The sequence below is a fragment of the Lactiplantibacillus modestisalitolerans genome (assembly GCF_005405425.1).
Lineage (GTDB): Bacteria > Bacillota > Bacilli > Lactobacillales > Lactobacillaceae > Lactiplantibacillus > Lactiplantibacillus modestisalitolerans.
In genome coordinates this window covers 173015-230252 of record NZ_BJEA01000001.1, presented here as the reverse complement: position 1 = coordinate 230252, position 57238 = coordinate 173015, and the positions used below count along the sequence as shown (strand labels likewise).

The following is a 57238-nucleotide window of genomic DNA, read 5'->3' as shown; positions in this document are numbered from 1 at the left end:
CGGGGCTTTGGCCTACGCTATTAGTAACTTATGGGGGTGACGAAGTGACAACCGATGAACTGATTATTGCGACTTGTTTAAAGGCCGGGCGGATCATGGTAGAAAACGGCTCGGAAATTTCGCGGGTCGATGACACGATGATGCGGATCGCGACGAATGCCGGGGTCCCGGATGCCAATACCTACGTGACGATTACCGGAGTCATGATGTCGATTCAGGGCCGAAACGCAACCCAGATTGCGGCAATTAATAAGCGGACGATTGACCTGGAAAAGGTGTCGCAGGTCAACGCGTTGTCGCGCCAATTTGCAGCCCGACAGATTGATTTGCCGACCCTCTACCGGCGGTTGAATTTAATCGATCAAGCGGCACACTCGTTTCCGTTATGGTTACAATTAGTTGGTGCGGCCCTGGTCAGCGGCCCGTTAATGATCATGTTTCGGGATGAGACGGTTAATACGTGGCCGACGGTGGTCATTGGCACGTTGGGCTACCTTGTTTTTTACCTGTTAAATCGGTATTTAAAGATTAAGTTTTTAAGCGAATTAGTGGCCGCACTGTTAATTGGTTTGGCTGCCGAGTGGGCTTACCAAGTCGGCTGGGGGACCAACATTAACGATATTATTATCGGGGGCTTAATGCCACTGGTTCCCGGTGTCCCGTTGACCAACGCGGTGCGCGACACGCTGGCTGGCAATTTCATTAGTGGCCCAGCCCGGGGCGTGGAAGCGATGCTGAGTGCGGCGGCGCTTGGGTTTGGGATTGCGGTTGTTATTACGTTATTTTAGGAGGCTGGCATGGGTGTTTTAGGACAATTGATTTTGGCATACGCGGCCGTGCTCGGCTTCGGGTTGATTTTAAACATCCCGCACCAGGCGCTGAACTTAGCCGGTTGGATTGGAACCTTGACTTGGGGGGCCTACTTGCTGATTCAGGCCGCGGACGGCGGGGTGGTGCTCGGCAGTTTGGTTGGTTCGGTGGGGATCGGCGTGTTGAGCAGTTTAGCGGCCCGGTATAAAAAAATGCCGGCCATCATTTTCAACATTCCGAGTTTGGTCTCGTTCGTTCCCGGTAGCCAGGCCTACCAAATGGTCCGGAACTTTGCGCTGGGGCAGTACCGACTCGCGGTTGAGTTTACGTTGCAGGTTATTATGATCACCGGGGCGATTGCGCTCGGGTTCCTGCTAGCTGAACTATTAAATCGGTTGATTGCCTTTTGCTGGCAACAAGTGTTATTGGCCCGTCAAAATCATCAGGATTGAAAACTCAATTGGTAATCTTCTCAGCAAATCAACATCATAGAACCTAAAAAGCTCGGCGCGAATTTTAATTTTTCGCGCCGAGCTTTTAGTAATCAGTGTTATTCAAGTTAGTTGCGGTTCGCGTATTTTTCACCGGTCGTTGCGGCTTTTAACCCCAAGGACTTGCGAAGAACGTTGGTGACCCGCTGCTTTTCTGATTGTGGGACCACTTCGAAGGACTGGCCGTTGATCATTTGGCCGTCACCTTGAGCGTGATCGGAGACAATGTTCTTAGTTGCGGAACGGTAGTTGGAAACGAGGCTGGTTAGGTTACCAAACGTTAAGTCGGTCCGGGTCTGCTTAGCCAAAGAATCCATGAAGTCCTGCTTCAACAAGTTCGTTGCGCTCGAGCTTTCGCTGATGATGGCAGTAATTACTTGCCGTTGCCGTTGTTGCCGACCGTAATCCCCGTTAGGATCATCGTAACGCATCCGTGAGTATTGTAAGGCCTTATCACCATTCATATGGGTCTTGACGCCCTTGGTATAAGTGTAGCCTTCGTAAGTGAAGGTCCGGATTGGGGTGATGTCGACACCGCCAATTTCGTTGATGACCTTCTTCATGCCACCCATGTTAATTAGGGCGTAGTAGTCAATTGGAACGTTTAGCCATTTTTGAATGGTTTTAATGGTAGTTCCGGCACTACCATAAGCGTAGGCAGCGTTTAGTTTACTTGGAAAGTCCTGTTCAAAGCCTGAAACGGCCACTTCGGAATCCCGCGGTAAACTCATTAGGGTGGTGGTGTTGGTCTTCGGGTTGATCGTCGCAATGATCAACGTATCCGTCCGCCCTTTATAATCACGCCCGAGCGCCCCGGTATCGGTTCCGAGTAAGAGGATTGAGACCGGCTTCTTACCGTTTAAAACGGCACTCGTATTCCGGGACTTCTTAATACCACTACTCTTGAAGACGGTATCGGCAGCGTTTTTAGCGTTGAAATAGGTTCGGGCGGCAAAGGCCCCGACCCCGACAACTAGGACTGCAAGAATGATTAGCAACACGTTGCGAACCGGATGCTTTTTCTTAGGTCCCTTTCCTTGCGGTGCATTGCCCTTCGGCTTGTCGCGGTGCAATTCTGAACGACTTGGCATTTCTTCCATGAACTTTTCCTCCAATGGTAATTAAAGCTACCCACAGTGTTACCCATAGTTTAGCATTTTTTACAGTCGACGGGAACCATCTACGGACGTGGTTGGCGCAAACGGTAAATTAATTAATTTTCTTAAGCATACCCGGGTTGTTGCCAAAATGTGATTAAATCGTGAATTCTTTGCTTTTTTTTAAAAGTTAACACTAAAAATTAATGTGTCGTTAGGAAAATTATGAATTATGGTATAATTTCCGTAATAAAAAGATTGTATGGGGGTTCTCGCTTTGATGATCGATAAGTCGCGTAGTCGGCCGATCAAGTTTGTGGTTAGTGTCATTTTGTTTGCTTATTTAACCTACTTTATTAGTGTCGAAGCTGTCGGGATTGATTTGTTGGACGCGGCGGTGACGTCGCTCGTTCAAATTAGTGACCGTTCTTTTTTTAAGGTGTTTTATACAGTGGTGGCGTGGGTAGCGTCGCCCGGCAAGGACGTCTTGTGGTTACTGATTATGGCGTTCTTGTTATATGGTTTTAAGTATAAGATTCAGGCTGGTTGGGCGGTCATGTATATGGCGAGCACGATGCTACTGGGTGTGTTTTTCAAGCACTTAGTGGCGCGGGTACGTCCAATTGGGCATTTGGCGCAGGATACGGGGTATAGTTACCCGAGTGGTCACGTGTTGGGGACGGCAGTCCTGGTGATGGTGATCATTTTGTTCGTGGTGCCGGATTGGCCCAGCTATCGGTGGTCGCAGGTATTACGCTGGGGTAGTATTGTGTGGCTGGTATTGGTGATTTTCTCAAGAATCTACTTGGGGGCGCATTACCCGACGGATACGTTGGGGGCGTTGCTGTTGGCGTGGGCGTGGGCTCAGGTGATGGAGTGGGCGTACGTCCGGTGGGCAGAAAAATGTTTGCGGTACCGGGTGTTTTATAGGTCGTATTTGTAAGAGTGTGAGGGCCGACGGGTTGGTCTGAGGATTAGCCTAACAAGGAGCTGTATGCGGTTTGTGCATATGGCTCCTTGTGTAGCTAACCGCAAGACCAAGTCGGCCCGAACACGTTTCGGCCATAAGGCAGTCGAGGAGCTATCGCGGGTTTGGCGATGGCGGCTTAGCGTAGCAAGCGCAGGCGTCAGCTGGCCCGAACACGTTTCAATAGAGTGTGAAGTTCAAACGGGTTGGTCTGAGGATTAGCCTAACAAGGAGCTGTATGCGGTTTGTGCATATGGCTCCTTGTGTAGCTAACCGCAAGACCAGTTTGACCTGAACACGTTTCGGCAACCCACCATTCACTATAACTAAAAATGACCGGCTCTACCGCGAATTAGTCCGCGCTAGAGCCGGTCATTTTTTAATGAGCTGTGTTTTGCGCCGCCAGCCACTCACAAGCGAGGTCCAACCAGTGGGCAACGTGGGGCTGATTTGCATCCGGCTTCCAAGCCGTTTGAGTGTTAGCGAGGGCGATGCCGTGTGGGCCGTGCTTGAAAATGTGCAACTCGTACGGAATGGCCGCTTGGGCGAGCGCGGTCGCGTAAGCTAAGGTGTTCGCTGCGGGCACGATTGGATCGTCCGCCGTTGCCCACAGAAAGGTCGGCCGGTTGAAGGCGTTGACGTGTTGTTCGGCGGCCAGTTTTGCGGGAGTCGCACTCCATTTGTGAATGGTAGCGGAATCCTTCGGAAAACCGAGTAGCGGACTAATGACGGGATAGCTAAGAATTACTTGGGCGAGCTGTAATTCAGATGCAGCAACGTCCAAGTCAGCGGGAAGCTGGTCGTGCCAGTAGTCGTTATAGAGGGCGACGACGTGGCCGCCGGCGCTAAACCCTGCGGCGGTCACTTGGTGCGGGTCTAGGTGCCAGGCGTGAGCATGGTGTTTCAAATAACGGACTGCCCGGGCGAGGTCGTAGACGGGCGCCAGTTCAAGGGGCTCGATTGCGGTTCGAAGGGTGTATTCAAGGAAAAAGGCGTGGTAACCGCGCCCCGCAAAGGCCATCGCGAGACTTTCAGCTTGGCCGGTTGGAATCATGGTGTACGAGCCACCGGGGACGATGATGACGGCGGGAAGCGCAGTCTGATGAGCGTTTTGGTCGGGGGAGTGAAGAAACCCAGTTAGCCGGGCTGCGGTTCCGGGTAATTTTTGTTGAATAACTTGCATGCAAACACCTCAATTGATATGGTTAACATAGCTATTATAACGCAAGTAGGTGGGACAATAATGGAAATGGTAACGGTCACGGCTCAGGGTGTCCGGTTAGTGTTACGGCCGTTTGTTGCTAGCGATGCTGCGGATTACTACGCACTCGTTCGGGACTACGCGGTGGCAGCACCGGCTGGGTTTACCCCGGCGCACAGTTTTTCAGAGGCTGAATTTTTACTCAAACAGCAACTGAAGCTACCCCAAGTTTATGCAATCGTGGTTGCGGACCAACGGCGAGTCGTGGGGAGCGTCGGTCTCTATGAGCGGATGAACCGTTATGGCGAACCCGCCCCGCATGAATTAGATTTAGGCTACATGTTGAACGCGGCGGATTGGCACCAGGGGATTATGACGGCGGCCGTTACCCGGATTCAACGGTACGCCTTTGAAAGCTTACATTTGAACCGCATTACCGCGAGTTGTTTGGCGGATAACGTGGCTTCCAAATTAATTTTAGAGCGGGCTAATTTTCACAAGTATGATCAGTTCCGACACCCGCAACACGCGCCGTTTGGGGCTGGTCAAATGGAATTATTTTATGATTGCGTGGGCGTTGCACCCGCGCCGGGGGATGAACAACATGCAACTCGCTAAATCATTTGAGCGTTCGGCTTGTATTTTAGTGCTTCTGGCGACCCAGGAGCCCGCGGTGCCGATTACGGCCGCGGTCATCCACCAGCGAATTGGTGGCTCGGCTAGTTATTTGCGTAAAATTATTCGTAAATTAGCCGTAGCGGGGCTCGTCACCTCCACGAGTGGTAATAACGGGGGCGTGCACTTAGCGCGAGCCCCCGAAACAATTTCGATTACGGACTTGGTAGCGGCCCTGGAAGGAACCCTGCACACCTTTCCAAATACGGGGGACTTCGACCGGGTGTTTCAAGACATTGAGCCAGTCGCAAACGCCGGGACCAAAATCGTCAGCGACCTGTTTGCGCAGGCGGACCAGCGTTGGCTCGACTTTTTGGCCCAACAAACGTTGGCTTCGCTCATTAAACAGTTGTTGATGGTTGAAACGATTCCGGTGCTTGATTGGACGGACCAGTCGAGTGATAAAATGGCGCAATTAAACGCGTTGTTAGCCCGGATGCGGCGGGCTAAGTGAGCGATGGTACAAGCACAAATTAAATTGTATGCGTTTTCGCTGTAAAAGCTTAGTTTGACGGCCGTCCGTCAGCGGGTGCGTTTACAAACTTTTTTCACAAGGCTTAAAATGCCTATGATTACGGGCTTAAGTGTGGTATTCTAACATTGATTTTTCACAAAGGTAGGGAGCTTAAAAAATGGCAGATAATAAATATTACGGGGCCGACGCGATCGTCGATAGTCTCGTGAACCACGATGTAAAATACGTCTTTGGGATTCCGGGGGCCAAAATTGACCGGGTGTTCGAACGCTTGGAACATCCCGTTAACCCGAAGTCACCGAAATTAATTGTCACCCGCCACGAACAAAACGCGGCGTTCATTGCGGCTGGAATTGGTCGGATTACCGGTAAGCCCGGCGTTGTGCTGACGACTTCCGGTCCCGGGGCCAGCAACTTAGCCACTGGCTTGGTTACGGCCACCGCTGAAGGGGACCCGGTCTTAGCAATTTCTGGTCAAGTGCAACGGGCCGACTTGCTCCGACTAACCCATCAAAGTATGAATAATGCGGCGCTGTTCAAGCCAATTACGAAGTATAGTGCCGAAGTTCAGGAACCGGAAAACGTTTCGGAAGTGCTCGCCAACGCGTACCAGGAAGCTACCGCTGCTAAGCAGGGGGCTAGCTTTGTCAGCATCCCCCAGGACGTTACCGACTCGGTTGTGCGGACGCCCGTGATTCCACCAATCCAAGCCCCTAAATTGGGACCGGCTAGTCCGGTGGAAGCCACTTTATTAGCACAAAAGATCAAGGCCGCGAAGTTACCAGTCCTGCTCGTTGGGATGCGGGCTTCCTCACCAGAAGTGACGAAGGCGATTCGGAACTTAGTGACCGCCGCGAACTTACCAGTGGTTGAAACTTTCCAAGCGGCCGGAGTGATTTCTCGCGACTTGGAAGCCCACCACTTCTTTGGCCGGGTGGGCTTATTCCGCAACCAACCAGGGGACATGTTATTGAAGAAGTCCGACTTAGTCATCGCGGTTGGCTATGATCCAATTGAATACGAACCACGGAACTGGAACGCCGAAGGAAAGGCCCGGATCGTCGTTGTTGACGACATGCGCGCCGAACTCGACCATAACTTCCAACCAGAAACTGAATTAGTTGGTGACATCGCCCAAACGTTAGACTTCTTGTTACCTTACATGAAGGGGTACGAATTGAGTGAAGCCTCCAAGGATTACTTGAACGGCTTACAAGAACGCCTTCAAACGCGGGACTTTGTGCCAAATATCGATCCAAAGTCGACCTTAAACCACCCGTTATCCGTTATCGCCGCCCTCCAAAAGCGGGTTACGGATGACATGACGGTCACGGTGGACGTTGGGAGTCACTACATTTGGATGGCCCGGCATTTCCGGAGTTACGAACCGCGCCACTTGCTCTTCAGTAACGGGATGCAAACGTTGGGGGTTGCCTTACCATGGGCGATTGCGGCGGCCTTAGTGCGGCCTAACACCCAGATTGTTTCCGTTTCGGGTGATGGTGGCTTCCTGTTCTCCAGTCAGGAATTGGAGACCGCGGTTCGCTTGAATTTAAACATCGTGCACTTGATTTGGAATGACGGTGCTTATGACATGGTTAAGTTCCAAGAAGAAATGAAGTACGGTGAAAACGCGGCCGTTAAGTTTGGTCCGGTTGATTTTGTGAAGTACGCCGAGAGTTATGGTGCAACTGGGCTGCGGGTTGAAGACCCAACGCAATTAGACGCGGTCTTAGACCAAGCCTTTAAGACCCAGGGGCCGGTTGTAATTGACGTGCCGATTGATTATGCGGATAACAAGGCCTTAGGTAAGACCATGTTACCGGATCAATTCTATTAAAATTGATCGTTGTCAAACGAGATATGATTTTGTATAATGGTTGAGTATATCGAAAGAAGAGGATGCGATCAACATCAGTATCCAGGCCAAAGCAGGTTAGTGCTAACGCGGTCTGGGGAACGGGGCGATCGCCGAAATCGGCGGGTGACTGACCCGCGCGCCGGTTGGGCCTTGGTTGAATAAATCAAGGACTGTCGCGGTAAGAATTACCGCGGGGCGCTATCGACGATGAAATCAGCTAAAGTATACCATCTGATGAAAGTCTTTTTGCGCAGTTTGCAAAGGGGCTTTTTATTTTGGTTGGGCTTACCTGAATCGGTGTGAACACTTTTAGATATAAATCGATTTTTTGGAGGTTCTGCAAGTGGCAGAAGAACAACATCAAGAAGTGCACCGGTCGCTGAAGACCCGGCACTTATCCATGATTGCACTGGGTGGTAGTATTGGGACCGGCTTATTCGTAGCGTCGGGTTCCGCAATTTCAACGGCCGGACCGGGGGGCGCGTTACTCGCCTACGTTGGCATTGGAATCATGGTCTACTTTTTAATGACCAGTCTGGGTGAAATGGCAACGTACTTACCCGTTTCGGGTTCGTTTTCGACCTACGCAACTAAGTTTGTTGACCCGGCCCTCGGGTTTGCGATGGGCTGGAATTATTGGTTTAACTGGGCGATTACCTTAGCGGTCGATATTAGTACCGCGGCGATCGTCATGCAATTCTGGTTGCCAGACATTCCCGGCTGGGTCTTTAGTTTGATTGCGCTCGTTCTGATCTTCATGATCAACGCGCTATCAGTTCGTTCGTTTGGTGAGACGGAATACTGGTTATCGCTGATTAAAGTGGTGACCGTATTAATCTTCCTCGTGGTCGGGGTTTTAACCATTTTTGGCATTATGGGTGGTCACGCGACCGGCCTTGAAAACTTCAGCTACAAGAAGGCACCGTTCGTTGGGGGGATCCCGACGATCCTCAGCGTATTCGTTGTGGCCGGCTTCTCGTTTCAAGGGACCGAATTAATTGGGATTACGGCTGGGGAATCAGCGACACCGGAAAAAAGTATTCCGGCGGCCATTAAACAGGTTTTCTGGCGCATCATTCTCTTTTACGTGCTTGCCATTTTCGTGATTGCGGCGATTATCCCCTATACGTCAAAGGACCTTTTGGGGTCGTCCGCAACTGATATTGCAATTAGTCCGTTCACGTTGGTCTTTAAACGCGCCGGCTTAGCCGCCGCCGCTAGCGTGATGAACGCGGTCATCTTGACGTCCGTGTTGTCCGCGGCTAACTCGGGGATGTACGCCTCGACGCGGATGCTATACTCACTTTCCTTGCAAGGTTACGCACCAAAGACCTTTGGCCGCGTTAACCGCCGCGGAATTCCGATTATGGCGTTGTTAGGAACGACGGTGATTGGGTTACTGACGTTCCTCTCGAGCATGTTTGGTGAACGGATCTACATTTTCTTGGTTTCTGCGAGTGGGTTGACCGGGTTTATTGCTTGGTTAGGGATTGCCATTTCGCACTTGCGTTTCCGGCGGGCGTTCGTCAAGCAGGGTCACCAACTTAGTGAGTTGCGCTACCATGCGAAGTGGTTCCCGTTTGGCCCGTTGTTTGCGTTTCTACTATGTTTAATCGTGATTGTGGGTCAGGATATTCATTCGTTTGCTACGCTGGATTGGCAGGCGATTGGGGTTACTTACATGAGTATTCCGCTGTTTATTGTACTGTACGTTTATTATAAAATTCGTTATCGGACAAAGATGATTCCGCTGGATCAGGTTGATTTGAGCCAGAGTAGGCATGATGATTAGAGTGCGGAAGACCAACGGGTTGACGCTGAGCACTGCCTAGATAACGGCCTGACGCGCACTTTGCGTTGGGCCGTTATCGTAGCAGGCGCAGGCGTCAGTTGGTCTGGAGCACGTTTCGGCCATCTAGCACAGCACCACAGGACCACATTGGCGGCATCTCAGCACCAATTGATACAGAGTTTTAAAATAAGGCCGTGACCGTTGTCGCGGCCTTATTTGGGTCGTCGCATAATTAATAGCCGAAACGTGCGCCAGCTAACCAACTTTTGGTCCGCGCTCTTGTAAAAGTTAAGATATTTTCAAAAGCATGTGGCGCGGGAAGTATTCGAAGTGTTACGGTGGTACTTTAAAGGGTGAAAGGGCAGTGAGTGTGAATGGTATTACGTAAACGTAGTCTTTATCTAGGAGTACTAGTTAGTCTGAGCTTATTGGTTGCGGGGTGTAGCGGTCAACAAGCGACGGCGAAAACGGCCACTGCACGGCAAAGTAGCGTTGCTAAAAAGACGACCAACCGCCAGCGGCTAATTCGCCAGTTACCTAAGGGGGTTAAGTCGACCGATGCCGACTTGATCGTCGTTAATAAGTGGCACCGGCACGGAGAATTGTCCTTTAAGAAGGTTCAGGTTGACGGAATTACCGTCCGCCAGTCGATTCAAAAACCATTAACCGCATTCATTAACGGGGCCGAAAAGGCCGGCTATCAGACGAGCGCGGTTTCGGGTTACCGGTCGGTCGCGGATCAGAAGCGGGTTTGGAACCAGTCGATTGCAACCTATAAAGAACAAGGTAAGTCGGCTAAACAAGCGTTGAAGTTAACGCGGGAGTACGTGGCCGTCCCGGGCGGCAGTGAACACCAAACCGGTTTAGCTGCGGATATTATTAATACCAAGTGGTTTACAAGTCATGGTAACCAATTGTTGTCCGCGTCTGATCAATCTAAGGGTCAGCGGTGGCTAATCAACCACGCCGCTCAATATGGCTTTGTCCTGCGCTTCCCGAAAAACGGGGTGCGGTCAACCGGAATTGATTACGAATCGTGGCACTTCCGTTACGTTGGTCGGGCGAGTGCCGAATTTATGACTAAGCACCACTTAACCTTGGAACAGTACGTTAGCTTGTTAAAGGCCCGCGAATCCTGAGTGTGAATATTAAGAAATTAATGAAAAGATGCTAATAGCAGCGAAATAAGTTACCCCAGATATTGCATTTTAGGCGGCGGGTGCGTACAATATGTAGTGTTGCTTTTAACGATGTACGTAATAAAGGAGAGACGCCCCATGCTTGTAATGTCAGGAACGATCGGTGCCGGCAAGACGAGTTTAACGCAGTTAGTTGCCAAGCACTTTGGCTCCCAAGCGTTTTACGAATCAGTGGATGATAATCCCATTTTGCCATTATTTTATAAGGACCCTAAAAAATACGCATTTTTATTACAAATCTACTTCTTAAATAAGCGGTTAGACAGTATTAAATCTGCATTTGCTAACGACTTGGACGTATTGGACCGGTCAATTTTTGAAGATTCATTACTATTCCATTTGAACAGTGACCTCGGTCGGGCAACGAGTACCGAAGTTGATATTTACGATTCCTTATTAGATAACATGATGCAGGAATTACCAGAAGCGCCCCATCAGAAGAGTCCTGACCTATTGATCCACATCAACATTTCCTTTGACACGATGTTGGAACGAATCAAGAAACGGGGCCGCTCATACGAACAAATTGATCAGGATCCGGATCTTTATCAATACTACCAAACGCTAAACGAACGCTACAATCAATGGTATGCGAACTACGATCATAGTCCTAAGATGCAGATTGATGGTGATCAACTCGACTTTGTGGCTGATCCAGCGGCTCGCAAGGAAGTTATTCGCTTGATTGACGAAAAGGTTGCGAGTTTACGGTAGTTGCCTTATAGTAGACAGTGAATATTAAACACGGCGCGTTTCAAGTAGACGTTCAGAGAACTGGTGGGTGGTGTGAACCAGTCGTCGAAACTCCGACGCGACAATGTGGGCAGGTAATACTGCACGGCTGAGCCGTTATCCGTTTTAAGGGTGGGGTCATTTGATCCTGAACTTGGGTGGTACCGCGAATGGCAGTCTCTTCGTCCCAATTGGGAGGAGAGACTGTTTTTATTTTGACTAAAAACAAAGGACGTGCTGAAATGTTAGATCTTAAAATGATTCGTCAAAAGCCAGACTACGTTAAAGAACAACTAGGCCATCGGGGCGTTGAGGCGCAAGCCATCGATGAACTGCTAGCTGCTGATCAAAAGCGGCGGGACCTCATTGCGGAAAGCGAACAATTAAAGTCCCTGCGGAATAAGGTTTCGGGCGAAATTTCAACCAAGAAGCGCAATAAGGAAGACGCTAGTGGCGAAATTGCTGAGATGCAAAAAGTTAGTGGTGAAATTAAGGCCTTGGATGAAAAGCGGCGTAACGTTGAAGCCGACGTGCATGACAAGGCGGCGCATTTACCAAATATTCCGCACCCAGACGTACCAGTTAGTTTAAAGGAAGAAGACGCGGTTGAGCTTCGCCGGATCGGTAAGCCCCGTCAATTTGATTTTGAACCAAAGGCCCACTGGGAACTTGGCGAAGACCTCGGTATCTTAGACTTTGAACGGGGGGCTAAGGTTTCAGGGAGCCGGTTCCTGTATTACATCGGCGACGGTGCAAAGTTGGAACGGGCCGTATACAACTTCTTCTTGGACCAACACGAAGCGGAAGGTTACACGGAAGTCTTACCACCATACATGGTGACGGATGAATCAATGTACGGAACCGGACAGTTTCCTAAGTTCAAAGAAGACGCGTTCCGGATTACGACCCAGGACTTATCATTAATCCCAACGGCGGAAGTCCCATTGGTCAACTATTACCGCGATGAAGTCATTCCGGCTGAAAAGTTACCGGTTTACTTTACTGCGTTGAGTCCAGCGTTCCGGGAAGAAGCCGGGAGTGCCGGTCGCGATACCAAGGGCTTGATCCGGTTGCACCAATTCAATAAGGTTGAAATGGTCAAGTTCACTAAACCGGAAGATTCATGGGATGAATTGGAAAAGTTGACGAATAACGCTGAATCACTATTGAAGAAGTTGGGGTTGCCATACCACGTCATTACGTTAACTACGGGTGACATGAGCTTTACGGCGGCGATGACCCATGATTTGGAAGTTTGGTTCCCAGAACAAAACAAATACCGGGAAATCTCAAGCTGTTCAAATTGCACGGACTTCCAAGCACGGCGGGCTCATATTCAATACCGCGACGAAAACGGGAAGTTACAATTTGTCCACACCTTAAACGGGAGTGGCTTGGCCGTTGGACGGACGGTCGCTGCAATTATGGAAAACTATCAAAACGAAGACGGAACGATTACGATTCCAGACGTTTTAGTTCCATACATGCACGGCAAGACTAAGATTGAAAAGCAACGTTAATCATTGCGCTATTTAGACGGACCAGTTGGACTGATAATTCAGTCGGGCTGGTCCGTTTTGTATAATTAGTTGGTGAAAGGAATTGAAAAGGGTGGGATGGTAAGCGGGGAAAAACCGCAAAAGCGTTGGAAAAGCATCTCTCAAATTAGAAAAAATTCGAGAAACCGCACCCGGAATAATAAATGGTCAGATGCCGCAGAGTGGTGTTAGAATAGCGTTTATGGTGGGTCGAAATTGGAAACGGGCAGATAAATCACAAAAAAAGTGATTTTTTTTGTAAATAAGGTTTGCTATTTAGCGGCTACGTGCTATAATATTTCTTGTCGGAAAAATAGATGCGTTTTATTCAAAGCGCGGTATATTTATCCAAAACAATTAAAAAAACTTGTTGACAACATCTTAACGAAATGATAAAGTTAAATAGTTGTCAAAAGGCATCCGAGTAAGACCTGTTAGAACGACAACAAGGCATGGTTAATAATAATCATGCGGGTGTGGCGGAACTGGCAGACGCGCTAGATTTAGGTTCTAGTGTCTTACGACGTGGGGGTTCGAGTCCCTTCACCCGCACATGCCGACTTAGCTCAGTTGGCAGAGCATCTCACTAGTAATGAGGAGGTCGGAGGTTCGAATCCTCTAGTCGGCATTTACAATTGAATATTTAATATGCGGAAGTAGTTCAGTGGTAGAACATCACCTTGCCATGGTGGGGGTCGCGGGTTCGAATCCCGTCTTCCGCTTTTAATTTGCCGGGGTGGCGGAATTGGCAGACGCACAGGACTTAAAATCCTGCGGTTAGTGATAACCGTACCGGTTCGATCCCGGTCCTCGGCATATTAATTTGCACCCATAGCGCAATTGGATAGAGTGTCTGACTACGAATCAGAAGGTTGTAGGTTCGACTCCTACTGGGTGCATTAGTATCGGGAAATAGCTCAGCTTGGTAGAGCACCTGGTTTGGGACCAGGGGGTCGCAGGTTCGAATCCTGTTTTCCCGATCATATTTTAAACAGTCTTAGTTGTTGCAACTAGGGCTGTTTGTTTAAATTTTTTATCGGGAAGTAGCTCAGCTTGGTAGAGCACTACGTTCGGGACGTAGGGGTCGCAGGTTCAAATCCTGTTTTCCCGATTACGACTAAACCATCAAATCCAGTCTTCGGACTGGATTTTTTTGTCCCTTTTCTACTAAATAATTAGGATTGCGGTTGCCAGGCCCGGGCCCTTGGCACGCTCCTGCCAGATAGCCGAAACGTGTTCCAGACCAACTGACGCCTGCGCCTGCTACGATAACGGCCCAACGCAAAGAACGTGTCAGACCATTATCTAGGCAGTGCTCAGCGTCAACCCGTTGGTCTTCCACACTCTACCATGCATTTATTAACGTTCTGCCGCCAAACGTAGTATCATTAAGATAAGACCCAGTGACGATTGGTGGCCACCCGCGAATTCTTTTGGGTGGGCGCCAATTCACCGGGAAGTATGAGCTTACAGAGCGGGCGCTACGGCGGCCGGTGGGTGAAATTCTTTGCTTTTTTCCATTATCCTCGTATAATAATAGTCAATATTAGTCAAAGATGATGAAAAGGGTGAAACCCATGCAAAGTCAAAATATCTCAGATATTATTGAAAAGTATTTAAAAAGTATTTTGGCGGACGCAGAGCATGTTGAAATTCGACGTTCGGAAATCGCCGACCTATTCAACGTGGTACCTTCACAGATTAACTACGTCATCAAGACGCGTTTCACCATTCAAAATGGTTACTTAGTAGAAAGCAAACGCGGTGGTGGTGGCTACATTCGAATTGAAAAGGTTAATCTGGTTGATGATGCCGATGTTTTAGACACCCTCATTCAAGTAATCGGTGATTCGATTACTCAACGGGATGCTTATGCGGTCGTTCAAAGCTTGTACGAAGACGATGTTTTAAATCGTAGGGAAGCGCAATTGATTTTAGTTGCGATTGATCGAAGTACCCTTGACGTTGCTGATCGGTCACTGGAAAACAGTCTCCGGGCGCGCATCATTATTGGGATCTTAAATCACTTACGATATGAGAGCTAAAGAAAGCGAGGATTCGCAATGGATAACCTATTTACCCCAAGTGCCAAAAGTGTGCTAGTCCTAGCACAGGAACAGGCGAAGTATTTTAAACACCAAGCAGTCGGCACGGAACACCTGCTGTTAGCATTGGCCATTGAAAAAAATGGGATTGCTAATAAAGTTCTACAGCAATATGCGGTCAGCGAAGACGATATTCGCGAAGAAATTGAACGGTTTACGGGCTACGGCACCTTGAATAACGTGGATAAGGATACTTATCTGCCGTATTCCCCGAAGGCTAAGGAAATTTTATCCGTTGCTGGGGACGAAGCGAAGCGGTTAGGTGCTAACAAGATTGGGACGGAGCACCTCTTATTAGCGATGCTCTCGGACGAAAGTATCCTCTCCTCGCGAATTTTAATGAATTTAAACCTTGACCTGGGTCAAACCCGTAAAGTTGTTTTGCGGAAGCTCGGTGTCAGTGACGCCATGGGTAAGCGCAAGAGTGGTGGCGCCGTTCGTGGCGGTGGTAAGAAGACCGAAGGGACGCCAACTTTAGATTCGCTGGCACGGGACTTAACGCAGCTAGCGAGCGAAAAGGAAATGGACCCCGTCGTTGGTCGGGCCAAGGAAGTTAAACGGGTCATTCAGATTTTATCCCGGCGGACGAAGAACAACCCAGTTCTGATTGGAGAACCCGGGGTTGGGAAAACCGCGATTGCTGAAGGCTTAGCACAAAAAATTGTTGCGGGTGACGTTCCAAGTGACATGGCGGATAAACGCTTAATGATGCTCGATATGGGCTCACTGGTGGCTGGAACAAAGTACCGTGGTGAATTTGAAGATCGGTTGAAGAAGGTCATTGATGAAATCTATAATGACGGTCACGTCATCTTGTTCATTGATGAATTGCACACCTTAATTGGTGCCGGTGGTGCTGAAGGGGCGATTGATGCTTCCAACATCTTGAAACCGGCGTTAGCTCGTGGTGAGCTTCAAACCATTGGGGCGACGACTTTAAATGAGTATCAAAAGTACATTGAATCGGATGCCGCCTTAGAACGGCGCTTTGCAACCGTTATGGTTGACGAACCGTCGCCAGATGAAGCGGTTGAAATCTTACGTGGTTTACGGCCGCGGTATGAAGACCACCATCACGTTAACATTAGTGACGAGGCGGTCACCCAGGCGGTTAAGTTATCCAGTCGTTACATTAGCGACCGTTTCTTGCCAGATAAGGCGATTGACTTAATGGATGAAGCGGCGGCCAAGGTCCGGATTGACCAAATGGATCAACCAACCAAGGCGTCGAAGAGCCATGATAAGTTGGTTAAACTACGAGACGAAAAGGAAGCAGCCATCGAAGCCCAAGACTTTGAAAAGGCAGCTGATATTCGCAAGCAAGAAATGCAGTTGAAGCAGCGCATTGACAAGCAGGAAGCTAGTCAGGCGGCTAAGGCTGAAACGGGCGACACGCCACGCTATACACTAGAAGTGACGGGTGAAGACATTGCGCAGGTCGTTGCTGAATGGACCGGTGTTCCGTTGACGCAACTCCAGAAGTCTGAAAGCGAACGCTTAGTTAACTTGGAAAAGGTCCTTCACCAACGGGTCGTTGGTCAACCCGAAGCAGTTTCGGCCGTTTCACGGGCAATTCGCCGGGCGCGGAGTGGCTTAAAGGATCCGAACCGGCCAATTGGGTCATTCATGTTCCTCGGACCAACCGGGGTTGGGAAGACCGAGTTAGCCAAGGCTCTAGCAGCTGCCATGTTTGGCTCGGAAGACAACATGATTCGGATTGATATGTCTGAATACATGGAACGTTACTCAACCAGCCGTTTGATTGGGTCGGCACCCGGCTACGTCGGTTACGACGAAGGGGGCCAATTAACGGAGAAGGTTCGGCAGAAGCCGTACTCAGTTGTCCTCTTTGACGAAGTTGAAAAGGCCCATCCGGACGTGTTCAACTTATTGTTGCAAGTTCTCGATGATGGTTACTTAACTGACTCGAAGGGTCGCAAAGTTGATTTCCGGAATACGATTCTCATTATGACGTCGAACCTAGGGGCGACGACTTTACGGGATGAAAAGTCGGTCGGCTTTGGTGCTACTAACCATGCGGATGACTACAACGCCGTTGCGGCAACCATTCGGGCAACTCTGAAGCAAACCTTCCGGCCAGAATTCCTCAACCGGATTGACGAAACGATTGTGTTCCATTCCTTAAATAAGGAAGAGTTACACGAAATTGTTAAGTTGATGGCGAAGGACATCGTCACCCGGGTTGAACAACAGGGAATTCACATCAAGATTACACCGGCAGCGATTGACGTTGTTGCTAAAGCTGGTTTTGATCCAGAATACGGTGCGCGGCCAATCCGGCGTGCGCTTCAAACCGAAATTGAAGACCGCCTAAGTGAAGAACTCTTAATGGGTGACGTCGAAAATGGTGATCAAGTCACCATCGGCGCAAGCAAGGGTAAGATTACGATTAACGTTAAACAACCAAAATCAGAACAATCGAAGGTCGGCTCAAAGGGCTAACCGGGATTAACTGAATGAAAATAGCTAGTAGACGGTCGCGTTTACTAGCTATTTTTCTACGTCTTGTCAATAAGAATGTTGTTAAATCAATGTTTTATGATAAGAAGTTTAGGGCCTATGTTCCGGAACGATGCTTTTTGTTCCGGAACATAGGCCCTATTGCTATTATTTTAGTGATTTAGAGCCAGTTAAATAAGCCTTGGAGGTATCAAAATTTTTTCAAGGCTGGTATGATAAACTATAACGAATATTACTTCGATTGAGGGCTCAGCTCATAGGAGTAAGGTTGATTCGTTTTTATCAGGTATAGGATTGTTTTAATCAGGCGATCCATTTGACGGACGATGAGCTTCTTCTTTGAAGAAGAAGCTTCTCGTCTTTTTTTGTATCGGGGCGCGAAGTAGTGTAGATTATAATAGAAGATGAACGATAGAAAGAAGATGATCACATGGTTTCGCGTGCAGAACAGCTTGCTAAAACCCACCAGGCCATTTTAGATACGGCCCGCGATTTATTTTTAACGAAGGGTTACGCAGCGACAAGCACCCGTGACATTGCGAATGCGATCGGGATTACTCAGCCGGCGCTTTACCACCACTTTAAAGATAAGGCCGTTATCTTTGTGGCGGTGATTCAAACCGTGGGAGCCGAAATTAAGGATGGGATGAACGCCATTTTAGCGGATTCAAGTCAATCGCCATTAGAACAGCTTACGTCGATTTCAATTTTACTGACCCACAAGCATCCAGCCGACGTTTTTACGCTGATTCATACCAGTTTTAAGGCCCTTTCACCAGAATACATCCGTGAGTTGGCCGGCGTCTTCGCGGCGGATTACGTGGCGCCGTTGCAGGCGGTCTTTGAACAACCGGCCATGCAGTTACAGCCGGGCGTGACACCGCAAATGGCGGCTAACTTCTACCTAACCAGTTTGAGCCCGCTCTTCAACCGGTTCCATCAAATTGGTGATCCGCATGCGGACGAACGGACCCGCGTTCAGACCCTTTTGAAGATGATCCTTTACGGGGTCGCAACTAAGTAAATTTCCGAGTCACTATCTTGACAAGTTGTGGTCAACGCAGTATAGTATAATTTGTCTGTAACCGTGAACTCGAACAACGGCGCAATCTATTGTCTGCGCGGTTCGTAAATAATGATCCAAAAATAGTCAACTTAACCGGCTATTTTTGGTTTTTTTATGCCTAAAATTCGGTCAAAAGTGCATTTGTAACACAAATGTAATATTTGATTGGGTGGCGGCCGGGTTCCGGAATAATAAGAAGGGGTGAACAACTTGGCCGGACATTTAGTAAAATACGGTAAACACCGTACCCGTAGAAGTTATGCACGTATCAAGGAAGTTCTTGATTTGCCTAACTTGATCGAAATCCAGACCGATTCTTACCAATGGTTCTTGGATGAAGGTCTCCGGGAAATGTTTGAAGATATTATGCCAATCGACGATTTCGCAGGGAAGCTTTCACTTGAATTTGTCGACTATCAGTTATTAGAACCAAAGTACACCGTCGAAGAAGCTCGTGAACATGATGCCAACTATTCGGCACCGTTGCATGTAACCTTACGATTGACTAACCATGAAACTGGTGAAATCAAGTCGCAGGACGTCTTCTTTGGTGATTTCCCATTAATGACCGAACAAGGAACGTTCATTATTAATGGTGCCGAACGGGTCATTGTTTCACAATTGGTTCGTTCACCCGGCGTTTACTTTAATGAAGAATTAGATAAAAATGGTCGCCCAAGCTACGGCACGACCGTTATCCCGAACCGGGGGGCTTGGCTCGAATTAGAAACTGACGCCAAGAACATTGCCTACGTTCGAATTGACCGGACACGGAAGATTCCGTTGACCGAGTTAGTACGGGCCTTAGGCTTCGGTTCCGATGACGACATCATTGACATGTTAGGTGAAACTGACAGCTTGATGAACACCTTGGAAAAGGACGTCCATAAAAATGATGAAGACTCGCGAGTTGAAGAATCCTTAAAGGATATCTACGAACGACTACGGCCAGGTGAACCTAAGACGGCCGACAGTTCACGGAGTCTGTTAACGGCGCGGTTCTTTGATCCAAAGCGTTACGATTTTGCACCGGTTGGTCGTTACAAGGTCAACAAGAAGCTCAGCATGAAGACCCGTTTAATGGGCTTGACGTTAGCTGAAACCCTTGCTGATCCTGAAACTGGTGAAGTCATTGCGCAAAAGGGTGACGTTATTGATAAGAACGTCATGGCTAAATTAGCACCATACTTGGAAAGCAACGATTTCAAGACGATCACTTATACGCCATCTGACGAAGCGGTTGTCACCAACCCAATGGTTTTACAAGTCGTTAAAGTTTATTCAGAAAATGACCCAGAAAAGGTTGTTAACATTATTGGCAATGGCAACATTGACTTGAAGTTCAAGCACATTTTGCCTGCCGACATCATCGCTTCAATCAACTACTTCTTTAACTTACAAGAAGGCATTGGTTCAACCGACGATATCGACCACTTGGGTAACCGGCGGATTCGTTCCGTAGGTGAATTATTACAAAACCAATTCCGAATTGGTTTATCCCGGATGGAACGGGTTGTTCGTGAACGGATGTCAATTCAAGATGCTGCGACGGTTACGCCGCAACAATTGATCAACATTCGCCCAGTTGTGGCTTCAATTAAGGAATTCTTCGGATCTTCCCAGTTGTCACAATTCATGGACCAAACCAACCCATTGGGTGAATTGACGCATAAACGCCGGCTGTCAGCCTTAGGGCCTGGTGGTTTGACGCGTGACCGGGCCGGTTATGAAGTCCGGGACGTGCACTATACCCACTACGGTCGGATGTGCCCAATTGAAACGCCTGAAGGCCCGAACATCGGGTTGATCAACAGTTTGTCTTCTTACGCGAAGGTTAACCGGTACGGCTTCATTGAAACGCCATACCGCCGGGTTGACTGGACGACGCATAAGGTAACCAACAAGATTGATTACTTAGCGGCCGACGAAGAAGACCAATTCGTGATTGCACAAGCCAACTCGCCATTAAATGACGATGGCTCATTCGTTGAAGACACCGTGTTAGCGCGTGATAAGGAAGAAAACTTGGAAACTTCCATCGAAAACGTTGACTACATGGACGTTTCGCCTAAGCAAGTGGTTGCGGTCGCAACGGCATGTATTCCTTTCTTGGAAAACGATGACTCCAACCGGGCCTTGATGGGTGCCAACATGCAACGGCAAGCGGTTCCGCTGGTTGATCCCCACGCACCATTAATTGGGACTGGGATTGAATACAAAGCGGCCCATGACTCAGGGATTGCCTTGATTTGCCGGCATGACGGAACGGTTGAATACGTTGATGCACGTGAAGTCCGGGTTCGGCGTGACGATGGTTCATTAGACACTTACAAGTTAATGAAGTTCCGCCGGTCAAACGGTGGTAAGAACTACAACCAACGGCCAATCGTTAAAGTCGGCGACCACGTTGACAATGACGAAGTCTTAGCCGATGGTCCAGCCATGGAAGGCGGGGAATTAGCCTTAGGGCAAAACCCATTAGTTGCCTTCATGACTTGGAACGGGTACAACTTCGAAGATGCGATCATTATTAATGAACGCTTAGTCCGCGAAGACGTTTACACGTCAATTCATATTGAAGAATATGAATCAGAAGCGCGTGACACGAAGCTTGGACCTGAAGAAATGACGCGTGAAATTCCTAACGTTGGTGAAGATGCCTTGAAGAACCTCGATGAAGACGGGATTATTCGGATCGGTGCCGAAGTTAAGGACGGTGACATCTTAGTTGGTAAGGTAACGCCTAAGGGGGTTACGGAATTATCAGCCGAAGAACGGTTACTCCACGCTATTTTCGGTGAAAAAGCACGTGAAGTTCGGGATACGTCCCTCCGGGTACCTCATGGTGGCGGCGGAATTATCCAGGACGTGAAGATTTTTACCCGTGAAAACGGGGACGAACTTTCACCTGGTGTTAACATGATGGTTCGGGTCTACATCGCGCAAAAGCGGAAGATCCAAGTTGGTGATAAGATGGCCGGCCGGCATGGGAACAAGGGGACCGTTTCAATCGTGGTTCCTGAAGAAGATATGCCGTACATGCCAGATGGGACGCCAATTGACATCATGCTGAGTCCAATGGGTGTGCCTTCCCGGATGAACATCGGGCAAGTGCTCGAATTGCATTTAGGGATGGCTGCACGTAAGCTCGGTATCCACATGGCAACGCCCGTCTTTGATGGGGCCCGTGACTCGGATATTTGGAAAGCCGTTCGGGAAGCCGGCGTCGACGAAGACGGTAAGTCAATCGTCTACGATGGTCGGACTGGTGAACCATTTGACAAGCGGATCGCCGTTGGGGTCATGCACTATATGAAACTGAGCCACATGGTTGACGATAAGATCCATGCTCGTTCAATTGGACCATACTCCTTAGTTACCCAACAACCACTTGGTGGGAAAGCTCAATTTGGTGGCCAACGGTTTGGTGAAATGGAAGTTTGGGCCCTTGAAGCTTATGGGGCTGCTTACACCTTGCAAGAAATCTTAACTTACAAGTCCGATGACGTTGTCGGCCGGGTTAAGACTTACGAAGCCATTGTTAAGGGCGAACCAATTCCTAAGCCAGGTGTACCGGAATCATTCCGCGTGCTGGTTAAGGAATTACAAGCACTTGGTCTGGACATGAAGGTCTTAGACGGTGACGATAAAGAAATTGAACTTCGTGATATGGACGACGATGACGATGAAGTCGTAAACGTTGATGCATTGAGCAAGTTCCAACAAGAACAAAAACAAAAGGCTGCTGATAAGGCCGCAAAGGCGGACGGTTCAACGACCGAAGCAACAACGAATGCGCATCAGGATAATCAATAAAAAGGGAGGTCGGTCCTTTGATCGATGTCAACAAGTTTGAGAGCATGCAGATCGGTCTGGCATCGCCAGACAAGATCCGCAGCTGGTCATATGGCGAAGTTAAAAAGCCGGAAACCATTAACTACCGGACATTGAAACCTGAAAAAGACGGTTTGTTTGACGAACGGATTTTTGGTCCTACTAAGGATTGGGAATGTGCTTGTGGTAAATACAAACGAATCCGTTATAAGGGGATCGTCTGTGACCGGTGTGGGGTTGAAGTGACTCGGAGTAAAGTTCGTCGTGAACGGATGGGTCATATCGAATTAGCCGCACCAGTAACACACATCTGGTACTTCAAGGGTATCCCAAGTCGGATGGGCTTAGTCTTAGACATGAGCCCCCGTGCTTTGGAAGAAATCATCTACTTTGCTTCATACGTCGTTATCGAACCTGGTAACACACCATTGGAAAAGAAGCAGTTGCTTTCTGAACGGGAATACCGTGAAAAGAAGGCCCAATACGGTAATGAATTCACTGCCGACATTGGTGCCGAAGCCATCAAACGTTTATTAGATGACGTGGATCTTGAAAAAGAAGCCCGCGACTTAAAAGAAGCTTTGAAGGACGCCTCTGGTCAAAAGCGGACCCGGGCCGTTCGGCGGTTAGACATCGTCGAAGCCTTCGTAACGTCGGGTAACCGTCCGGCCTGGATGGTAATGGACGCAATTCCGGTCATTCCACCGGACTTACGGCCAATGGTTCAACTTGAAGGTGGCCGGTTCGCCACTTCCGACTTGAACGACCTTTATCGGCGGGTTATTAACCGGAACAACCGGTTGAAGCGGTTATTAGACTTAAACGCACCGGGCATCATCGTTCAAAACGAAAAGCGGATGTTACAAGAAGCCGTGGACGCCTTGATCGATAATGGTCGGCGGGGTCGGCCAGTTGCCGGTCCTGGTAACCGGCCATTGAAGTCCCTCTCACACATGTTGAAAGGGAAGCAAGGGCGGTTCCGTCAAAACTTACTTGGTAAGCGGGTTGACTACTCTGGCCGTTCCGTTATCGACGTTGGTCCGTTCCTGAAGATGAACCAAATGGGCTTACCACGTCAAATGGCGTTGGAACTCTTCAAACCGTTCATTATGAAGGAATTGGTCAAGCGTGAATTAGCTTCTAACATTAAGAACGCTAAGCGTAAGATTGAACGGGCTGATGATGATGTTTGGGGCGTCTTAGAAGACGTCATTAAAGAACACCCGGTTCTCTTGAACCGCGCCCCTACCTTGCACCGGTTAGGGATTCAAGCGTTTGAACCCGTACTGGTTAGTGGGAAAGCGATGCGGTTGCATCCGTTAGCCTGTGAAGCTTATAACGCCGACTTTGATGGTGACCAAATGGCCATTCACTTGCCACTGTCAGACGAAGCGCAAGCTGAAGCACGCTTACTGATGCTTGCGGCTCACCATATTTTGGCACCGAAGGATGGGAAACCAGTTGTAACGCCTTCACAAGATATGGTTATCGGGAACTACTACTTGACGACTGAAGAAGTCGGCCGTGAAGGCGAAGGGATGATCTTCAAGGATCTGAACGAAGCCCAAAAGGCTTACCAAGCAGGCTACGTGCACATGCACAGTCGGGTTGGGATTCAAGTTTCATCCATGCCTGAAAAGCCGTTTACCGAAGACCAAAAACATGAAATCTTAGTCACGACCGTTGGTAAGGCCATCTTTAACGACATTTTGCCGAAGAAGTTCCCTTACTTGAACGAACCAACTAACGATAACTTGATTGATGGAACTCCGGACAAGTACTTCTTGAAGCCCGGTGAAGATATTCGTCAATTCTTAGACGCGCAGGACTTGATCATGCCATTTAAGAAGGGCTTCTTAGCCGATATCATCGCCGAAGTTTACAAGCAGTACCACGTGACGGCAACGTCACTGTTGCTTGACCGGATGAAGGACTTAGGTTATAACATTTCAACTAAGTCCGGGTTAACCGTCGGGGTTGCCGATATTACTGACTTGAAAGAAAAGCCAGCCATTATTGATGCGGCTCATAAGCAAGTTAACACAATTTCCAAGCAGTTCCGGCGTGGGTTAATTACCGACGACGAACGGTACGAACGGGTCATTGGTGTTTGGAACGACGCCAAGGACCAAATTCAACAAAAACTGATTGATAGTTTCAGTCCAGATAACCCAATCTTCATGATGAGTGATTCTGGTGCGCGTGGTAACATCTCGAACTTTACGCAACTTGCCGGGATGCGTGGTTTAATGGCTGCCCCTAATGGGAAGATCATGGAATTGCCAATCCTTTCAAACTTCCGTGAAGGTCTCTCCGTCTTGGAAATGTTCATCTCGACCCACGGTGCCCGTAAAGGGATGACCGATACGGCCTTGAAGACTGCCAACTCTGGTTACTTGACCCGTCGACTAGTTGACGTGGCCCAAGATGTTATCGTTCGTGAAAAGGACTGTGGAACTGACCGTGGGTTGCGGATTCACGCAATCATGGAAGGTAATGAAGTCATCGAACCGTTGTACGACCGGATTCTTGGCCGTTACACGATGAAGACGGTCTTCAACCCAGAAACGCACGAAGAAATCGTTGGCAACAACGTCTTAATTGATGAAGACTTAGCACAAACAATCGTTGACGCCGGGGTTACCGAAGTTACGATTCGTTCCGCCTTCACTTGCAACACGAAGCACGGGGTTTGTGAACATTGCTACGGCCGGAACATGGCTACTGGTGACGAAGTTGAAGTCGGTGAAGCCGTTGGGACGGTTGCCGCTCAATCAATCGGTGAACCTGGTACGCAGTTAACCATGCGGACTTTCCATACTGGTGGGGTTGCCGGTGACGATATTACCCAAGGGTTACCACGGGTTCAAGAAATCGTTGAATCGCGGAATCCTAAAGGGCGTGCCGAGATTACTGAAGTTACTGGGACGGTTCAATCAATCGAAGAAAATCCAGCGGAACGGACGAAGGAAGTTACGGTTAAGGGTGAAACTGATACCCGGACTTATACTTTACCGTTGACAGCACGGATGGCGGTTAGTGAAGGCGACTTTATTCACCGTGGTGCGGCGCTGAACGTTGGGTCAATCGATCCTAAGCAGCTGATTCAAGTTCGTGACGTCTTATCAACTGAAAACTACTTGCTCCGTGAAGTCCAACGGGTTTACCGGATGCAAGGGGTTGAAATCGGCGATAAGCACGTTGAAATCATGATTCGGCAAATGCTTCGGAAAGTTCGGATCATGGATCCGGGCGATACCGACGTCTTGCCTGGGACGTTAATGGATATTGCGGACTTCAAGGACGAAAACTACAAGACCTTGATTGCCGGTGGTATTCCAGCAACGTCACGGCCAGTTATCCTTGGGATTACTAAGGCAGCCCTTGAAACGAATAGTTTCTTGTCGGCGGCTTCATTCCAGGAAACGACTCGGGTCTTAACTGATGCGGCTATCCGTGGTAAGAACGATCCATTGATCGGTCTGAAGGAAAATGTCATCATTGGTAAGATTATTCCTGCTGGGACTGGTATGCCGGTTTACCGTCATATCAAGCCAAAGGAAGTTGGCAACGTGGCTGATGGAGTTTACTCAATTAGCGACCTTGAAAAACAAATGCAAGAACAGGATACGAGCAAGTAATTGCGCGTGTGCTAAAGAAGCGTCTCCCATTTGGGGGGCGCTTCTTTTATTTTGGTGGTATATGGGAGCTATTGCTGCCCGCAGTGTTTCAGCTACCTAGATACACCCGCTGCTGGTGGCAGGTTCAACACTAAGTGGTACAGAACTTTTTGACGATGCGGCAGTTCATCTTGATTATGGCGCGAGGGTGCAGAGGATGAAGCCCCAAGTGATGAATGGGACGAAGGGGAGTGGTCCGGGAGTTCGGCGGCTGACGATGATGAGGAGGGCTGCCAACGTGGCTAGTAGCAGACTTTCGATGACGACGGCCGGTGGCGCGAGGGTACTGAGCATTAATAAGACGTCGACGTCCCCCAAACCAAAGCGATTGGTAAAAAGGGCACAGAGGCTCAACCCTACCAGTAAGCCGATTAGACTTAGAAACGCCGCGTTAAGGGTAAGTGGGTGCCACAAAAGACCTAGCCCGCCGGGGAGGAGTAGCGTACTCGGGTAAACGTCGAACGTGAGGTAGTCGGTCAGGCTATTAAACAGTAAAACCGCGTACGCCCCTAACATTAAGAGGGGAATTTGGTTGGGTGCGTGCCAGCTAATCATAAGCAGCCAGCCACAGAGGGCTTCAAGTAACGTTGAGTACCAACTGATTGGTTGGTGACAATCATGGCAACGCCACCCTTGAACGGCTGCGCCCACCAGCGGGATTAACTGCCAAGCGCGTAGCTGGTGGTGGCAAACCGGACAAGCTGAACGCGGTTGGCGCCACAGGGACTGGTTGGCCGACAGGCGCTCGGCCATGCAAGTTAACCACGAGCCCCAACAGGCACCAATCCAAAATAGCAGTGTGTGCGTGAGTAACATTGGTGAAAGCCTCCTTGTAAGTAGTGCGGATACTAGTAACTACGTGGGCGCGGTTCAAGTTCATTTTTTTACGGTACTAGTTGACATTTCAGGCTAAGACGTGTTACCTTAATAAAGGTGCTTTTTGCAGACAGATTCCTGTATTCGGGAATACAGACATGCTGACTGGTCGGCTTATCGCACAATCGCCATCGTCCGGTGCTATTTTTTTAACTAAAAAAGAACCACCTGGATGTGTGGACTTAAAAAGACAGACAATATTGGAAGGAGGACACTTTAGAATATGCCTACAATTAACCAATTAATTCGTAAAGGTCGTAAAACTAAAGTATCAAAATCAAATTCCCCAGCTTTAAACTTTGGGTATAACAGTTACAAGAAGGTTGCGACTAAGAATCCAGCGCCACAAAAACGTGGGGTTGCGACTCGTGTTGGTACCATGACTCCTAAGAAGCCTAACTCGGCTTTACGGAAATACGCACGTGTGCGTTTATCTAACTTAATCGAAGTTACTGCTTACATCCCTGGTATTGGCCACAACCTCCAAGAACATAGTGTTGTTTTAATTCGTGGTGGTCGTGTAAAGGACTTACCTGGTGTTCGTTACCACGTTGTCCGTGGTGCTTTGGATACGGCCGGTGTTGAAGACCGTCGTCAAAGCCGTTCGAAGTACGGTACCAAGAAGCCTAAGAAATAAGGAGGTAAGTTAAATGCCAAGAAAAGGTGCACCAGCAAAGCGCGAAGTTTTGCCAGATCCAATGTATAATTCTAAGTTAGTAACGCGTTTAATTAACCACTTAATGTTAGATGGTAAGCGCGGTACCGCATCAACGATTTTATATGATGCGTTTGATCAAATTAAAGAACAAACTGGTAACGATCCTTTGGAAGTCTTCGAAGAAGCAATGAAGAACGTTATGCCAGTTCTTGAAGTTAAGGCCCGCCGTGTTGGTGGTTCTAACTATCAAGTTCCAATCGAAGTTCGCCCAGATCGTAAGACGACCTTAGGCCTTCGTTGGATTACGCAATATGCTCGTTCACGTGGCGAACATACAATGTCCGACCGGTTAGCTCGTGAAATCATGGATGCTGCTAACAATACCGGTGCTTCCGTTAAGAAACGTGAAGACACTCACCGGATGGCAGAAGCCAACCGTGCGTTTGCACATTATCGTTGGTAATATTTCTGTGATTTGGTTAAAGCTCGCCTTTAACTAAAACGCAACAACAAGGTGGCTATTATATGTAAGCATATAGTAGCCACTTTTTTAAAAAATAATTCGGAAACGCAAGCATTTTTTTGCGCCTCGCGAATTACTGGACGTCCGAAGCATGGTATACTTATGCAGGGCGGCGTACCGCGTCGCCACAACGGATGCTTCATTTTAGGTGCGGAACGAGCCGTGACCAGCGCCAACGTCGCTTGCGGTTAACGTAAGTTTACTTAGCGTTGTCAAAAGCTCAGCTTAACGGCCGGGTCGTTTACTCATAAATGTATTCCAAATTGTTTATTCCATTTATTTTGAGAGGAGAAACACATTACTAATGGCTAATACAAGAGAATTTTCACTCGATAAGACTCGTAACATTGGTATTATGGCCCATATCGATGCTGGTAAAACTACCACTACCGAACGTATCTTGTACTATACTGGTAAAATCCATAAAATTGGTGAAACCCATGATGGTGCTTCACAAATGGACTGGATGGCCCAAGAACAAGAACGTGGGATTACTATTACCTCTGCTGCGACTACCGCACAGTGGAAAAACCACCGGATCAACATCATCGATACTCCCGGACACGTGGACTTCACCGTCGAAGTTGAACGTTCACTCCGTGTGTTAGATGGTGCCATCGCCGTATTGGATGCCCAATCTGGTGTTGAACCCCAAACTGAAACGGTTTGGCGTCAAGCATCAACTTACAACGTTCCTCGGATCGTGTTCGTTAACAAGATGGACAAAATCGGTGCGGACTTCAAGTACTCTGTAAGTACGATTCATGATCGCTTACAAGCCAACGCCCACGCTATCCAATTACCAATTGGTGCCGAAGACAACTTCGAAGGGGTCATTGACTTAATCGAAATGAAGGCTGACCTTTATGATGAAGATCAACTTGGTACTGAATGGGATACGGTTGACGTTCCTGATGAATACAAAGAAGAAGCTGAAGCAGCTCGTGACGACTTGATCGAAGCTTTAGCTGATATCGATGATGGCATCATGGAAAAGTACCTTGGCGGTGAAGAAATTTCTAAAGACGAAATTAAAGCTGCTATCCGTAAAGGGACCTTATCATTGGAATTCTTCCCAGTTCTTGCTGGTTCTGCCTTCAAGAACAAGGGTGTTCAAATGTTAATGGACGCCGTTGTGGACTACTTACCATCACCACTTGATGTTAAGCCATACAAGGCTACTGATCCTGAAACTGATGAAGAAGTTGACTTGATTGCCGGTGACGACAAGCCATTTGCTGCCTTAGCATTTAAGGTTGCTACCGACCCATTCGTTGGTCGTTTGACTTTCATCCGGGTATATCAAGGAACGTTGGAATCTGGTTCATACGTCTTGAACGCAACTAAGGACAAGCGTGAACGGGTTGGTCGTTTGCTTCAAATGCATTCAAACCAACGTAAAGAAATCCCAGAAGTCTTCTCTGGTGATATCGCCGCTGCCATTGGTTTAAAGAACACCACGACTGGTGACTCGTTGACTTCCGTTGAACATCCATACCACTTGGAATCAATGGAATTCCCTGACCCAGTTATCCAGGTTGCCGTTGAACCTAAGACTAAGGCTGACCAAGACAAGATGAACGTTGCCTTACAAAAGCTTTCTGAAGAAGATCCAACTTTCAAGGCTGAAACTAACCCTGAAACTGGTGAAACTTTGATCGCCGGGATGGGTGAACTTCACTTGGATATCATCGTTGACCGGATGCGTCGTGAATTTAACGTTGAGGCTACTGTTGGTGCGCCACAAGTTTCATACCGTGAAACCTTCACGCAACCAACTAAGGTTCAAGGTAAATTCGTTCACCAATCTGGTGGTAAAGGTCAATATGGTGATGTTTGGATTGAATTCACACCTAACGAAGAAGGTAAAGGCTTCGAATTCGAAGATGCCATCGTTGGTGGGGTTGTTCCTCGTGAATACATTCCTTCAGTTGAACAAGGTTTGAAGGAAGCTATGGCTAACGGTGTGTTAGCTGGCTACCCATTAGTTGACGTTAAGGCTAAGCTCTATGATGGGTCTTACCATGATGTCGATTCTAGTGAAGCTGCCTTCAAGATTGCCGCTTCGTTAGCATTACGGAATGCCACTAAGAGTGCGGGCCCAGTTATTCTGGAACCAATCATGAAGGTGGACATCGTTGCCCCAGAAGATTACTTAGGTGATGTTATGGGTCACGTAACTGCTCGTCGTGGTAACATCGAAGGGATGGAAGAACGTGGGAACGCTCAAGAAGTTCACGCATTCGTACCATTGGCTGAAATGTTCGGTTACGCAACCACGTTACGTTCCGCAACTCAAGGCCGTGGGACCTTCACGATGACCTTTGACCATTACGAAAAGGTACCAAAGTCAGTTCAAGAAGATATTATCAAGAAGAACGGCGGCACTCCTGCCAAGTAAGCTTGAGGCTTTTAAAGCTCCGGACACGTGTCCGGGGCTTTTTTTGATTATAAGTTCAATGATGGTGAGCTGGTGATGGTGAGCGCGTCAATTCGGATTGATTATTATCAGTGAAACCGTTATTATAGTGATATTTATGAGAGTATTACTTTGGACATGAGGGGAGCAGGTTATCGGGATGAAATTTGATCGATGGTACGGGTTAGGTGGTTTTGCGCTAGTTTGGTTATTGCTTAGTTGGCAGTGGGCGAGCGTTAATGGCTTGTTGTTAATATTTACGTTAGTGTTTGGGCTACTGGGGTACGGCTACACGAAGCGATTATTAATGAATACTACGCGGCGCTCAAGGTTAGTTTCGGGCGGCCTGTTCATTTTACAGGCGCTGGTCTTGTTAATTGGCTTTAGTCTAGTGACGAGCCGGCTGGTAGACCCAGATTTTTCGGGCTTATATGGTAGCCAAGTTCAGCCGCTACTCGGATTGATGTGGCGCCTAGAAACGGGGGTCGCGGTTTGGCAGAACGTTTTCGCCGCGTTGTGGCCGTTAGGAATCACAATTTTGGGGTGGCTCCTGTGGGAACTCGTTGCGGCTGGCTTAGATTGGCAGCGACGCTCATTACGACGGGGGCTGGTTGGCTGGTCGTTACTCGTAATCGGGCTGAGCCTGGTGCTTAACCTGCCGTGGTTGCTGGGGGCCCAGCAGTCAGTGCCGACGAGTTTATATTTGATTCCGTTTGCACTCGGAAGTTGTTTAGCGACGCGGTCCGAACGCTCGGTTAGTCGCCAGCTAGTCAACACGCCGTTCGATTATTTAGTGGCGTTGCTATTGATGAGTGCGGGGATGATTGCGATGCTGAGTCTGAGGACCCTGCAGTCGCACTGGGGAACGTTAGCGGTGCTCTTGCTCGGGAGCTTAATAACCAGTTGGGGATTAATTAGCGCCCAGACGCAACCGTCAACGACGCACTATTGGCAAGGGTTACGAGGAAGTTTTGTGTTATACATAATTGCCGGGGCGAGTTTAACTTTGATTGCCAAGCGCGAGCGCTTGTGGACGGTTGGGTTAGCATTGCTCGTGGCGGCCATCGTCGTTATTTTTGACGGGTGGCTATACCGAAAGTGGCGTTCCGGCGCATTGGGGCGCCAATTGGGCGTTCAGCGCCGCTTACCGTGGATTGTGGGCGTAGCGGTCATGTTAGTTGCAATTTTGGGTAGCTTTTCAGCGTATCAGGCCAAACGGGTGGCCCACCCGAAGCCGGTAACGGCGCGGAATGCGACCGGTACGGCGGCCAAAGCAACCAAAGCAACTAAGTCGGCAAATTCAGCTAAACAGGCCAAAAAAACGGTTGCGGTTGATCCGGTAAAGCAGAAAGCGGCGCTAATGCGGTCGTGGCGGCAGATTATTGATCAACAAACGGTTAAGGTTGGGGTTGCGGTTTATGATGCCCAGACGAAGCAAAGTTATAGTTACACCAAGGATGCGGATGGGAGCGGCTTTTACGTTGCTAGTACCATTAAGGCTGGAATTTTGACGGAGTTATTACACCAACGTGATCAGGGCAACCTGACGTTTACGGAAAACGAACAGACGTTGGCAAAATCGATGATTCGGTATAGCGATAACGCGGCAGCGACGAGTTTGCTTGGCCAGGGACTCGGGAGCTACGGTGCACTAAACAACCTCTATCAGCAGTTAGGAATGACCAGTACGACCGCTAACCTAACGTCCTGGAGTATGACAAAAACGACGCCGGCGGACCAGGTTAAGTTGTTGCGGGCGATTTTCTACCCGTCCAATTATCTGAGTAAGCAGTCTAAACAAACGATTCAGCATCTAATGGGAACCGTGAGTGATGAGCAGAGCTGGGGTGTTTCACGTAGCGCCCCCGATTACCAGTTAAAAAATGGCTGGATGAATCTGAGCGATAATGGGTTGGGCTGGCAGGTTAATAGTATTGGCCACGTCTATGATGAAGCCAATGATGCGGACGGGTACGTCATTGCAATCTATACGAATCAGGACGCAACCATGCAGGACGGGGTCACCCTCGTTGAAAAGCTGGCGGCGGCTACTCGCAAAGTCCTATTACCAAATTAACGAAAAAGCGTGCCGGTTGCGGCGCGCTTTTTTTATACGCGACAACCAATACGAACTGTACTAATTTTTAGTGGCTAGATATGCTAAACTGACTATAAGAATTGAAATTGAAAGGCCCTATCAACTGAGGTGACGAAATGAAGTTCGATCGGTGGTATGGGTTAGGTTGGTTCAGCGTATTACTGGTGGGGATTAGCTGGCAATACGCGAGTTTTAATGGGGAAGTAATCAGTCTATGTCTGACCTACGGGTTACTCGGTTACGGCATGACGCGACAAGCATTAACGGCGACGACCGAAGGGGGACTGCGGCGCTGGAGTCTGACAGAAGTCGGCTTCTTATTGCAAGCGTTTTTAGTTGTGGCGCTTGGGAGTCTGATACTGGTGCTGACAACGACGCCGCGCTTTGCAACGTTAGCAGATTGGCAGCAGCAGTTACGACTGGCCGGGCTGTGGCCCATCAACGTGCCGGTCGTGGCCCTACTACTGGTTACGGTAACACTCGTCGGCCTTCAGCGGCGGGGATGGCGGTTACGCCAGGGCGTTGTGCGGGTGGCCCTCGCGCTTGGCGGTTTAATTTTGATCAGTCACGTGGGCTGGCTGACGGCGCGTGGGGCGCAAATGGCACCGAGTTTATACGGGTTACCGTTGGCGCTGGGAAGTTGCCTTGCAACGCGCCGGTTTCCAGCTGCGGCGCGCCCAACCGGGGAGCGGTTACCGGCATTTTGGTTCGCGGTAGCGAGCCTATTGGTAGTTATCATCCTTGGAATGAAGGGCGCGCCACTGACAGTCCACTGGCAACTATTAGCGGTGATTGTGCTGGTCAGCCTCATCGTGAGCTGGGCCGTTATTAACGCCCAAACGCGGGCACTGACGGTGCGTCACTGGCAAGTTTGGCGGGTACTCTTTATGAGCAGTCTATTATTAAGCGTCAACTTTACTTTGATCACCCGGGCGGGCTTGGGGCCTCGCATTATAACCGTTGGTTTAGTTTTGGTTGTCGCGCTGGCGGATACGTGGGGGTATCGCCGCTATCAGCGGCATAATTTAAATGCCAAGCAATTGACGATGGTCTTTGTTGGCCTTGGCGTGGTGCTGACGGGCGTTTTAGGGTGGCAGGTAAATCGGGTCACGGCAATTCAAACGCGCCACGGACAACCAGCGCACGCGGCGGTGGCGGTCAAGAAGACGGTGCCCTCGGCGACCAAAACGACGGCCAAAGCACCAACATCGCGGGCGCAAACTACGCCTGCCCAGCAAAAAGCTGCCCTGCAACGGCGCTGGCGTCAAATTATTGATGGTCAGGACGCGAAGGCCGGAATTGCGATTTATGATCTACATACGAAGCAAACGGTTAGCTATACCAAGGATCCGGACGGGAGTGGCTTTGTGATTGCCAGTACCGTTAAGGTCGGAATTTTAACGGAATTACTTCATCGGCGCGATCAGGGCCAGCTGACTTATCGCCAGCTGGATCAGAATGAGGCTGTGGAAATGATTCAAAATAGCGATAACCAGGCGGCGACCTATTTACTTAGTGAGCGGCTCGGGAGTTATGAAAGTCTGGGAAATCTGTATCACGCGCTAGGGATGACGCACACGACCGCTGATTCGGAGGCGTGGGGCATGTCAACTACGACGCCAAGTGACCAGTTGCGCTTGTTACGAACGGTTTATCAGCCCAATGATTATTTAAGTACGAAGTCGCAGCGGCACATTCAGGCGTTAATGAGTCAGGTGAGCTCGGATCAGGACTGGGGAATCTCTAAAGCGGCCGACGATTATCAGTTAAAGAATGGCTGGATTGATTCGCGCAGTGAGGGGAACGGCTGTCAAATTAATAGTATTGGTCGGGTCGACGGACCGTCTGGTTACTTGATTGCAATTTATACTAATCAGGATGAAACGATGGCTAGCGGCGTTCAGCTCGTGGAGAAGCTGGCCAAAGCAACGCACACCATTTTGCGGCCGTAGTCGCCTATGCGCAATCATTGTGAAAGCACAATGGTTGCGTTTTGTTAATAATAGGAAGAAAGTGATCAGCAACCGCAGACGCAAAGGCCGCTAGTACTTGCTCGCACGCGGATTTAGACGGTTGCGGTTACGCGTCCTTTCATTAGTGAAACTTGAAAGTGTAGAAGTCGGCGCTTTTTAATAAAAAGTGGTATGCTAGTCGCTGTTGGTTTTCGCTGGCTAATTACCAGCCGAGTTTTAAATTAATCATGGAAATGACTACTAATCAGTGCCAATCTATGTTACATTTATTGGTGCTGGTTCAAAAAAGGTAACGCGAGATACACGATGAGTAGAAAAAAGTGCGAAAGTACTTGCTATTACACAGCTTTTCATTTATTATAGATTGTGCTTGGTATTTCTGAGGGGGTTACTATACCCCCATCATCAAGTAGTCGTAGTTAGCTTTGATGTGAAAGGTTGCGACACGCCCGGCCACATTGTCATGGGACGTGGCGGTAATTTTCACGGAGCTAGTCTTATTTTCAAAATAGACGAAGGAGGTCACAACAATGGCAAACCAAAAAATTCGTATTCGCTTAAAGGCTTACGAACACCGTATTCTTGATCAGTCAGCTGACAAGATTGTCGAAACGGCAAAGAGAACTGGTGCTACTATCTCAGGTCCAATTCCTTTACCAACTGAACGGACGATTTACACCGTTTTACGTTCACCACATAAGTTTAAGGACTCACGTGAACAGTTCGAAATGCGGACTCACAAGCGGTTAATCGATATCGTTAACCCAACGCCAAAGACGGTCGACTCATTAATGAAGTTAGACTTGCCTAGCGGTGTTGACATTGAAATCAAGCTTTAATTTTTTAAATTAAAAATCAATTAAATGGAGGTGTACTCATGGCCACTAAAGGAATCTTAGGGAAAAAGGTAGGAATGACGCAAGTCTTCACCGAAGACGGGGAATTAATCCCAGTTACTGTCCTTGAAGTTCAACCTAACGTTGTGTTGCAAGTTAAGACTGTTGAAAACGACGGTTACGAAGCAATCCAATTAGGTGTGGATGACAAGCGTGAAGTCTTGACGAACAAACCTGCTCAAGGTCATGCAGCAAAAGCAAAAACGACTCCTAAGCGCTTCATTCGTGAAATTCGTAATGTTGAGCTTGGAGATTACACAGTAGGTGACGAAGTCAAGGCTGATATCTTTGCAGCCGGCGATGCAGTCGACGTTACGGGTATCACTAAAGGTCATGGTTACCAAGGTAACGTTCATAAGGACGGCCAACGTCGTGGTCCTATGGCCCACGGTTCTCGTTACCACCGTCGTCCAGGTTCATTAGGTGCCATCATCAACCGGGTCTTCAAAGGTAAGAAGTTACCAGGTCGGATGGGTAATCACCAACGGACGATGCAAAATTTACAAGTTGTTCGTGCCGATGTTGAAAACAACGTCTTATTAATTAAAGGGAACGTCCCTGGCGCAAACAAATCGTTTGTTACGGTTAAAACATCCGTAAAGAGTAAATAAAGGAAGGAGGACATAATACATGACTAGCGTAGCATTATACAAACAAGACGGGACGCAAAACGGTGACGTTACTTTGAATGACGCTGTGTTTGGTATCGAACCAAACGAAAACGTTGTTTATGACGCCATCTTGATGCAACGTGCATCAATGCGTCAAGGAACTCACGCTGTAAAGAACCGGAGTGCTCGTCGCGGTGGTGGTCGTAAACCATGGCGTCAAAAGGGTACTGGTCGTGCGCGTCAAGGTTCTATCCGTTCGCCACAATGGCGTAAAGGTGGGATCGTCTTCGGACCAACACCACGCTCATACAGCTACAAATTACCTAAGAAGGTTATGCGCTTAGCTTTGAAGTCTGTCCTTTCTCAAAAGGTCGCAGATCAAAACTTAGTTGCCGTTGAAGCTTTGGCTTTCGACCAACCTAAGACTAAGGAATTTGCTAACGTATTAAACAACCTCAATGTAGACACCAAGACTCTTGTTTTGGTTGAAGAGGACAATGAAAAGGCTGCTTTGGCAGGTCGTAACTTACCAAATGTTAAGATCCTTAAAGCCAAAGGTGTTAACGTCTTAGATGTTGCTAATAGTGACAAATTAGTCGTTACCCAAAAAGCCCTCGATCAATTAGGGGAGGCGCTCGCATAATGGAAGCACGCGATGTAATTTTACGTCCTGTAATTACTGAAGCATCAATGGCTGACTTGGACGACAAGCGCTATACATTTGATGTCAACGTACAGGCTACGAAAACACAAGTTAAAAAAGCTATCGAAGAAATCTTCGATGTTAAGGTCGTTAAGGTTAACGTTATGAACGTTAACGGTAAGCTTAAGCGCCAAGGTCGTTACGCCGGCTACACTAAGAAGCGTCGTAAGGCCATTGTTACCTTAAGCGCCGATTCGAACGAAATTAAATTGTTCAACGACGATCAACAATAAATCTAATTTAGGAGGTCACTCTAGTGGGTATTAAGAAGTATAAACCAACCACTAACGGCCGTCGTAATATGACTGCTTCAGATTTCTCTGAAATCACTAAGACGAAGCCAGAAAAGTCATTATTAGACTCACAAAGTCACACGGCTGGTCGTAACAGTTACGGTCACATTACTGTGCGTCACCGTGGCGGTGGTCATAAACAACAATACCGTTTGGTTGACTTTAAGCGGATCAAGGACGATGTTCCAGCAACCGTTAAAGCAATCGAATATGATCCAAACCGGACTGCAAACATTGCTTTGTTAGTTTACGCTGATGGGGTTAAGTCCTACATTTTAGCACCAAAAGGTTTGGAAGTTGGCATGTCAGTTCAATCAGGTGCCGAAGCCGATATTAAAGTTGGTAACGCATTGCCATTGACTAACATCCCAGTTGGTACCGTTATTCATAACATTGAATTGAAGCCTGGTAAGGGTGGACAATTAGCACGTTCTGCTGGTGCGTCTGCACAATTACTTGGTAAGGAAGGCAAGTACGCAATCGTTCGTTTGTCTTCTGGTGAAGTTCGCTTAGTTCTATTAACTAGCCGTGCTACGATTGGTACTGTTGGTAACGAACAACACGAATTAATCAATTCTGGTAAGGCCGGCCGGACTCGTTGGCAAGGTAAGCGTCCAACGGTTCGTGGGTCTGTAATGAACCCTAACGATCACCCTCATGGTGGTGGTGAAGGTAAAGCGCCAATCGGTCATCCATCTCCAATGTCTCCATGGGGTAAGAAGACTCTTGGTAAGAAGACTCGGAACACCAAAGCTCGTTCAAACAAGCTTATTGTTCGTGGTCGTCGCCCAGGCAAACACTAATTATATTTGAATTTACTGTAGTTCTCGAGAGGAGGTCACACGATGGGTCGTAGTTTAAAGAAGGGACCTTTCGCAGATCAGCATCTTTTAAACAAGATCGATGCACAATCTGATTCTGACAAGAAATCTGTCATCAAGACGTGGTCACGTCGTTCAACAATTTTCCCAAGTTTTATTGGGTACACTATCGCTGTATATGATGGGCGCAAGCATGTCCCAGTTTACATCCAAGACGATATGGTTGGTCATAAGTTAGGTGAATTTGTACCTACACGGACTTTCCATGGTCACGGTACTGACGATAAGAAAACGAAGTAGTTAGGAGGATAAAAGAATGGCTGAACAAGTAACATCTGCACGTGCAACTGCAAAAACTGTTCGGATTGCCGCTCGTAAGGTCCGCCTAGTCGTTGATCTTATCAGAGGTAAGAGCGTTGCTGAAGCTTTAGCAACTTTGAAGTTCACTCCACGGGGTGCATCTCCAGTAGTTGAAAAAGTATTGCTTTCAGCAGTTGCTAACGCTGAAAATAACTTTGACTTAGATCGTGAAGATTTGGTCGTAAGCGAAGCCTTTGTTAACGAAGGACCAACCTTAAAACGGTTCCGTCCACGGGCAAAGGGTTCTGCTTCCCCAATCAACAAGCGGACAAGCCACATCACGATCACAGTTACTGAAAAATAGGAGGGATAACGCGTGGGTCAAAAAGTAAATCCAACCGGATTACGTGTAGGAATCATTCGTGACTGGGAAGCAAAATGGTACGCTGAAAAAGATTTTGCTGCCTACTTAAACGAAGATTTACGCATCCGTAAGTATATCGAACAACGACTTGCCGACGCTTCCGTCTCCACCGTTGAAATCGAACGCGCTGCAAACCGCGTGAACATTTCAATCCATACCGCAAAGCCAGGGATGGTTATTGGTAAGGGTGGTTCTGAAGTTGAAGCACTTCGTAAAGAATTAAACAATTTAACTGGTAAGCGAGTACACATCAACATCATCGAAATCAAGAAGCCTGATTTAGATGCTAAATTAGTTGGTGAAAGTATTGCGCGTCAATTGGAAGGCCGGGTTGCTTTCCGTCGTGCAATGCGTGGCGCAATGCAACGTACGATGCGTTCAGGCGCTAAGGGTATTAAAGCTCAGGTTGCTGGTCGTTTGAACGGTGCCGACATGTCACGTGTCGAAACTTATTCAGACGGTACTGTTCCGTTGCATACGCTCCGTGCGGACATTGATTACGCATGGGTTGAAGCACGGACGACTTACGGTAAGTTAGGTGTTAAGACCTGGATCTACCGTGGCGAAATCTTGCCAGAAAAGAAATCTGCTAAAGGAGGAAACTAAACATGCTGGTACCTAAACGGGTTAAGTACCGTCGTGTTCACCGTGGTAAAATGCGCGGTGAAGCTAAAGGCGGTAAAACAGTTGCTTTTGGTGATTTTGGGTTACAAACCCTTGAATCACACTGGATCAGCAACCGGCAGATTGAAGCTGCCCGTGTTGCTATGAACCGTTACATGAAGCGTGGCGGTAAGGTATGGATTAAGATTTTCCCTCACAAGTCCTACACTGAAAAAGGTGTCGGTGTCCGGATGGGTAATGGGAAAGGTACTCCTGCAGGTTGGGTTGCCCCAGTAAAGCGTAACAAGGTTATGTTTGAAGTCGGTGGCGTTTCCGAAGAAGTTGCTCGCGAAGCTTTGCGCTTAGCCGGCACTAAGTTACCTGTGAAAACTAAGATTGTTAAGCGCGAGGAAGTAGGTGGCGAATCAGATGAAGGCTAAGGAAATTAAAGCATTGTCCACTGCTGAAATGCTCGAAAAAGAAAAGTCTTACAAAGACGAACTTTTCAACTTGCGTTTTCAATTGGCCACTGGTCAGCTTGAAAACACCGCTCGTTTAAAGCAAGTTCGTAAGAATATCGCGCGCATTAAAACTGCGTTGCGTGAACAAGAGTTAAACAAGTAGAGTATAAAGGAGGCAATCACGAATGAGTGAAGATACTCGGAACAGCCGTAAGGTTATCCAAGGACGCGTCGTTTCCGACAAGATGGATAAAACAATCGTTGTCGTACGCGAAACTTACAAGAACCATCCGGTTTACGGTAAGCGTGTCCGTTATTCAAAGAAATACAAGGCTCATGATGAAAACAATGAAGCCCACATTGGCGATATCGTCAAGATCATGGAAACTCGTCCTCTTTCAGCTACTAAGCGTTTCCGCTTACTTGAAGTCGTTCAAAAAGCTGTTATTATCTAGTTTAAGCTGAATAAAATTACATGAAGGGAGGACACTTAACGTGATCCAACAAGAAAGTCGTTTAAAAGTTGCTGACAACTCCGGTGCCCGTGAAATCCTTACTATTAAGGTATTAGGTGGCTCTGGTCGTAAAACTGCTAACATTGGGGATATCATCGTTGCGACGGTCAAGCAAGCAACACCCGGTGGTGTTGTCAAAGCTCATGACGTTGTTAAGGCTGTGATCGTCCGGACTAAGTCTGGTGTTCACCGCGCTGACGGTTCATACATCAAGTTTGACGAAAATGCTGCAGTTATTATTCGCGATGACAAGACGCCTCAAGGTACTCGTATCTTTGGCCCCGTTGCTCGTGAATTACGTGATAAAGACTTTATGCGCATCGTTTCATTAGCGCCAGAAGTACTTTAGTCTCACACCGTAAATAAGGAGGTGCGCAACCTAATGTTGATTAAAACTGGTGATAAAGTTCGTGTAATCAGCGGTAAGGATCGTGGTCAAGAAGGTACTGTTAAAAAGGTACTCGTTGCCAAGAACCGTGTCGTTGTCGAAGGTGTTAACAAGATCAAGAAACACCAAAAGCCTACGAACGTTAACCCACAAGGCGGTATCGTGGATGTCGAAGCGCCAATCGCTGCTTCAAACGTCATGTTCCTTGACCCATCGACCAACGAACCTACTCGTTTAGGTGTTCGTCGCGAAGATGATGGCAAGCGTGTCCGTTTTGCTAAAAAGTCTGGTAAAGACTTAGAAAACTAATACTGACTGAAAGGAGGAAGCAAGTTTCATGGAAAACCGTTTAAAAGCTCAATATGAAAAAGAAATCGTCCCAGCCTTAGTTGACAAGTTCAACTACACTTCAGTAATGCAAGTGCCAAAGCTGGCAAAGATCGTTTTGAACATGGGTGTTGGTGATGCAGTCACTAACGCTAAAAACTTAGACGAAGCAGTTGAAGAATTGACTTTGATCTCCGGTCAAAAACCATTGGTTACCCGGGCAAAGAAATCTATCGCTGGTTTCCGTCTTCGTGAAGGTATGGCAATTGGTGCCAAGGTTGACTTACGTGGCGAACGCATGTATGACTTCTTAGATAAGTTGATCAACGTTTCATTACCACGTGTTCGTGACTTCCATGGTGTAAGTACCCGTTCATTTGATGGTCGCGGTAACTACACGTTGGGTGTCCGTGAACAATTGATCTTCCCAGAAATCAACTATGATAATGTTAACCGTGTTCGCGGTTTAGACATTGTAATTGTCACAACAGCTGATAGTGATGAAGAATCACGTGAGTTGTTAACTCAATTTGGCATGCCATTTGCCAAATAACCGAAGGGGGTTAATCGAAGTTGGCTAAAAAATCACAAATTGCTAAACAAAAACGTGGCGCAAAGTTTAACGTACAAAACTACACGCGTTGCGAACGTTGTGGTCGTCCACATTCAGTTTACCGTAAATTCCACTTGTGCCGTATCTGCTTACGCGACCTGGCCCACAAAGGTCAAATCCCTGGTATGAAAAAGGCCAGCTGGTAAAAAAGAACCCAAGTTAAAGGAGGTTAAACTTTCATGATGACTGATCCAATCGCAGATTTCTTGACTCGTATCCGTAACGCAAACATGGTACGCCACGATTCATTAGAAGTTCCTGCATCAAATATCAAACGCAACATTGCTGAAATTTTAAAGAATGAAGGTTTTGTTCGCGATGTTGAATACATCGATGATGACAAACAGGGCATCATCCGTGTCTTCTTGAAGTATGGTAAGGATAACGAACGGGTTATTTCTGGTTTGAAGCGGATTTCAAAGCCAGGTTTACGCTCATACGTTAAGGCTGATGCTGTTCCTAAGGTATTAAACGGTTTAGGGATTGCTATCATCTCAACTTCAGAAGGCGTTATTACTGACAAAGAAGCTCGCGCTAAGAAGCTTGGCGGCGAAGTTTTAGCTTACGTTTGGTAAGATTTAATTAAGACGGGAGGTGCAAATAAGTGAGTCGTATTGGTAATAAAGTAATTGAATTACCCGCAGGGGTAGAAGTATCACAAGCTGGTGAAGTCGTTACGGTTAAGGGACCTAAGGGGACGTTAACGCGGAACATCTCTAGCGAAATTACGATGACGGTTGAAGGCAACGAAGTTAAATTCACGCGCCCAACTGATGATTACAAGATGAAGGCATTACACGGAACTACGCGTGCAAATGTCAACAACATGGTTGAAGGGGTCACTCAAGGCTTTACTAAGAACCTTCAATTGGTCGGTGTTGGTTACCGTGCCCAATTGCAAGGCAAGAAGTTAGTATTGACGGTTGGTTATTCCCATCCTGTTGAATTTGAAACGCCAGAAGGCCTCACAGTTGAAGTTCCTGACAACACGCACATCAATATCTCTGGTATTGGTAAGCAAGCGGTTGGTGACTTTGCTGCTGAAGTTCGGGCAATTCGTTCACCTGAACCTTACAAAGGTAAAGGGATTCGTTACGTCGATGAATATGTTCGTCGTAAGGAAGGTAAGACTGGTAAATAATGCAGCTTAATGCTGTCCATACTAATATATAGAGGTGACTATTGTGATTTCAAAACCAGATAAGAATCAAACCCGCCAACGTCGTCATGCACGCGTTCGTGGTAAAATCTCTGGTACTGCTGAGCGCCCACGCTTAAATGTTTATCGTTCAAACAAAAACATCTACGCTCAAGTTATTGATGATGTAGAGGGTGTAACGCTCGCAAGTGCCTCAACTTTAGATAGCGAAGTTAAGGGTAACAACAAGACCGAACAAGCTGCTTCAGTTGGTGAAGTTGTTGCTAAACGTGCTGCTGAAAAGAAGATCTCTGACGTAGTCTTTGATCGTGGCGGTTACTTATATCACGGTCGGGTTCAAGCTTTGGCTGAAGCTGCTCGTGAAAACGGACTTAAATTCTAACAAAGGAGGAATAATACCATATGACTTTCATTGATCCATCAAAATTAGATCTTGACGATAACGTTGTTGCCATCAACCGGATTACTAAAGTTGTTAAAGGTGGTCGTCGCTTACGTTTTGCTGCTTTAGTAATCGTTGGTGACCACAAAGGACACGTTGGTTTCGGTACTGGTAAAGCTCAAGAAGTTCCAGAAGCAATTCGGAAAGCTTCCGAAGCTGCTAAAAAGAACTTGATCACTGTACCAATGGTTGGTACCACCATTCCTCATGAAACAATTGGTGTTTACGGTGGTGGTCGCATCATGCTTAAGCCTGCCGTTGAAGGTTCTGGGGTTGCCGCTGGTGGCGCCGTTCGTGCCGTCATGGAATTGGCTGGCGTTGACGATGTTACTAGTAAGCGCCTTGGCTCCAACACACCAGTTAACGTTGTACGTGCAACGTTCGAAGGTTTGAAGAGCTTGAAGACTGCTGAACAAATCGCTGCTTTACGTGGTGTCTCAGCTGAACATTTAGCTGAATAATAGGAGGACAAACAACATGGCTCAATTAAAGATCACTTTAGTTCGCAGCGCAGCTCACCGTCTTCCTAAGCAACGTAAAATTGTGAAGGAATTAGGCTTAAACCGGATCAACAGCTCCGTTGTTAAACCTAATGACGCAGCAACTCGCGGACAAATTTTCCACATCGCACACTTAGTCGATGTCGAAATCATCAAGTAATTTAAATTTTCTAAGAGGAGGTGCCTACTAAATGAAGTTACATGAATTACAAGCAAGTGAAGGATCACGTTTTACTCGTCGTCGCATTGGTCGTGGTGACTCAAGTGGCCATGGTAAGACTTCTGGTCGTGGCCAAAAGGGTCAAAAGGCTCGTGGTAAAGTTCGTGTAGGGTTCGAAGGTGGCCAAATGCCATTGTATCGTCGGATTCCAAAGCGTGGATTTACTAACATTAACCGTAAAGAATATGCGGTTGTTAACCTTGACGGCTTAAACCGGTTTGATGATGGTGCAGAAGTAACACCAGAATCAATGAAGGAAGCTGGCTTAGTTAAGAAGAGTGCTGCCGTTAAAGTTCTTGGTAATGGTAAACTCAACAAAAAATTAACAGTTAAGGCAAGCAAGTTCTCTGCAACGGCGGTTGCAGCTATTGAAGCTGCTGGCGGTAAAACTGAGGTGATCTAATTTGCTGACTACCATGAAGAACGCTCTCAAAGTAAAGGATATTCGGAATAAACTTCTGTTCACATTGGGCGTTTTGATTGTATTTCGTCTTGGCTCTTATATCACAGTTCCGGGCGTTAACGCGCAGGCGCTTCAATCGATTGCGTCGTCGGGACTGATAAGTATGTTGAATACATTCAGTGGTGGCGGTTTAACAAATTATTCCATCCTTGCTATGGGGGTATCCCCTTATATCACGGCACAAATCATTGTACAATTGCTTCAAATGGACATTGTTCCTAAGTTTGTTGAATGGGGGAAGCAAGGTGAAGTTGGTCGACGGAAGCTTAATCAAGCGACGCGTTGGTTAACAATTGCCTTAGCGTTCCTGCAATCAATCGGGATCACTGCCGGGTTTAACTCCTTAAGTCAACTTAAGTTAGTTGATAATCCGAGTGTTAGCACGTACCTGACGATTGGGATTATCCTGACCGGTGGGGCAATGTTAACCACTTGGATGGGGGATATGATTACGGACCGCGGGATTGGTAATGGGGTTTCCATTATCATCTTCGCCGGAATCATTGCTCGGATGCCTACCTCGATTTATCAAATTTATCAAGAACAGTTCGTGAACGTTGCAAAGAGTCAGTGGTGGCAGAGTGGCTTGTTTGTCGTTGGATTATTATTGATTGTTCTAATCATCGTCATGTTTGTGACCTGGGTTGAACAAGCTAATGATCGAATTCCAATTCAATACACGCGCCGTGCAGCCGGTGCACCTGACAGTAGTTATTTACCACTGAAGGTGAACGTTGCCGGGGTTATTCCCGTTATTTTCGCGAGTTCTTTTATCGCAACGCCGCAAACGATTTTACTCGGTTTCCAATCCAGTCATGGTGACGAAACTTGGTACACAGTGATGAGTAATATTTTTAACATGCAGTCAACGACCGGTGCGATTTTATACACCGTACTGATCGTGCTCTTCACGTTCTTCTACGCGTTCGTTCAGGTCAATCCTGAAAAACTCTCTAAGAACTTGCAAAAGCAAGGCAGCTATATTCCTGGTGTTTGGCCAGGTAAAGATACTCAGGACTGGGTTTCAAAATTGTTGATGCGATTAAGTACCGTTGGGTCACTTTACCTTGGATTAATTTCCTTGATTCCATTATTAGCTTCTGATATTTGGGGCTTGGATGAATCCATTGGTTTAGGTGGGACTAGCCTACTGATCGTTGTCGGGGTTGCCCTTGAAACAATTCGTCAAATTAAAGGATTAATGATGAAACGTGACTATGTCGGTTTTATCCGTTAATCAGCGAATGTGTTGGGGAGACTCAGCACATTTGTGCATTTAGGAGGAAAAAACATGGCAACAATGAACCTGATTTTAATGGGACTTCCGGGTGCCGGTAAGGGTACTCAAGCTCAAAAGATCCTCGAAGATTTTGATATTCCGCATATCTCTACTGGGGACATCTTCCGGGCAGCAATTAAGAACGAAACTAAAATGGGCCTTGAAGCTAAAAAGTATATCGATGCTGGTAATTTGGTACCGGACGAAGTCACTAACGGCATCGTTCGTGACCGGTTAGCAGAAGCGGATACGAAAAACGGCTTCTTGCTTGATGGTTATCCACGTAACATTGATCAAGCACACGCTTTAAAGCAAATCGGTGAAGCACTCAACAAGCCGTTGGACGGGGTGATTAACATTCACGTTGAACCAAGTGTGTTAGTTGAACGCTTATCTGGACGCTTCATCTGCCGGAAATGTGGTGCAACTTACCATAAGTTGTACAACAAGCCGAAGGTTGAAGGGACTTGCGATGTGTGTGGTGGTCATGATTTCTATCAACGTGATGATGACAAGCCCGCAACCGTTAAGAATCGCTTAGACGTGAACGTTAAGTTGAACACGCCTTTGATTGATTATTACGGTCAAGAAAAATTATTATACAATGTTGACGGTGACCGCGACATTGATGATGTTTACCAAGATATTAAACATATTCTTGATAACCTTTAAAGCTAGTGCTCCGAAGGGATGGCGTTTGCTTTTCAAATGCCGTTGTGATAAACTTATTCAGGTTTAGCCGTTGACTGGTTTAATATTTTCTTAATATTATGATTAGACAATGACTGGTTCGAAAAGCGGACCAACAACGTGGCGACACGTAACCATATAATAAGGAGGGACAATAGTTGGCAAAGGAAGACGTCATCGAGATTCAAGGGACCATTAAAGAAACGTTGCCCAACGCAATGTTTAAGGTCGAACTTGAAAACGGCGCTGAAATCTTGGCACACGTTTCCGGTAAAATTCGAATGCACTACATTCGGATCCTGCCAGGTGACAAGGTTACAGTCGAAATGTCACCTTATGATTTAACTAAGGGCCGGATTACCTACCGTTTCAAGTAGGACCGACGCTTCGTACCTTATAGGAGGTAAAATTCATGAAAGTAAGACCATCTGTAAAGCCAATGTGCGAACACTGCAAAGTTATTCGTCGTAAAGGCCGCGTGATGATTATCTGCTCTGCTAACCCAAAGCATAAGCAGCGCCAAGGTAAATAATTTAATTAAGTTGGAGGTGAACAATTAATGGCTCGTATTGAAGGGATCGACTTACCACGTGACAAGCGAATTGTCATTGGTTTAACATACATCTACGGTATCGGTACTACTTCTGCACAAAAGATTTTGGCAGAAGCAGGCGTTTCTGAAGACGTTCGTGTACGTGACTTAACTCCTGATCAAGAAGATAAGATCCGTGCCGTCGTTGACGGTTACAAGACTGAAGGTGACTTACGCCGTGAAGTCAGCATGAACATCAAGTTATTGCAAGAAATCGGTTCATACCGTGGGATGCGTCACCGTCGTGGGTTGCCTGTTCGTGGTCAACACACGAAGAACAACGCACGTACTCGTAAGGGTAAAAAGGTCAGCATCGCTGGACGTAAAAAATAATTATAAGGGAGGTTTTCGAATTTTATGGCAACTAGAAAGACAACCCGTCGTCGTCGGGTAAAAAAGAACATTGAATCCGGTGTTGCTCACATCCATTCAACGTTCAACAACACGCTTGTTATGATCACTGACATGCAAGGGAACGCCGTTGCATGGTCATCAGCTGGTTCATTAGGTTTCAAGGGTTCACGTAAGTCTACTCCATTTGCTGCTCAAATGGCCGCAGAAGCTGCTGCTAAGGCATCAATGGAACATGGCATGAAGACTGTTGAAGTCGCTGTTAAGGGTCCTGGTTCAGGTCGTGAAGCTGCAATCCGTGCTTTACAAGCTACTGGTTTGGAAGTTAGTGCAATTCGCGATGTTACACCAGTTCCTCATAATGGTTCTCGTCCTCCGAAGCGCCGTCGTGTTTAATCTGTGACGTTCATTTTGAGGGCAAACTTCATTGTGTACGCACATCTCCAAACACCGCGCGTTTTGAAAGGGGTAAAAGATAAGAATGATTGAATTTGAAAAACCTAACATTCATAAAATTGATGAAAACGACAACTATGGTAAGTTTGTTGTAGAACCACTTGAACGTGGTTATGGTACAACTTTAGGGAATTCACTTCGTCGGATTCTTCTTTCTTCTTTACCTGGCGCTGCTGTTACCAGTATTCAAATTGATGGGGTTCTTCATGAATTTTCAACGATTGAAGGCGTAACGGAAGACGTTACGGCTATCATCTTGAACGTTAAGAAGATCGCTCTTAAGCTGAGTTCAGACGAAACTAAGACGTTGGAAATCGACGTTAAGGGGCCTGCGAACGTTACTGCCGGTGACATCATTGGCGACGCAGACGTTGAAGTCTTGAATCCAGATTTACCAATTTGTACCGTAGCAGACGGTGCACACTTCCATATGCGTATGACCGCTAATACTGGTCGTGGTTATGTTTCCGCTGAGGATAACAAACATCGTGAAGATGATATGCCAATTGGCGTTTTAGCTGTCGATTCATTGTATTCACCAATTGAACGGGTTAACTACCAAGTAGAAACTACCCGGGTTGGTCAACGCGATGATTTTGATAAGTTGACCTTAGACGTTTGGACAAATGGTTCAATCACGCCAAGTGAAGCCATTAGTTTGTCAGCCAAAATCCTGACTGATCACCTTTCAATCTTCGTCAATCTCACCGATGAAGCTAAGAACACTGACGTGATGGTTGAGAAGGAAGAAACGCATAAGGAAAAAATGTTAGAAATGACGATCGAAGAGTTAGACTTATCGGTTCGTTCATATAATTGTTTGAAGCGTGCTGGTATCAACACGGTTCAAGAGTTAACTAACAAAACTGAAGCTGATATGATGAAGGTTCGCAACCTTGGACGCAAGTCACTCGAAGAAGTTAAAGCAAAATTAGCTGACCTCGGGTTATCATTACGCAAAGAAGACTAATACAAGGGAGGATATCCGTTCATGAGTTACCGTAAATTACAACGTACTAGTTCACAACGTCGTGCCTTACTTCGTGATTTAACGACTTCATTGATCGTTAACGGTAAGATCGAAACGACCGAAGCACGTGCTAAGGAAGTTCGCTCAACCGCTGACCAAATGATCACGTTGGCAAAGAAGGGCGATTTAAGCGCCCGTCGTCAAGCTGCTACTTTCATGCGTGACGTCGTTGCCGATGTTAAAGAAGATGGCGACAACGTGGCTGTACAAACCGCTTTGCAAAAGCTATTTAGTGACTTAGGTCCTCAATACGCTGACCGCAATGGTGGTTACACACGAATTTACAAGACTATGCCTCGCCGTGGTGACGGTGCACAAATGGTTGTCTTGGAACTCGTTGACTAACTAAATTGTTTTACGGATCACTGGGATTGATGATTGACGGACGCTACGATGGTGGTTATTGCTTGCAATAGCTCAGTCTAGTTCGGAAGTCATTTATGGTAAACATAGATGGCATATCTTAATCCAAGTGATTTTTTTTGGCGAAAAAGCTGACTAAAAGTCGGGAATGGCCCCCAACACTACGTTGCGGTCATTCCCGACTTTTTTGCGCGCGTTTACGATCAACATTCCGAAGCTATCGGGGAGTTCCGTAAAGTTGACCGTTCATGAAGGGGCCCGTAGGCAATCTAATTGTAAGCGGTTTAATCGCTTTCTAGCTAAAGTTGCGTAAATTAAAATCTTCTCGTATATTGAAGTTGTTAGCGATTACATTGACGAAAGGGTGTTGAGCCATGCAATTATATCAAGGAACCGGAACAACCGGGCATATTTTCCAAGCGAGTAATCAAACCATTACTAACTTAGTGTTAGCACGTGGACAGCGATTGGCCAGTCACCACGTCCCGTACACGGTCGTCGTCGTTCCCGTCCGGGGTCGGATTCAGTTTACCGGGGCGGATTTTGATCAGGAAATCTATCCAGGTAAAGTCGTTCGCATGCAACCAGACGAGGCTCACGCGCTCTATGCACTTGAGGATAGCGAATTAATGGTCGTTAAGTCGGCCCTCGTACCAGCCGTTAAACCAGCTGGATTGAAGTAGACGAATAGAAGCGAAAGCTCCCGCAGCGGCAAGTTGTCGTTACGGGAGCTTTATTTAGTTTAGTTGTGACGTCGTAGTAACTGGGTAGTTAAGTGAATCAAATCATCCTTGGCGGAATCGGCGGGCAACTTGCGTAAGTGCTGCAAGGCCGTTTCCGTATATTCAGTGGCTAAGCGCTGAGCGCGCGTCACCCCGCCAGCTTGAATAACTAACTGCTGAACTTGTTGCCGTTGTTCCGGCGTAATTGCCCCTTGGAGGCGCATTAGCGGTAGTAATTCGCGCCGGGCGTCCGTTTGTAAGGCAAAGATTAACGGCGACGTATAGACGCCCTCAGCAACGTCCTCGAGGATTGGTTTACCAAGCTGCGTAGCATCTTCGCGGTAGTCCAGAATATCATCCAAAATTTGGAAAGCCATCCCAATTGCTAAGCCGGCTTTGCGAGCCCGCTCAGAAAAGCGCGCGCTTTGGCCGGATTCGTAGGCGCCCAAAAAGCAACTGAGTGCAAAGAGTTCGGCCGTCTTACCTTGGATCTGTTCGAGGTACTGATCCATCGTAATGTCAATTCGGTAGTGCCGGTCCTTTTGTTGGACTTCACCAATCAGAATTTTTTCCATATTAACGGAATTAAGTTGAATACTTTTAAAGCTACTAGAATAATGCGATAAGATCTTAAAGACGACGACAAATAGGTAATCGCCCGCGTAAACGGCAATATCCTTACCAAAGCGCTGTTGAATGCTAGCGTGGTGGCGGCGCATGGCAGCGTCGTCAATGATATCGTCATGAATCAGCGTGGCGGTATGCAACGTCTCCAGCGCTGCCGCCAATGCGATCATCCGTTGCCGGTCCGTCGTCTTAAATTGTGAGAATAAGAGGCAGTAAGCGGGCCGGAGTAGTTTACCACCTCCATGAATCATTTCCAGAATGGCATCGTTGATGGCGCTATCATCGAGATGGATGTTGTGCGTCATTAGCTGCATCACTTGCTGCAGTTCCGGTTGTAACGCCGGATAATCGTGCCAAATTGGATGTAATTTAGTTGCCGATTGCATAAAAACGTTACTCCTTTGTTTGTCTTGAGTGTTGTTCGTGGTTAAAACGCAGGTACCGTAAAGTGGTGACGTGCGTAAAGAGATAGTTAGCGGCAATCCCGAGTGCAATCCCGGCCGCAATCCCAATGATCGAGAGAACCGGTAAGTAGAGCATAACCGTCCAGGTTTGGGCGACCAGGCTTGCAACGAGTAATTGGCCAACGTTGTGCATGACGCCCCCGGTTGCGGAAATGCCGATGATGCTAACCCGTTTAGGTCCAAGCTGTTTGACAAGCAACATGCTAAACAAACTCAGAAACGCGCCCCCAAAGCTGTACATAAACGTTGATAGCGTTCCACCGAGGAGGGCGGTTAGAATTAACCGCAACCAGGTCAGCGTGATGACGTCGCGAAACGACAGGGTGAAGATGGCGACAATGGTAATCAGGTTAGCTAGTCCCAACTTGGCTCCGGGCGCAAAGGCAAACGGAAAGGGAATCATGCGTTCTAAAATTCCGATAATGACGCCTTGCGCAACGAGGAGGGCAATGTAGATATTGCGATGAGTTTTATTTGATTGTTCAAATGAATTATTCAATGGTTTTACTCCGTAACCAGACCGTTCCCACCAGATTTAACGTGACCAGTATTAGATTTAATCTGCACGAGCACTTTGTGTGGCAGGCAAACGATGGTCTGTCCAGGTTTATGGATCCAACCGCGTCGAACGCAAACCTGGTCACCACAGTTAGCTTTAGTAATGGCGACCCGCTTGGGTTTAAACGTGACGGTGTTCGAATGACCATCCGCGTCTTGATAAGTGTAGTGCTTTGTCGTGGTTAAGCGGGTGATATTGACCCGTTTCAACACCTTACCATCGTGGGACACGACTGCCGTGTACTGCGGTTGGCGTCTTTTTTGCGCTTTGCGCTTAGCCACTAGGGCCGCGTGTTCGGCCTGTTGCTTTTGCTGGTACGAAAATACTGCCAGTGGGGTAAACGATAAAATAATTAAGGCAATAATAATAATGATATCGAATGGCCGAATCATGTTACCGTAGCGTTTCAGCATTCGGACCATGGCCCGTAGTCTTTTCATCGTTATGGCCCTCCTTTAATAGCGACATAAAAATGGTTCAAGGGAGAAAAAGCAACCCTTGAACCATCGGGAAACTATTCAATTAATTATAACGCAACTAGCGGGTTTTAACAGCATCGTAATGGGAACGAACGTTACCGTACCACCAGTGTCCGAAGTGCTTTTGCATCCACGGAACAACCCAGTAGTCCAACCCAAATGTCCGGCCGGAACCGTTCATGAGGGCGAGGGCCGCGAAGACCATCCAAAGGTTAACCCAGTAGAACATCCCGGATAAGCAGAAGACAACGACCAAGCCAATCGTGATTGCGTTAGCTAACCAACTGAAGAGTCCGAAGAAGATGCAAAGGGCGATGACGATTTCAACACAGGTCATAAACTTCTGGAAGAAGAGGGCCATTTGCAAATCGGGAATCATGAGCTTCGTCATTGACTGGAACCAGTCGGGGCTCTTTTCAAAGACCATTAGCGGATCTTGACCGTACATGTACGATAAACTGAAGACCCCCTTGGCGGAAGTCGTCGCCGCTTCGGAAGCGCCGCTGGTTGCGGCAGAAGCAGCTGAACTTGCACCACTGGTCGTTGCAACTTGAATCCAACTGAATGGTAAGCGCAACTTGTCAGTAAACCAGGAACCGTCGCCTTGAACTTTCGTCCAGCAGTCCCACAGCCACATTGCACCGTAGAAGAACCGGAGTGGCACGCTCCAGAGAACGTTCCCGAGCCGAGAAGTCCAGCCCCGGAAGACGTTCCGGTTGTTGCGGGTCCGGAAGAATTCGCGGATGAAGTACTGGAATAAGTAGTAGCCGGAGAAAATCGTCACGTAGTACAACCAGTTGATGGCGTGCTTTAAGAGTACCGCGATGAAACCGGAAACGTTCCAGTTGTCCAAAACTTGCGCAACCGCGTACTTGGAACCAATCGAGTCAACGGAAGCTTGGTACGCCCCTTTGAATGGCTTGATTTCCTTAGTCGTACCATCAATGTTCTTAATAATCCCTTCAACCGCTTTCCCAGCAGTTTCTTCGGCACCTTGAACGATTTGAGGCACTGGCCGTGGTTGATCCGGTTCTTGGTAACTCGTTGAGTCGCCGGCTAAGAAGATGTTGTCATGATCCTTAGCTTGCATGAATTGGTTAGCGACTAACCGGCCACCCCGTGGATTAGTTTCCATGCCGAAGTTCTTAACCACGCTGTTAGCCCGCACACCGGCGGTCCAAATTAACGTGTAAGTTGGAATCGGGTCCTTATCTTTCAAGTTAACGTGGTCTTCAGCAACTTCGGTAATCATCGAGTTGGTCATGATCTCGACGCCGTGTTTCTTCATATATTTCTCCGCTTTACCCGCCTGGGTGCGGTTCAACATATTAATAATTGTTGGTGCCGCTTCAACTAATTGAAGGGTAATTTCACTCGGGTCTAACTTGTTATCCCGGGCTAAGACGTCGCGGTATTCAATCAATTCACCGACCAGTTCGGAACCGGTAAACCCGGACCCACAGACGGTTAGCGTTAACATTGCTTTACGCTTAGCGGGGTCGAGTTCAGCGGCCCCCTTACGAATAATTGCTGAGATGTGAGCTCGTAAAGCCATGGCTTGTTCGAAGGACCAGAGTTCAAATCCGTGTTCCTTAACGCCGGGAGTTCCAAAGTCATTGGATTCCCCACCGACACAGATTAGTAGTTGGTCGTATTGATAACTACCGTGTTCCGTAACAACGGCCTGTTTGTCCTTATCAATCGTTTTTACCGTGTCCGTAACGAGCCGAACATTTTTGCGCCGTGCGAACAACCGTTGCAAGTCATATTGAACATGCTCTGGTTCCACCCGTTCAGTGGCCACTTCATGTAATTCGGTCATGTACGTGAAGTATGAATGCCGATCGATTAACGTGATTTCAACGTCCGGATTCTTTTTAAAGTGTCTGGACAGTTTCTTGGTCGCGTATACACCGGCAAACCCCGCACCGACAACGACAATATTTTTCTTTGCCATTGCGTAACAACTCCCTTAAATAATAGTTAATAAATAATAATTCCACTAACAATTATAACGATAATGTAAGCGGTTGTCTATGAGTTATTGGGAAGAATGCATAATATATCACATTAATTTGGTTTTAAATTCTAGGAACCGTTTTACAGTAGTAAAAACGCTATCATACACGGTGTAATCATCATTTTTGTAATTATTTTTCCGGAATAGGATTGACTATTTGCAATTTAAACGTTAAGATAAATGTGAATTTTCATACAAAAAGGTTAGGAGTGGGATATTATGAAGCTTAAAGCAGTTTTAAGTAGTGCTTCAGTCGTTGCAATTTCAGCATTAGCGTTAGCAGGTTGTGGAAGCAGTTCATCAAGTTCTAGCTCATCATCAAAGAAGAGTTCATCATCTTCCAGCTCAGCGAAGACAACTAAGGTTGCCAAATTAACCGCGGGCAGCAAAATGAAAGCGGGTACTTATAAGCTCGAAGAACAAAACTACTCACACGGTTACAAGGTTAAGATGAGTATTACCGTCAACAAGGATGGTAAGATTACGAGCTCAACTTACGACCAAGTTAATAAGGACGGCAAGTCCAAGGTTGACGACACTGATTACAACAAGCAAATGAAGAAGGTTTCTGGGACGAACCCGAAGGCTTATATTCCTAAGTTGAACAAGTCCTTGACTTCTTCCAAGGTTGCTACTGGTAACGTTGGTGCGATTGACGTTGTCTCGGGGGCAACCGAATCTTCCAAGACGTTCCAAAACTACACCCAACAATTAGTTCAAGCTGCCCAAGCGGGTAAGACGGACACCATCAAGATTGACAACGGTGCCAAGATGCAAGACGGGACTTACAAGTTGGAAGAAAAGAACTACTCACACAACTATAAAGTTACCTTTGCGATCACGGTTAAGGACGGTAAGATTACCGAATCTAACTATGATAACGTTAACAAGGACGGCAAGTCCAAGGTTGACGACACTGACTACAACAAGCAAATGAAGAAGGTTGCTAAGACGAACCCGAAGGCTTACCAACCAGCTTTGAACAAGTCATTGGTTAAGAACAGTGACCCTGCTAAGGTTGACGTTGTCACTGGTGCGACTGAATCTTCGAACACCTTCGTACTTTATGCGGAACAATTACAAAACGCCGCACAAAAGGGTGACACGAACACGATTACTGTCGATAACATGATCTTTTCAGAATAGTCATTAAGCATTGATATAATTTTCAGGGACCTGAGGCGTCGTTGCCGCAGGTCCTTTCTTGTCATGTGGGCGATTTGTATGCTAGTTAACAAGGCAGATTTAGATACGGCGCCGGTTAAAAGGGCGCTCTAACCGCAATCGGCAGTGACGCGGATGCGACGGTGGCGGTTAGCGTTGCCAAGTTGCCGGATGCATGGTTGCTAGTGCACAAATTAAGCCATGGAATGTGGTCATTAGGAGAACGACTAACAAATAGTTCGCACGTATTTACGGGATTGCGGTTAGGGTTAGCGGTGCGTGGCACCGCGTTTTAACCAAGCTGTTCGATTCACTCACCCGGTCAACGTGAAATTTTGGTATAATTACGGGTGAAATTACTTAATTTAAGGGAAGTTATCAGCTTATGAAACTGAAAAAATGGATTCAGTTAATGCTGGTCGTCATTTTGGTGCTACCCTTGGCGGCTTGTAGCGTTAATTCAAAAAAGGAAAATGCAGCTAGCAAGCGGCCAAAACCGACGAAGGTCGTGCAAACGCCGGATGAGGATACCCAGTTTATGATGGGGACCGTTGTGACACTGCGAGTTTATAATAAGAATAAGAAGAAAGTGCTGAACGGCGCCTTTAAATTACTCAAAAAAGAAGCGAAGCAGGTTACCGTCAACGGTAAGGGCTCCGAAATTGACAAGGTTAACGCGGCGGCTGGTAAGCACCCGGTCAAGGTCAGCAAAAACATCTATCCGATGATCAAAGCAGCTTATTATTATAGTAAGAATTCGGATGATTCTTTCGATTTAGCGATTGGACCGATCACCCAGTTGTGGCACATTGGTTTTTCCGATGCGAAGGTGCCGACCCAGCAAGAAATTGATCAAAACTTGAAGTTGGTTGATTATCATAAGGTTAAACTGAACGACAAGAAACGGACCGTTTACCTGAAGGAAAAGGGCATGCAATTGGACCTTGGTGGGATTGCTAAGGGCTTCATGGCCGATCAAGTTAGCGACTATTTCTTGAACCACGGCGTTTCAACCGCCATCATCGACTTAGGTGGGAACATCTACGTGTTAGGGGATAGTCCGAAGGGGACTAAGTCTGGTAACTGGACCGTCGGCATTCAAGATCCGGATGCCTCGCGGGGAACCGCAATTGGTTCGATTCCGACTAAGAACATGTCAATTGTGACCTCCGGGATTTACGAGCGTTACTTGAAGAAGAATGGTAAGGTTTATAGCCACTTAATGGATCCGAAGAGTGGGGCACCTTATCAAAATAATTTGATGGGGGTTTCAATCATCTCCAAGAAGTCGATGGACGGAGACGCCCTGTCAACGGCGACCTTTGATAAGGGGCTGAAAGCCGGAATGCGTTACATTAACGGTAAGGCTGACCAGGGCATCGGCGCAATCTTCATTACGAAGGATAAGAAGGTCTACGTTTCCAATAATTTGAAGGATAAGTTCACGTTATTTGGTGATAATGGCTATAAATACGGTCCGACTAGTGATTTGAAATAGTGAGATATGGTATTATTAGAACCATCAATTTAAGGAAATGAGGGACGATTGTGAGTCCGATTATCGACGTGGAACATTTGAACTATCGCTACCCGCAGCAAGCCGCCGACCAGCTGACGTTAACTGACATTTCATTTAGCGTGGCGCCGGGCGAGTGGGTCGCAGTCGTCGGCCATAACGGCTCCGGTAAGTCGACCTTGGCAAAAAACTTGAACGGTCTGTTAGCGCCCGAATCGGGAACGATTACGGTTGCCGGTCAGGTGCTATCAGCTGAAACTGTTTGGGACGTTCGCCGGCAAATCGGGATGGTTTTCCAAAATCCAGATAACCAGTTTGTGGGGGCTACCGTTGAGGATGACGTGGCGTTTAGCTTAGAAAATCAGGGGATTCCCAGGGATGAAATGCTGACGCGGGTGGCGCAAGCCTTAAAACAAGTGAACATGCAGGATTTCGCGACCCGGGAGCCGGCGCGCTTGTCCGGTGGTCAAAAACAGCGGGTGGCGCTGGCTGGCATGATTGCGGCCCGACCGCGCATCCTGATTTTAGATGAAGCGACTTCGATGTTGGATCCGCAGGGCCGCGCCGAAGTGTTGCAAACGATCCGCGCGATGAAAGCGAACAGCGAACTCACCGTGCTCTCAATTACCCACGACA

60 protein-coding genes, 7 tRNA genes and 1 riboswitch (1 of these 68 only partly in view) are annotated in these 57238 nt (G+C 47.4%); of the genes, 60 read left to right on the top strand and 7 right to left on the bottom strand.

Annotation, left to right across the window (positions count from 1 at the left end):
* The first annotated feature begins 44 nt into the window (after positions 1-44).
* The gene (locus tag FFM79_RS01095; protein ID WP_137641622.1) at positions 45-788 is read left to right on the top strand and encodes a threonine/serine exporter family protein; all 744 of its coding nucleotides are present in this window, start codon (positions 45-47) and stop codon (positions 786-788) included.
* A gap of 9 nt (positions 789-797) precedes the next feature.
* Entirely contained in the window at positions 798-1262 is a 465-nt protein-coding gene (locus FFM79_RS01090; RefSeq protein WP_137641621.1) for a threonine/serine exporter family protein, read from the top strand.
* Between the two features lie 107 nt (positions 1263-1369).
* Here the strand turns inward: FFM79_RS01090 and FFM79_RS01085 are convergent, their stop codons facing one another.
* On the bottom strand, positions 1370-2401 hold the full coding sequence (locus tag FFM79_RS01085; RefSeq protein ID WP_137641620.1) for an LCP family glycopolymer transferase: 1032 nt from the start codon (positions 2399-2401) through the stop codon (positions 1370-1372).
* A 277-nt stretch (positions 2402-2678) separates the two neighbouring features.
* Here FFM79_RS01085 and FFM79_RS01080 point away from each other — a divergent pair, with 277 nt between their 5' ends.
* Positions 2679-3341, top strand: coding sequence for a phosphatase PAP2 family protein (locus tag FFM79_RS01080; protein ID WP_137641682.1), 663 nt, complete (start codon positions 2679-2681; stop codon positions 3339-3341).
* Positions 3342-3744: 403 nt separating this feature from the next.
* Here FFM79_RS01080 and FFM79_RS01075 read toward each other — a convergent pair whose 3' ends face one another.
* Positions 3745-4548 carry a lp_1002 family arylesterase gene (locus tag FFM79_RS01075; RefSeq protein ID WP_137641619.1) on the bottom strand — a complete coding sequence of 268 codons (804 nt, stop codon included), beginning with the start codon at positions 4546-4548 and terminating at the stop codon, positions 3745-3747.
* 60 nt (positions 4549-4608) lie between these two features.
* Between FFM79_RS01075 and FFM79_RS01070 the strand changes: the two genes are divergently transcribed.
* The 19 genes from FFM79_RS01070 (at position 4609) to rpoC (ending at position 25965) form a co-directional block, all read left to right on the top strand.
* On the top strand, positions 4609-5184 hold the full coding sequence (locus FFM79_RS01070; protein ID WP_137641618.1) for a GNAT family N-acetyltransferase: 576 nt from the start codon (positions 4609-4611) through the stop codon (positions 5182-5184).
* The gene (locus tag FFM79_RS01065; RefSeq protein ID WP_137641617.1) at positions 5171-5695 is read left to right on the top strand and encodes an RrF2 family transcriptional regulator; all 525 of its coding nucleotides are present in this window, start codon (positions 5171-5173) and stop codon (positions 5693-5695) included. The genes FFM79_RS01070 and FFM79_RS01065 overlap by 14 nt, the downstream gene beginning before the upstream one ends.
* Positions 5696-5873: 178 nt before the next feature.
* Positions 5874-7556 carry an acetolactate synthase AlsS gene (gene alsS, locus FFM79_RS01060; protein ID WP_137641616.1) on the top strand — a complete coding sequence of 561 codons (1683 nt, stop codon included), beginning with the start codon at positions 5874-5876 and terminating at the stop codon, positions 7554-7556.
* Positions 7557-7604: 48 nt separating this feature from the next.
* A riboswitch (Lysine riboswitch) is annotated at positions 7605-7786 on the top strand.
* 134 nt (positions 7787-7920) lie between these two features.
* Complete coding sequence (locus tag FFM79_RS01055; protein WP_137641615.1) at positions 7921-9369, top strand: amino acid permease; 1449 nt, start codon at positions 7921-7923, stop codon at positions 9367-9369.
* Positions 9370-9743: 374 nt separating this feature from the next.
* Positions 9744-10508, top strand: coding sequence for a M15 family metallopeptidase (locus FFM79_RS01050; protein WP_137641614.1), 765 nt, complete (start codon positions 9744-9746; stop codon positions 10506-10508).
* 138 nt (positions 10509-10646) lie between these two features.
* Positions 10647-11282, top strand: a complete 636-nt coding sequence (locus tag FFM79_RS01045; RefSeq protein WP_137641613.1) for a deoxynucleoside kinase — start codon at positions 10647-10649, stop codon at positions 11280-11282.
* Between the two features lie 260 nt (positions 11283-11542).
* A complete protein-coding gene (gene serS, locus FFM79_RS01040) occupies positions 11543-12820 on the top strand; it encodes a serine--tRNA ligase (RefSeq protein ID WP_137641612.1) in 1278 nt (425 codons plus the stop codon).
* A 488-nt stretch (positions 12821-13308) separates the two neighbouring features.
* Positions 13309-13390 (top strand) — tRNA-Leu (locus FFM79_RS01035).
* Positions 13391-13393: 3 nt separating this feature from the next.
* Positions 13394-13466 (top strand) — tRNA-Thr (locus FFM79_RS01030).
* A 22-nt stretch (positions 13467-13488) separates the two neighbouring features.
* A tRNA-Gly gene (locus FFM79_RS01025) sits at positions 13489-13560 on the top strand.
* Between the two features lie 8 nt (positions 13561-13568).
* Positions 13569-13654, top strand: a tRNA-Leu gene (locus tag FFM79_RS01020).
* Positions 13655-13663: 9 nt separating this feature from the next.
* A tRNA-Arg gene (locus FFM79_RS01015) sits at positions 13664-13737 on the top strand.
* A 7-nt stretch (positions 13738-13744) separates the two neighbouring features.
* Positions 13745-13818 (top strand) — tRNA-Pro (locus tag FFM79_RS01010).
* Positions 13819-13875: 57 nt separating this feature from the next.
* Positions 13876-13949 (top strand) — tRNA-Pro (locus tag FFM79_RS01005).
* 466 nt (positions 13950-14415) lie between these two features.
* Complete coding sequence (locus FFM79_RS01000) at positions 14416-14883, top strand: CtsR family transcriptional regulator (protein ID WP_137641611.1); 468 nt, start codon at positions 14416-14418, stop codon at positions 14881-14883.
* Between the two features lie 18 nt (positions 14884-14901).
* The gene (locus tag FFM79_RS00995) at positions 14902-17406 is read left to right on the top strand and encodes an ATP-dependent Clp protease ATP-binding subunit (protein WP_137641610.1); all 2505 of its coding nucleotides are present in this window, start codon (positions 14902-14904) and stop codon (positions 17404-17406) included.
* Between the two features lie 448 nt (positions 17407-17854).
* On the top strand, positions 17855-18448 hold the full coding sequence (locus FFM79_RS00990) for a TetR/AcrR family transcriptional regulator (protein WP_137641609.1): 594 nt from the start codon (positions 17855-17857) through the stop codon (positions 18446-18448).
* A gap of 243 nt (positions 18449-18691) precedes the next feature.
* Positions 18692-22306, top strand: a complete 3615-nt coding sequence (rpoB, locus tag FFM79_RS00985; protein WP_170177340.1) for a DNA-directed RNA polymerase subunit beta — start codon at positions 18692-18694, stop codon at positions 22304-22306.
* 17 nt (positions 22307-22323) lie between these two features.
* Positions 22324-25965: a DNA-directed RNA polymerase subunit beta' gene (gene rpoC / locus FFM79_RS00980; RefSeq protein WP_137641607.1), complete on the top strand. Its 3642-nt coding sequence runs from the start codon at positions 22324-22326 to the stop codon at positions 25963-25965.
* A 174-nt stretch (positions 25966-26139) separates the two neighbouring features.
* On the opposite strand, the gene FFM79_RS00975 is transcribed toward rpoC, so the two are convergent.
* Positions 26140-26820 (bottom strand): prepilin peptidase, encoded by a 681-nt coding sequence (locus tag FFM79_RS00975; protein WP_137641606.1) that lies wholly within the window; start codon positions 26818-26820, stop codon positions 26140-26142.
* 283 nt (positions 26821-27103) lie between these two features.
* Here FFM79_RS00975 and rpsL point away from each other — a divergent pair, with 283 nt between their 5' ends.
* The 35 genes from rpsL (at position 27104) to FFM79_RS00800 (ending at position 49734) form a co-directional block, all read left to right on the top strand.
* Positions 27104-27517: a 30S ribosomal protein S12 gene (gene rpsL, locus FFM79_RS00970; protein ID WP_137641605.1), complete on the top strand. Its 414-nt coding sequence runs from the start codon at positions 27104-27106 to the stop codon at positions 27515-27517.
* 13 nt (positions 27518-27530) lie between these two features.
* Positions 27531-28001, top strand: a complete 471-nt coding sequence (gene rpsG / locus FFM79_RS00965; protein WP_125070828.1) for a 30S ribosomal protein S7 — start codon at positions 27531-27533, stop codon at positions 27999-28001.
* A gap of 364 nt (positions 28002-28365) precedes the next feature.
* The gene (gene fusA / locus FFM79_RS00960; RefSeq protein WP_137641604.1) at positions 28366-30462 is read left to right on the top strand and encodes an elongation factor G; all 2097 of its coding nucleotides are present in this window, start codon (positions 28366-28368) and stop codon (positions 30460-30462) included.
* 178 nt (positions 30463-30640) lie between these two features.
* Positions 30641-32557 (top strand): serine hydrolase, encoded by a 1917-nt coding sequence (locus tag FFM79_RS00955; protein ID WP_137641603.1) that lies wholly within the window; start codon positions 30641-30643, stop codon positions 32555-32557.
* Between the two features lie 137 nt (positions 32558-32694).
* Positions 32695-34530 carry a serine hydrolase gene (locus tag FFM79_RS00950; RefSeq protein ID WP_137641602.1) on the top strand — a complete coding sequence of 612 codons (1836 nt, stop codon included), beginning with the start codon at positions 32695-32697 and terminating at the stop codon, positions 34528-34530.
* A 551-nt stretch (positions 34531-35081) separates the two neighbouring features.
* Positions 35082-35390, top strand: a complete 309-nt coding sequence (gene rpsJ / locus FFM79_RS00945; RefSeq protein WP_137641601.1) for a 30S ribosomal protein S10 — start codon at positions 35082-35084, stop codon at positions 35388-35390.
* Positions 35391-35428: 38 nt separating this feature from the next.
* Positions 35429-36058 (top strand): 50S ribosomal protein L3, encoded by a 630-nt coding sequence (gene rplC / locus FFM79_RS00940; RefSeq protein ID WP_137641600.1) that lies wholly within the window; start codon positions 35429-35431, stop codon positions 36056-36058.
* Positions 36059-36077: 19 nt separating this feature from the next.
* Entirely contained in the window at positions 36078-36701 is a 624-nt protein-coding gene (rplD, locus tag FFM79_RS00935) for a 50S ribosomal protein L4 (protein WP_137641599.1), read from the top strand.
* Positions 36701-36994 (top strand): 50S ribosomal protein L23, encoded by a 294-nt coding sequence (gene rplW / locus FFM79_RS00930; RefSeq protein ID WP_137641598.1) that lies wholly within the window; start codon positions 36701-36703, stop codon positions 36992-36994. The genes rplD and rplW overlap by 1 nt, the downstream gene beginning before the upstream one ends.
* Before the next feature lie 23 nt (positions 36995-37017).
* On the top strand, positions 37018-37857 hold the full coding sequence (gene rplB / locus FFM79_RS00925) for a 50S ribosomal protein L2 (protein ID WP_137641597.1): 840 nt from the start codon (positions 37018-37020) through the stop codon (positions 37855-37857).
* Positions 37858-37899: 42 nt separating this feature from the next.
* Positions 37900-38175 (top strand): 30S ribosomal protein S19, encoded by a 276-nt coding sequence (gene rpsS, locus FFM79_RS00920; protein ID WP_137641596.1) that lies wholly within the window; start codon positions 37900-37902, stop codon positions 38173-38175.
* 16 nt (positions 38176-38191) lie between these two features.
* On the top strand, positions 38192-38539 hold the full coding sequence (gene rplV / locus FFM79_RS00915) for a 50S ribosomal protein L22 (RefSeq protein ID WP_057706094.1): 348 nt from the start codon (positions 38192-38194) through the stop codon (positions 38537-38539).
* Positions 38540-38551: 12 nt separating this feature from the next.
* Positions 38552-39205, top strand: coding sequence for a 30S ribosomal protein S3 (gene rpsC / locus FFM79_RS00910; RefSeq protein ID WP_137641595.1), 654 nt, complete (start codon positions 38552-38554; stop codon positions 39203-39205).
* A gap of 2 nt (positions 39206-39207) precedes the next feature.
* Entirely contained in the window at positions 39208-39642 is a 435-nt protein-coding gene (rplP, locus tag FFM79_RS00905) for a 50S ribosomal protein L16 (RefSeq protein ID WP_137641594.1), read from the top strand.
* Positions 39632-39826, top strand: a complete 195-nt coding sequence (gene rpmC, locus FFM79_RS00900; RefSeq protein ID WP_024624521.1) for a 50S ribosomal protein L29 — start codon at positions 39632-39634, stop codon at positions 39824-39826. The genes rplP and rpmC overlap by 11 nt, the downstream gene beginning before the upstream one ends.
* Positions 39827-39848: 22 nt before the next feature.
* Positions 39849-40118, top strand: a complete 270-nt coding sequence (gene rpsQ, locus FFM79_RS00895; protein ID WP_137641593.1) for a 30S ribosomal protein S17 — start codon at positions 39849-39851, stop codon at positions 40116-40118.
* Positions 40119-40158: 40 nt separating this feature from the next.
* Entirely contained in the window at positions 40159-40527 is a 369-nt protein-coding gene (gene rplN, locus FFM79_RS00890; RefSeq protein WP_003638070.1) for a 50S ribosomal protein L14, read from the top strand.
* 33 nt (positions 40528-40560) lie between these two features.
* Positions 40561-40875 (top strand): 50S ribosomal protein L24, encoded by a 315-nt coding sequence (gene rplX, locus FFM79_RS00885; RefSeq protein ID WP_137641592.1) that lies wholly within the window; start codon positions 40561-40563, stop codon positions 40873-40875.
* A gap of 28 nt (positions 40876-40903) precedes the next feature.
* On the top strand, positions 40904-41446 hold the full coding sequence (rplE, locus tag FFM79_RS00880) for a 50S ribosomal protein L5 (protein WP_003638072.1): 543 nt from the start codon (positions 40904-40906) through the stop codon (positions 41444-41446).
* Positions 41447-41466: 20 nt separating this feature from the next.
* Entirely contained in the window at positions 41467-41652 is a 186-nt protein-coding gene (locus FFM79_RS00875) for a type Z 30S ribosomal protein S14 (RefSeq protein ID WP_003638073.1), read from the top strand.
* A gap of 33 nt (positions 41653-41685) precedes the next feature.
* A complete protein-coding gene (gene rpsH, locus FFM79_RS00870) occupies positions 41686-42081 on the top strand; it encodes a 30S ribosomal protein S8 (RefSeq protein ID WP_137641591.1) in 396 nt (131 codons plus the stop codon).
* 29 nt (positions 42082-42110) lie between these two features.
* Entirely contained in the window at positions 42111-42647 is a 537-nt protein-coding gene (gene rplF / locus FFM79_RS00865) for a 50S ribosomal protein L6 (RefSeq protein ID WP_137641590.1), read from the top strand.
* Between the two features lie 34 nt (positions 42648-42681).
* The gene (gene rplR / locus FFM79_RS00860) at positions 42682-43047 is read left to right on the top strand and encodes a 50S ribosomal protein L18 (RefSeq protein ID WP_307722437.1); all 366 of its coding nucleotides are present in this window, start codon (positions 42682-42684) and stop codon (positions 43045-43047) included.
* 20 nt (positions 43048-43067) lie between these two features.
* Positions 43068-43568: a 30S ribosomal protein S5 gene (rpsE, locus tag FFM79_RS00855; RefSeq protein WP_137641588.1), complete on the top strand. Its 501-nt coding sequence runs from the start codon at positions 43068-43070 to the stop codon at positions 43566-43568.
* A gap of 16 nt (positions 43569-43584) precedes the next feature.
* Positions 43585-43767, top strand: coding sequence for a 50S ribosomal protein L30 (gene rpmD / locus FFM79_RS00850; protein WP_137641587.1), 183 nt, complete (start codon positions 43585-43587; stop codon positions 43765-43767).
* Between the two features lie 31 nt (positions 43768-43798).
* On the top strand, positions 43799-44230 hold the full coding sequence (gene rplO / locus FFM79_RS00845) for a 50S ribosomal protein L15 (RefSeq protein ID WP_137641586.1): 432 nt from the start codon (positions 43799-43801) through the stop codon (positions 44228-44230).
* Position 44231: 1 nt separating this feature from the next.
* Complete coding sequence (secY, locus tag FFM79_RS00840; RefSeq protein WP_137641585.1) at positions 44232-45527, top strand: preprotein translocase subunit SecY; 1296 nt, start codon at positions 44232-44234, stop codon at positions 45525-45527.
* Between the two features lie 63 nt (positions 45528-45590).
* Positions 45591-46241 (top strand): adenylate kinase, encoded by a 651-nt coding sequence (locus FFM79_RS00835; RefSeq protein ID WP_307723034.1) that lies wholly within the window; start codon positions 45591-45593, stop codon positions 46239-46241.
* 176 nt (positions 46242-46417) lie between these two features.
* Complete coding sequence (gene infA, locus FFM79_RS00830; RefSeq protein ID WP_003638082.1) at positions 46418-46636, top strand: translation initiation factor IF-1; 219 nt, start codon at positions 46418-46420, stop codon at positions 46634-46636.
* A gap of 35 nt (positions 46637-46671) precedes the next feature.
* Entirely contained in the window at positions 46672-46791 is a 120-nt protein-coding gene (rpmJ, locus tag FFM79_RS00825) for a 50S ribosomal protein L36 (protein ID WP_003638083.1), read from the top strand.
* A 27-nt stretch (positions 46792-46818) separates the two neighbouring features.
* The gene (rpsM, locus tag FFM79_RS00820) at positions 46819-47184 is read left to right on the top strand and encodes a 30S ribosomal protein S13 (RefSeq protein WP_137641583.1); all 366 of its coding nucleotides are present in this window, start codon (positions 46819-46821) and stop codon (positions 47182-47184) included.
* Positions 47185-47208: 24 nt separating this feature from the next.
* Positions 47209-47598, top strand: coding sequence for a 30S ribosomal protein S11 (gene rpsK, locus FFM79_RS00815; protein WP_003638085.1), 390 nt, complete (start codon positions 47209-47211; stop codon positions 47596-47598).
* An 85-nt stretch (positions 47599-47683) separates the two neighbouring features.
* Positions 47684-48628 carry a DNA-directed RNA polymerase subunit alpha gene (locus FFM79_RS00810; protein WP_137641582.1) on the top strand — a complete coding sequence of 315 codons (945 nt, stop codon included), beginning with the start codon at positions 47684-47686 and terminating at the stop codon, positions 48626-48628.
* A 21-nt stretch (positions 48629-48649) separates the two neighbouring features.
* A complete protein-coding gene (gene rplQ / locus FFM79_RS00805) occupies positions 48650-49033 on the top strand; it encodes a 50S ribosomal protein L17 (protein ID WP_137641581.1) in 384 nt (127 codons plus the stop codon).
* A gap of 392 nt (positions 49034-49425) precedes the next feature.
* Positions 49426-49734 carry a cupin domain-containing protein gene (locus FFM79_RS00800; protein ID WP_137641580.1) on the top strand — a complete coding sequence of 103 codons (309 nt, stop codon included), beginning with the start codon at positions 49426-49428 and terminating at the stop codon, positions 49732-49734.
* A 59-nt stretch (positions 49735-49793) separates the two neighbouring features.
* On the opposite strand, the gene FFM79_RS00795 is transcribed toward FFM79_RS00800, so the two are convergent.
* The 4 genes from FFM79_RS00795 to FFM79_RS00780 form a co-directional block, all read right to left on the bottom strand.
* Entirely contained in the window at positions 49794-50786 is a 993-nt protein-coding gene (locus FFM79_RS00795; protein WP_137641579.1) for a polyprenyl synthetase family protein, read from the bottom strand.
* A gap of 7 nt (positions 50787-50793) precedes the next feature.
* Positions 50794-51363 carry a Gx transporter family protein gene (locus FFM79_RS00790; RefSeq protein WP_137641578.1) on the bottom strand — a complete coding sequence of 190 codons (570 nt, stop codon included), beginning with the start codon at positions 51361-51363 and terminating at the stop codon, positions 50794-50796.
* A 5-nt stretch (positions 51364-51368) separates the two neighbouring features.
* Entirely contained in the window at positions 51369-51863 is a 495-nt protein-coding gene (locus FFM79_RS00785; RefSeq protein ID WP_137641577.1) for a NusG domain II-containing protein, read from the bottom strand.
* A gap of 97 nt (positions 51864-51960) precedes the next feature.
* Positions 51961-53859 (bottom strand): NAD(P)/FAD-dependent oxidoreductase, encoded by a 1899-nt coding sequence (locus tag FFM79_RS00780; RefSeq protein WP_137641576.1) that lies wholly within the window; start codon positions 53857-53859, stop codon positions 51961-51963.
* 282 nt (positions 53860-54141) lie between these two features.
* Here FFM79_RS00780 and pplA point away from each other — a divergent pair, with 282 nt between their 5' ends.
* From pplA to FFM79_RS00765, 3 genes are all read left to right on the top strand, one after another.
* Positions 54142-55068: an extracellular electron transfer flavoprotein PplA gene (gene pplA, locus FFM79_RS00775; protein ID WP_137641575.1), complete on the top strand. Its 927-nt coding sequence runs from the start codon at positions 54142-54144 to the stop codon at positions 55066-55068.
* Between the two features lie 403 nt (positions 55069-55471).
* Entirely contained in the window at positions 55472-56584 is a 1113-nt protein-coding gene (locus FFM79_RS00770; RefSeq protein ID WP_137641574.1) for an FAD:protein FMN transferase, read from the top strand.
* 50 nt (positions 56585-56634) lie between these two features.
* Positions 56635-57238 carry the 5' portion of an energy-coupling factor ABC transporter ATP-binding protein gene (locus tag FFM79_RS00765; protein ID WP_170177339.1) on the top strand. 239 nt of this gene lie beyond the right edge of the window, so 604 of the gene's 843 nt are visible here — the first part of the coding sequence; the start codon lies at positions 56635-56637; its stop codon lies off the right edge, out of view.

What these genes read in the sequence shown, in the direction of transcription:
- FFM79_RS01090 (WP_137641621.1), top strand. Translation starts at nt 798, where the DNA reads ATGGGTGTTTTAGGACAATTGATTTTGGCATACGCGGCCGTGCTCGGC.
- FFM79_RS01085 (WP_137641620.1), bottom strand. Translation starts at nt 2,401, where the DNA reads ATGGAAGAAATGCCAAGTCGTTCAGAATTGCACCGCGACAAGCCGAAG.
- FFM79_RS01080 (WP_137641682.1), top strand. Translation starts at nt 2,679, where the DNA reads ATGATCGATAAGTCGCGTAGTCGGCCGATCAAGTTTGTGGTTAGTGTC.
- FFM79_RS01075 (WP_137641619.1), bottom strand. Translation starts at nt 4,548, where the DNA reads ATGCAAGTTATTCAACAAAAATTACCCGGAACCGCAGCCCGGCTAACT.
- FFM79_RS01070 (WP_137641618.1), top strand. Translation starts at nt 4,609, where the DNA reads ATGGAAATGGTAACGGTCACGGCTCAGGGTGTCCGGTTAGTGTTACGG.
- FFM79_RS01065 (WP_137641617.1), top strand. Translation starts at nt 5,171, where the DNA reads ATGCAACTCGCTAAATCATTTGAGCGTTCGGCTTGTATTTTAGTGCTT.
- alsS (WP_137641616.1), top strand. Translation starts at nt 5,874, where the DNA reads ATGGCAGATAATAAATATTACGGGGCCGACGCGATCGTCGATAGTCTC.
- FFM79_RS01050 (WP_137641614.1), top strand. Translation starts at nt 9,744, where the DNA reads ATGGTATTACGTAAACGTAGTCTTTATCTAGGAGTACTAGTTAGTCTG.
- FFM79_RS01045 (WP_137641613.1), top strand. Translation starts at nt 10,647, where the DNA reads ATGCTTGTAATGTCAGGAACGATCGGTGCCGGCAAGACGAGTTTAACG.
- serS (WP_137641612.1), top strand. Translation starts at nt 11,543, where the DNA reads ATGTTAGATCTTAAAATGATTCGTCAAAAGCCAGACTACGTTAAAGAA.
- FFM79_RS01000 (WP_137641611.1), top strand. Translation starts at nt 14,416, where the DNA reads ATGCAAAGTCAAAATATCTCAGATATTATTGAAAAGTATTTAAAAAGT.
- FFM79_RS00995 (WP_137641610.1), top strand. Translation starts at nt 14,902, where the DNA reads ATGGATAACCTATTTACCCCAAGTGCCAAAAGTGTGCTAGTCCTAGCA.
- FFM79_RS00990 (WP_137641609.1), top strand. Translation starts at nt 17,855, where the DNA reads ATGGTTTCGCGTGCAGAACAGCTTGCTAAAACCCACCAGGCCATTTTA.
- FFM79_RS00975 (WP_137641606.1), bottom strand. Translation starts at nt 26,820, where the DNA reads ATGTTACTCACGCACACACTGCTATTTTGGATTGGTGCCTGTTGGGGC.
- rpsL (WP_137641605.1), top strand. Translation starts at nt 27,104, where the DNA reads ATGCCTACAATTAACCAATTAATTCGTAAAGGTCGTAAAACTAAAGTA.
- rpsG (WP_125070828.1), top strand. Translation starts at nt 27,531, where the DNA reads ATGCCAAGAAAAGGTGCACCAGCAAAGCGCGAAGTTTTGCCAGATCCA.
- fusA (WP_137641604.1), top strand. Translation starts at nt 28,366, where the DNA reads ATGGCTAATACAAGAGAATTTTCACTCGATAAGACTCGTAACATTGGT.
- FFM79_RS00955 (WP_137641603.1), top strand. Translation starts at nt 30,641, where the DNA reads ATGAAATTTGATCGATGGTACGGGTTAGGTGGTTTTGCGCTAGTTTGG.
- FFM79_RS00950 (WP_137641602.1), top strand. Translation starts at nt 32,695, where the DNA reads ATGAAGTTCGATCGGTGGTATGGGTTAGGTTGGTTCAGCGTATTACTG.
- rpsJ (WP_137641601.1), top strand. Translation starts at nt 35,082, where the DNA reads ATGGCAAACCAAAAAATTCGTATTCGCTTAAAGGCTTACGAACACCGT.
- rplC (WP_137641600.1), top strand. Translation starts at nt 35,429, where the DNA reads ATGGCCACTAAAGGAATCTTAGGGAAAAAGGTAGGAATGACGCAAGTC.
- rplD (WP_137641599.1), top strand. Translation starts at nt 36,078, where the DNA reads ATGACTAGCGTAGCATTATACAAACAAGACGGGACGCAAAACGGTGAC.
- rplW (WP_137641598.1), top strand. Translation starts at nt 36,701, where the DNA reads ATGGAAGCACGCGATGTAATTTTACGTCCTGTAATTACTGAAGCATCA.
- rpsS (WP_137641596.1), top strand. Translation starts at nt 37,900, where the DNA reads ATGGGTCGTAGTTTAAAGAAGGGACCTTTCGCAGATCAGCATCTTTTA.
- rplV (WP_057706094.1), top strand. Translation starts at nt 38,192, where the DNA reads ATGGCTGAACAAGTAACATCTGCACGTGCAACTGCAAAAACTGTTCGG.
- rplP (WP_137641594.1), top strand. Translation starts at nt 39,208, where the DNA reads ATGCTGGTACCTAAACGGGTTAAGTACCGTCGTGTTCACCGTGGTAAA.
- rpmC (WP_024624521.1), top strand. Translation starts at nt 39,632, where the DNA reads ATGAAGGCTAAGGAAATTAAAGCATTGTCCACTGCTGAAATGCTCGAA.
- rpsQ (WP_137641593.1), top strand. Translation starts at nt 39,849, where the DNA reads ATGAGTGAAGATACTCGGAACAGCCGTAAGGTTATCCAAGGACGCGTC.
- rplX (WP_137641592.1), top strand. Translation starts at nt 40,561, where the DNA reads ATGTTGATTAAAACTGGTGATAAAGTTCGTGTAATCAGCGGTAAGGAT.
- rplE (WP_003638072.1), top strand. Translation starts at nt 40,904, where the DNA reads ATGGAAAACCGTTTAAAAGCTCAATATGAAAAAGAAATCGTCCCAGCC.
- rpsH (WP_137641591.1), top strand. Translation starts at nt 41,686, where the DNA reads ATGATGACTGATCCAATCGCAGATTTCTTGACTCGTATCCGTAACGCA.
- rpsE (WP_137641588.1), top strand. Translation starts at nt 43,068, where the DNA reads ATGACTTTCATTGATCCATCAAAATTAGATCTTGACGATAACGTTGTT.
- rpmD (WP_137641587.1), top strand. Translation starts at nt 43,585, where the DNA reads ATGGCTCAATTAAAGATCACTTTAGTTCGCAGCGCAGCTCACCGTCTT.
- rplO (WP_137641586.1), top strand. Translation starts at nt 43,799, where the DNA reads ATGAAGTTACATGAATTACAAGCAAGTGAAGGATCACGTTTTACTCGT.
- FFM79_RS00835 (WP_307723034.1), top strand. Translation starts at nt 45,591, where the DNA reads ATGAACCTGATTTTAATGGGACTTCCGGGTGCCGGTAAGGGTACTCAA.
- rpmJ (WP_003638083.1), top strand. Translation starts at nt 46,672, where the DNA reads ATGAAAGTAAGACCATCTGTAAAGCCAATGTGCGAACACTGCAAAGTT.
- rpsM (WP_137641583.1), top strand. Translation starts at nt 46,819, where the DNA reads ATGGCTCGTATTGAAGGGATCGACTTACCACGTGACAAGCGAATTGTC.
- rpsK (WP_003638085.1), top strand. Translation starts at nt 47,209, where the DNA reads ATGGCAACTAGAAAGACAACCCGTCGTCGTCGGGTAAAAAAGAACATT.
- FFM79_RS00810 (WP_137641582.1), top strand. Translation starts at nt 47,684, where the DNA reads ATGATTGAATTTGAAAAACCTAACATTCATAAAATTGATGAAAACGAC.
- rplQ (WP_137641581.1), top strand. Translation starts at nt 48,650, where the DNA reads ATGAGTTACCGTAAATTACAACGTACTAGTTCACAACGTCGTGCCTTA.
- FFM79_RS00800 (WP_137641580.1), top strand. Translation starts at nt 49,426, where the DNA reads ATGCAATTATATCAAGGAACCGGAACAACCGGGCATATTTTCCAAGCG.
- FFM79_RS00795 (WP_137641579.1), bottom strand. Translation starts at nt 50,786, where the DNA reads ATGCAATCGGCAACTAAATTACATCCAATTTGGCACGATTATCCGGCG.
- FFM79_RS00785 (WP_137641577.1), bottom strand. Translation starts at nt 51,863, where the DNA reads ATGAAAAGACTACGGGCCATGGTCCGAATGCTGAAACGCTACGGTAAC.
- FFM79_RS00780 (WP_137641576.1), bottom strand. Translation starts at nt 53,859, where the DNA reads ATGGCAAAGAAAAATATTGTCGTTGTCGGTGCGGGGTTTGCCGGTGTA.
- pplA (WP_137641575.1), top strand. Translation starts at nt 54,142, where the DNA reads ATGAAGCTTAAAGCAGTTTTAAGTAGTGCTTCAGTCGTTGCAATTTCA.
- FFM79_RS00770 (WP_137641574.1), top strand. Translation starts at nt 55,472, where the DNA reads ATGAAACTGAAAAAATGGATTCAGTTAATGCTGGTCGTCATTTTGGTG.